This is a genomic window from Actinosynnema sp. NPDC002837 (assembly GCF_040295345.1).
Taxonomy (GTDB): Bacteria; Actinomycetota; Actinomycetes; order Mycobacteriales; family Pseudonocardiaceae; genus Actinosynnema.
Genome location: NZ_JBEOVG010000079.1, coordinates 1 through 44,173 on the forward strand (window position 1 = coordinate 1; position 44,173 = coordinate 44,173).

The window sequence follows — 44,173 nt, forward strand, 5'->3', positions numbered from 1 at the left end:
GAACCATGCCGCCACTCTTCCGCCACCACACCCCCAACCCCACCGTGCAGCCACGGACCCGCAAGGTATGGCCACCCCTACCGCCCCCCCCCCCCCCCCCCCAACCCCCCCCCCCCCCCCCCCACCCCCCCCCCCCCCCCCCCCCCCCCCGACCCCCCCCCCCCCCCCCGCCGCCCCCCCCCCGGGCCCCCGCCCCCCCCCCCCCCGGCTCCAGCGCCTACGCCATCGCCCGGTAGGTCCTCCTCGGCGTGATCGCCCGCTGACCAGCGCCACCAGGTCAGCGGGCGATCTCCCGTCGACAGTCCTTTGTGGACTGCGGTTCGCCGGTCAGTCGAGGACCGCGAACGCCTCGACCTCGACCAGCACGTCCGGCTCGAACAGGTAGTCGACGCCGATGAGCGACACGGGCGGGAACGGGCGGGGGATCCCCAGCTCGTCCGCGACCTCGGCGATGCCCGCCATGAAGTCGTCCATCTTCTCCGGGCTCCAGTGCGTGACGAAGAACCTCAGCCGCACGACGTCGGAGAAGTCCGCGCCCGCGCCGGCCAGGCCGCGCGCGGTGTTGCGGAGGGACTGGGCGACCTGGCCGGTGAGGTCGCCGGTCGCGACCGGGTTCCCCTCGGCGTCCCGCGCGATCTGGCCGGCGACGTGCACGTGGCGGGTGCCCGTGCCGATCGAGACGTGGTGGTAGGGGACGGGCTGGAACATGCCCTCGGGGGTCAGCAACCGCACGGTCACGGGAAGTCCTTCACGCTGGTAGTTGGTGGTATCCAAGGTCTACCTGGTACACGAAGGGAACTTCAACGAGACTAGGTGTCATGCAGGAAACCACCGAGCCGGCCTCCGGGAGCCCTCAGATCGCCGCGCCGCACCGCGAGCTGCTCGACCAGGTGCTCGACAAGTGGTCGTTGCAGGTGCTCGACCAGCTGTGCGGGCGTCCCTCGCGCTTCAACGAGCTGCGCCGGGCGATCCCGGTCGTGACGCAGAAGTCGCTCACCGCGACGCTGCGGCGCCTGGAGCGCAACGGGATGGTCGAGCGCGTCCTGATCAGCTCGCGGCCGATCGCCGTCGAGTACCGCATCACGCCCCTCGGGACGACGCTGCAAGACCTGATCGACGCGCTGCTGCGCTGGACCACCGTCAACATGGCCGACGTCGAACGCGCCCGCGCGCGGTTCGACGACGAGGCGTAGTTCACCCGTCCAGGACGCCCCGCCGATACGCGGCGGCCACCGCCGAGGCGCGGTCGGTGACCTCCAGCTTGGCGTAGATGTGGAGCAGGTGGGTCTTCACCGTGGCCTCGCTGATGTAGAGGCGGGCGGCGGCCTCGCGGTTGGTCTTCCCCTCGGCCACGAGCGCGAGCACCTCGCGCTCGCGCGCGCTCAGCCGTGCCTCGGTCAGCGGGCGCGCGGGCCGGATGCGGGCGAGCAGGAGGGCGGCGACGGACGGCGCCAGCACGGTCTCGCCACGCGCGGCGGCGCGCACGGCCCGGAACAGCTCCTCGCGCGGCGCGTCCTTGAGCAGGTAGCCGATCGCGCCCGCCTCGATGGCCGGCAGCACGTCCGAGTCGGTGTCGTGGGTGGTGAGCACCAGGACCCGGGTGCTGGGGACTCGGTCCAGGAGCATCCGGATCAGCACGCCGCCGCTGGGGTCGGGCAGCCGCAGGTCGGTCAGCACGACGTCCGGCCGGGCCGCGGCCACCACGGTCAGCGCCTCGGTCCCGGAGGCGGCCTCGCCGACGACCTCCAGGTCCGGCTGCGTGCCGAGCATCCCGCGCAGCCCGTCGCGCACCACCGGGTGGTCGTCGACGACCACCAGCCGCAGCGGCGTCACCGGTCCACCCCGATCGCCGGGACGGTGACGCTGACCGCCGTGCCGCCGCCCGGCGCGGACTCGATGTCGACGCCGCCTGCCAACGCGCGCACCCGTTCCCGCAGCGCGGTGAGCCCGAAGCCGCCGTCCTCCCCGGGCGTGAACCCGGTCCCGTCGTCACGCACGTCCAACACGACCACGTCCTCCATGTAGGACAGCGTGACGTCCACCCGCCCGGCCAGCGCGTGCCGGCCCACGTTGGACAGGGTTTCCTGGGCGGCGCGCAGGACGGTCACCTCGACCTCCGAGTGCAGCGGCTGGGGCGTGCCGGTCACGGTGAACGCGGCCGGCACGCCGTACTGGTCGCGCCACGTCGTCACGGCCTGCCGCACGGCGTCGCCCAGGCGGGCGTCCTGCAGCGGTCCCGGTCGCAGCGCCTCGATCGAGCGCCGGACCTCCACCAGGCTGGTGCGCGCCAGCTCACCGGCGATCTCCAGCCGGGCGCGCACCGGGCCCGGCGGGACGGCGTGCTCGTCGATCGCCTCCAGTTGCGTGACGATCCCGGTCAGCCCTTGGGCGACGGTGTCGTGGATCTCCCGCGCGAGCCGCGCGCGTTCGCCGGCGACACCGGCGGCCCTGGCCTGCTCGACCAGGAGACCGTGCAGCCGGGCGTTCTCCGCGGCCACGGCGACCAGTTCGGCGTTGGTCTCCCGGCGGCGGATCGCCTCCCGCTCCATGGCCCTGATGACGCCGCCGATCAGCGCCGCCAGCGGCGTGCCCAGGGCGATGTTGATCAGCGACTGGCGCACGTCGGTTCCGGAGACCAGCAGGAACGGGACGTTCGCCGCCATCACGCCCGCGTACGCGCGCCACCCGGGCAGGGCGACGAACGCGAGCACGTAGCACATGGGGACGAACATCAGGAACGCGTCGCTGCGCACCACCAAGGCGCAGCTGAACGCGAGCATGCCCACGAAGTACGCGGCCATCGCCCACACCCAGCGGTCCCACCACTGCGGGTGCGCCACCACGAACCACCAGTGCCACACCGCGAGCCCGGCGGCGATGGCGAGCGTGACCGCGTGGTGCGCCCAGCCGCGCGGGTCGGTCGCCACCGACACCGCGCACGCCAGGAGCAGCAGGCCGAGCGGGGCCAACGCCCACGTCTGGTTCCACCGCCGTTCCCGCAACAAGCCCAGCCGTTCGTCCACCGTCGTCACGCCGACATCTTCGCCGCCGCACGGCGATAAGTCAGGCGGCGCAACAAGGCCTCCGCCGGGCCACGCCTCCCCGTGCGCCGGAGCAGTGCGGCGAGGAGCAGTGAGACCAGCCACGTGCCGAGCGCGACCAGGGAGAGCCCGGCGGTGCCGAGCGTCGCGCCGAGCCCCAGCGTGTACGGCACCAGCAGCGCCACGAACACCACGGACTGGAACAGGTAGCAGCTCAGCGAGTACTGGCCGCCGGCTTCGAGCAGCCGCACGACCGGTCCCCGCCGCCGGTCGAGGCGGACCGCCGCCAACGCGATGAGCGCCGCGTACCCGAGACCGCCGGCGACACCGGTCACCGCGTGCAGCGCCGCGATGCCCCACAGCGTGATCGGGGCCGTCGGGTGCCAGAACCCGCCCACCGCCAAGGCGATCGGCAACCCGCCCGCCACGGCCACCGCCAGCCCGATCACGGCGGTGCGGACCAGCAGGGGGCGGTGCGCGGCCGGGTCGGTGAGCACGGTGCGCCTGGCCGCCCAGGTGCCGATCAGGGCGGCGCTGCCGACGCCGATCATCCCGAACGGCGTCAGGAGCCACTCCGCCGGTCGCAGGACCGCCGCCTCGACGGGGTCCGCGGTCTCGAAGGAGAGGAAGTGGTGCCGCCCGCCGGTCGCCGGCGCCAGCTCGGACGCGCCCTGCACCAACGCCACGACGACCAGCCACAGCCCGGCGGCGACGAGCAGCTTGCGGTCCGACGCCCGCAGCCAGCCGAGGACGAGGAAACCCAGGATCCCGTAGCTGATCAGGATGTCGCCGGGGAACAGCAGGACCACGTGCACCGCGCCGAACACGATCAGCCAACGGTTGCGCCGCCGCAGCAGCCTCTTGGCCTCGCGGTCGTCCACCCCGGCTTCGCGCCGGCGCCGGTAGGAGTGCACGACGCCGTAGGCGAAGAGGGCGGCGAACAGGGGGTACGCGCGGCCGCCGACGAAGGTCACGTTGAGGACGCCGGCGAGCCGGTCGAGCAGGCCGTGCTCGACGATGTGCTGGCGCACGCCGTACTGGCGGCCGTAGAGGTAGGGCACGGAGTTGGCCAGCGCGATGAGGGCGAGCATGAGGCCTCGGGCCAGGTCGGGCGCGAGCACCCGTTCCCCGGCGGAAACCGGCCCCACCGCGGCAGTCGTGTGAGTCATGGGCCCAGCCTCGGGTGCGGACGGGTGGGCGCGGATCGACGGTCCGACCGATCGCGCGCATCCGCCGGGGCCGGCCGACGATCAACCGATCGGTCGATGCGCGTCGACCGACTTGGCCGCTGCGACGCGGCCTGATCGAGCCCAACGCCGCACTCGGTCCTAGGACACCGGAGGCAGGGAGGCGCGCGGCTGCTCGGCGGAATCGACCGCACCATCGGCGAGGTCCGCCGCGTGGGCCAATGCTTCGGCCGGCGCTTTCTCCCGCAGCATCGGCACCATCCCTTCCCTGGTCGAGACGTGCACGAGGTCCTGGTCGGCGCACGCGGGCAGGTGGCGGCCGACCGTTCTCGCATGGGCGCGAGCGGCGGGGTCACGGCGACCGCCCGCGGTTGACGGACGCGTCCCGTTGGGCGAAGCGGCAGAGGGGGCGGTAGGCCGGTTGTACGACGTTCGATGATGGTGGCGAAGCGCTTCGATCCTGGTCATTGACAAGTCCCAGGGCGCGCCGCACAGTTTGGGAGCGCTCCCAGATCATCACCGTCGATGAGGAATTCCCCATGAGACCGCGTCCCGTCGTGCTGCCGGCCCTCGCCGCGCTCGTCGTCGCCCAAGTCGTGCTGACCACCGGCTCGCCGGCGCAGGCCGACGCCGCCGCCACCGTCACGGTGAACACCAGGGCGGGGTTGGAGGTGGTGCACGAGGCCGCCACCGGGGTCAACCACGCCATCTGGGACACCCACCTCGGCAGCGACGCCGTCGCCGACCTGCTCAAGGACGCGGGCGTCAAGGCGATGCGCTACCCGGGCGGGTCGTACTCGGACATCTACCACTGGGCCGACCACACCGCGCCCGGCGGGTACGTGGCGCCCAACACCGACTTCGACACGTTCATGGGCGGCGTCCGGAGGGCCGGCGGGCAGGCGATCGTCACCGCCAACTACGGCACCGGCACGGCGGAGGAGGCGGCGGCCTGGGTCCGCTACGCCAACGTCGAGAAGCGCTACGGCGTGAAGTACTGGGAGATCGGCAACGAGAACTACGGCAACGGCCACTACGGCTCCGGCTGGGAGGCCGACCACCACCCGGACAAGAGCCCGACCTACTACGCCACCCTCGTCCGCGACTACGCCACGGCCATGAAGGCGGTCGACCCGACCATCAAGATCGGCGCGGTGCTGACCACGCCGGGCGAGTGGCCGGACGGCATCACGGCGGCGGGCGACTCCGCGTCGTGGAACGAGGTCGTGCTGTCGATCGCCGGTCCCGTGGTCGACTTCGGCATCATCCACTGGTACCCGAGCGGTGACACCGCGGCGCAGGTGCTGGCCAAGACCGACCGGGTGAACGACCAGGTCGCCCTGGTGCGCGAGCAGTCGCGCCGCCTGGCGGGCAAGGACCTCGGCATCGCGCTGACCGAGGTGAACACCTCCTACGGCCGCAACACCCAGCCGGGCGCGCTGTTCGCCGCCGACGCCTACGCGACGATGATCGGCCAGGGCGTGTTCAACGTGGACTGGTGGAACGTCCACAACGGCATCGGCCAGGTCCGCGAGATCGCGGGCCACCCCGACTACGACGACTACGGCCTGCTCTCCAGCGGCAACTGCACCGCCGACGGCACGGTGTGCCAGCCCGCGCTGAACACCCCGTTCGCGCCCTACCACGCGATCTCGATGGTGTCCCGCTTCGCCCGCCCCGGCGACCAGCTCGTCACGACCACCTCCACCGACCCGCTGGTGCGCAGCCACGCGGCCCGGCGGCCCGACGGCGGCCTCGCGGTCATGCTGATCAACCAGGACCCGGACGCCGCCAAGACCGTCGACCTGCGGTTCGCGGGCTACTCGGCCGCCGCCGACGCGACCGTGCTGACCTTCGCCAACGGCGACACCGGCATCTCGACCACGACCGGCTCGTCGTCCACGGCGACGCTGCCGCCGTACTCGATCACCACCCTCGTGCTCAAGCCGAACGGTTCCGCGACCGGTCCGGCCGCACCCGCCCGCCCGGTGGTGGACTCGGTCACCGACCGCACCGCCACGCTGTCCTGGCCCGCGCCGCCCGCCGGCGTGAAGTACGAGGTGCACCGGGCCAACGGCGCGAGCACCGATCAGTGGGGCGAGACGATCGGCACCACCTTCACCGCGGCCAACCTCATGCCCGGGACGAAGTACACGGTCAACCTGGTCGCGCGCGACAACGCCGGCAAGGTGTCGTGGTCCTCGCCGCCGCTGACCTTCACCACGGGCACCCCGGCCACGTCGACGTGCGCGGTGACCTACCGGGAGAGCACCAACTGGGGCAACGGTTTCGTGGCCGAGCTCGAGATCGCCAACACCGGCACGACGCCCGTCGCCGGGTGGACGCTGACCTACACCTGGCCCACCACCTGGCAGCAGGTCTCCAGCGGCTGGAACGCCACCTGGGCCCAGACCGGCTACCAGGTGTCCGTGGCCAACACCGCGACCCTGGCGCCGGGCGCGTCGACCACCGCCGGGTTCGTCGGGAGCTACCAGGGCCCGAACGTGCGACCGGTGAAGTACTTCCTGAACGGAAAGCTCTGCACGACGCGCTGACCGGGCGCTCGTTCCCGCTGCCCCCTGCCGACCGCGGTCGGCAGGGGGCAGCGGCGTTTCACCGAACGTCGTTCGTTCACATTCATGACCGGTTTCGGGTCGAATTTGTTCACGAGTGTGACCAGCGCGTATTTCGGGTGGAAAAGCGAATCTGCGGCGTTGACCGGATGTGCCGCAGCTCCTAGCATCCGAAGTGAAATAGCTTTCCCTGCCCGGTGGTCATATTTGTGAATCGACGAGGTGTTCGCCGCTTTCGGTCGTGCGCGAGAAGTCGGCGGTGGCCGCCGGAATCGTTTCGGAAGTGGAGTCGGCATGAGCACATCGGAGCAGCCCGCAGCGACGCGGGCTGTACGACCGCGGGCCGTCCGCGGTGGTGTGGCCGCGGTGGGCGCCGTGGTCGCCCTGGCGGCCACGCTCGCGGCGTGGCCGCTCGCCACGTCCGCGCAAGCGGCGGTCGGCGCGGGCACCTACACCGTGAAGAACGCCGCCAGCGGGCACTGCCTCGACGCCGCCGGGTCGACCAGCGGCGTGCAGCTGCGGCAGCAGGCGTGCGGTGACGTCGCGGCCCAGCGGTGGACGTTGACCGCGGTCAGCGGCGGGTTCCGGATCACGTCGGCCGCGACCGGCCTGTGCGTCGGCGTGCAGGACGCGTCGACCAGCGCGGGCAAGGCGATCCAGCAGCAGACGTGCACGGGCGGCTCCAGCCAGGTCTGGGCGGTGACGGCGATCGGCGGCAACTACCGCGTGGTCAACGCCAACGGCGGCAAGTGCATGAACGTCAAGGACAGCTCCACCGCGATCGGCGCCCTGGTGCAGCAGAACTCCTGCGACAGCGTCGTCTCCAAGCAGTGGGCGTTCACCCCGGCCACCGGCACGACGACGACCACCACCAGCACGACCACCAGCACGACCACGACCACGACGACGACCACCACGACCACGTCCCAGCCGCCGGCCTCGGCGCTGTACGTGTCGCCGAACGGCACCGACGGCGCGGCCGGCACGCAGGCCGACCCGACCACGCTCACCTCGGCGATCAGCCGCATCACGGCCGGCGGCACGATCCTGATGCGCGGCGGCACCTACCGCTTCACGCAGACCGTCACCATCCCGCAGGGCAAGAACGGCGCCTCGGGCGACCGCACCGAGCTGTTCGCCTACCCGGGCGAGACCCCGGTGCTGAACTTCTCCGCCCAGGCGGAGGACCCGGCCAACCGCGGCCTGGCGGTCAACGGCAACTACTGGCACGTGCGCGGCATCGTGGTCGAGCGGGCCGGTGACAACGGCATCTTCATCGGCGGCAGCAACAACGTCTTCGAGCGCACGGTCACGCGCTTCAACCGCGACACCGGGCTGCAGTTGTCGCGGATGCTGTCCACCACGCCCAAGGACCAGTGGCCGGCCAACAACCTGATCCTGAGCGCGGAGTCGCACGACAACGCCGACTCCGACGGCGAGGACGCCGACGGGTTCGCCGCGAAGCTCACCTCCGGCCCCGGCAACGTGTTCCGCTACGCCGTGGCGCACAACAACATCGACGACGGCTGGGACCTCTACACCAAGACCGACACCGGCCCGATCGGCGCGGTGACCATCGAGGACTCCCTGGCCTACGAGAACGGCACGCTGAGCAACGGCGGCCAGGCCGGCAACGGCGACCGCAACGGCTACAAGCTCGGCGGCGAGGACATCGGCGTCAACCACGTCATCCGCCGCAACATCGCCTACGACAACGGCAAGCACGGCTTCACCTACAACCGCAACCTCGGCACGATGACCGTGTCCGACAACGTCAGCATCGACAACGCCGAGCGCAACTTCAGCTTCGACGGCGGCTCCTCGGTGTTCAGCGGCAACACGTCCTGCCGCAGCGGCAGCGGCACCAACGACAAGACCGTCGGCAGCGTCGACAGCACCAACCAGTTCTGGAGCGGCACGAACGGCTCCCGCTGCGCCTCCTACGGTGGCGCGCTGCGCTGGTCCTACGCCTCGGACGGCCGCCTGGTCGTCACGTTCGGGTAGACCCCTGTCCGGTGCGGCGGGGGAGTGGCCCCGCCGCACCGGAGCGTCAGTTGCCGCGTCCCCGGTCGTCCAGGACGAGCGGGGCGCGGCCCTCGACCGTGTAGCGGATGTGGGTGACACCGGGGGTGTGCAGCACCCGCGTCGGCGTCAGCTCGATGCCTTCCTTGTGCCCCAACCCGAGGTCGGCGTCCAGCAGCCGGAGGCCCTCGCCGAGCACGACCGGCACGATGTGGAGCTCCAGCTCGTCCAGCAGGCCCGCGGCCATGACCTGGCGGACCAGCGAGCCGCCGCCGGCGATCGCGACGTCCTTGCCGCCGGCGGCGGCCTTCGCCCGCGCCACCGCGCTCTCGACGCCGTCGGTCACGTAGGTGAAGCTGGTGCCGCCCTTGCGCTCCAGGGTCTGGCGCGGCCGGTGGGTCACCACGAAGACCGGTGCGCGGAACGGCGGCTCCTCGCCCCACGGCACCTCGCCGCCGTCGGCCATGCGCCGGCCCATCACGTACGCGCCGGCGGCCTCGAAGCTCTCCCGGATGACGTCGGAGTCGACATCCTGCTCGCCGCCCGCGATGCCCTGCCGCTCCCGCCACGCCATCGCGCTGATCGCCCAGCGGGTGACGCGGAAGAACGCCGCGGCCTCCGCGGAGCCCAGCCAGTCGCCGCCGCCCTCGTGCCGCGGTCCGGCGTAGAAGCCGTCGAGGGACACCGACAGCTGCGCGGTCACCTTGGTCATGGCTGCGTTCCTTCCTCCCGGCGACGCCCGGCGGGGTCGCTCGGGAGGGGATCGGAGCCGGCGACGCGACTTCTACATCGGCGCGGAAGAATTTTTCGCGGCGGCGCATCGGGCCGCCCGCAGGAGGAGGAACCGCTGCTCGGCGACGTTGCCCGCGAGCCGTGCGGCCTGCCGGAACGCCTCGCTCGCGGCGGTGCGGTCACCGTCCCGTTCGAGCAGGTGCCCCCGCACGGCGAGCAGCCGGTGGTTGCCGGCCAGGACGCCGCGCTCCAGTTCCGCGACCACGTCCAGGGCGGCACGGGGACCGCGCACCTCACCGAGGGCGACGGCCCGGTTCAGCGCGGTGACCGAGCTGGGCGCGAGGCGTTCCAGCACGTCGTACAGCGCGAGGATCTGGGGCCAGTCGGTGTCCTCGGCCGTGGCCGCCTCGCTGTGCACGGCCGCGATCGCCGCCTGCACCTGGTACGGGCCGAGGGGGTGGGTCGCCAGGCTGCGGGTCACCAGCCCGGCGCCCTCGGCGATCGCCGCGCGGTCCCATCGCGACCGGTCCTGCTCGGCCAACGGGACCAGCACCCCGTCCGGGCCGGTGCGGGCCGCGCCGCGGGCCTCGGTCAGCAGCATCAACGCCAGCAGGCCCGCCGTCTCGCCGGAGTCGGGCAGCCGCTCGTGCAGCTCCCGGGTCAGCCGCACCGCCTGCTCGGTGAGGTCGGGACGGCGCAGCCGCGGACCGGCGCTGGCGCTGTAGCCCTCGTTGAACAGCAGGTAGAGCACGTGCAGCACGACCGCCGGCGCCCGGTCGCGGTCGGCGGGCGGCTCGAACCGCGCGCCCGCCTCCAGCAGCCGCTGCTTGGCGCGGGAGATCCGCTGGCCCATCGTCTTCTCCGGCACCAGGAACGCGGCGGCGATCTCGGCGGTGGTCAGCCCGGCGACGGCCCGCAGGGTCAGCGCCATCTGGGACGGCGCCGTGAGCGCGGGGTGGCAGCACAGGAACAGCAGTTCCAGCAGGTCGTCGCGCGCGGGCTCGGCGTCCGGCGGCGGCGCGAGCAGCTCGTCGCGCGGCACGGCGTCGAACAGCGCCTGCTCGCGGCGTTCCCGCGCGGCGTCGGAGCGCACCAGGTCCACGTAGCGGCGTGCGGCGACCGTGGTGAGCCAGCCGAGGGGGTGTTCGGGGACGCCGTCGCGCGACCACGTGCCGGCGGCGTTGATCAGCGCCTCCTGCACGGCGTCCTCGCACCGCGCGAAGTCGCCGTGCCGGCGCACGAGGATGCCGAGCACCTGCGGCGTCAACGTGCGCAGGAGGTGGTCGACGGCGGTCAAAGGTCGTCGCCGCCGTGCCGCATCAGGGGCCACACCTCGAGCCCGCCACCGAGGCCGCGGCTGTAGCGCAGGGCCGGGTAGGAGGCCGCGATCTCCATCGCCCGCTGCTCGCTGTCGACGTCGACCACGAAGTAGGAGCCGACGTACTCCTTGGCCTCCAGGTACGGGCCGTCGGTGACGACGGGCGCGTCACCGGCCATGCGCACCGACCGCGGGCGGGGCACCAGGCCCTGCGAGTCGACCAGCTCGCCGGACTCCCGCAGGTCGGCGTTGAACGCGTCCACGTCGGCGACCAGCTTGGCGAACTCCTCCGCGTCCACGCTGTTCCAGACCTGCTCGTTGCCGTAGATCAGCATCAGGTACTTCACCGCGTTGCCTCCCACCGTCGACTTCGGACGGTGAGGGATTCTGCCGGCTGCCCCCGCCTTTCGAAACTTTTGCGAAAGCCTATTGCGCCTTCGGGGTGCCGAGTCGCCGTTGTTCGGAGTCCCTGGTGAATCGGTGCAGCTCAGAGCTTCGTTGTGTTTCGCATGATTTCCGATAGTGTCGGAGCCGTGAGCGCGCTGAGGATCCTCGAACGCACGTGCCTCGTGCACCGGGCGCGGAGTGACCGGCCGCGTCCCGCCGCGCCCCTGGTGGAGCTGGTGTTCCCCGCGCTGAACAGCGCGTGGGCCATGGAGGTGATGCGGGGCGTCGTCGACTCCGGGCTGGACGTGGTGATGTCCTCGGCCGGCGGTCGCGGCGCGTCGTGGGCGACCGACCTGGTCGAGGCGCGGCGCGCCGGCGTGCTGCTGGTGACGTGCCCGATCAGCGTGGCCGAGGAACGGGTGCTCGCGCGCGCCGGCGTGCCGCTGGTGCACATCGACCCCGTCGACGCGGCCACGCCGGACCTGCTGAGCGTCGCGGCCACCAACCGGGCGGGCGGCGTCACGGCGGTGAAGCACCTGCTGTCGCTCGGGCACCGGCGGATCGGCGTCGTGGGCGGCCCGCGTGACGTGCTGTGCAGCCGTGCCCGCGTGGACGGCTACCGCTTCGCCCTCGGCCGCGCCGGCATCGCGCCCGACCCCGCCCTGGTCCGGCACGCGGACTTCACCCGCGAGGGCGGCCGGCGGGAGGCGGCCGAGCTGCTGCGCCTGCCCGACCGTCCGACGGCGGTCTTCGCGGCCAACGACGAGCAGGCCCTCGGCGTGGTCGAAGCCGCCCGCGCCGCGGGCCTGTCGGTGCCCGCGGACCTCAGCGTCGTCGGCTTCGACGACCTCCCGGCGGCCCGCCGCGGCACCCCGGCCCTGACCACCGTGCGCCAACCGCTGGCCGCGATGGGCCTGCAGGCGGGCTGGATGCTGGCCGACCTGATCGCCGGCCGCACACCGGCCTCCGACCGGGTCGAACTGGCCACCGACCTGGTCGTCCGCGACTCGACCGCCCCGCCAACCCCCTGGTGACGGGGCGCCGTCGCGTCAGCCCGTGGTCGTCACCGTCGTGGGCGCGGTCGTCGTCGTGGAGGGCGACGGGGTGACCGACGACGGTGGGGTCGTGCTGGTGGGCACGGTCGGCATCACGACGGTGAAGGGGACGCCCGTCTCCTCGTGGCAGCCGGTCTGGTCGCGGACCACGCGGGGCCGGGGGTAGCGGTTGTCGTCACGGCTCTCGCCGTCGCAGCCGTACCACAGCGCGTTCAGCGGGCGGCCGTCCTCGTCGTAGAGGTGGACGTCGGTGAGCGGCTTGCCGTCCTTGTCGAACACGTAGACGTTCTCGCGGACCTGCTGCGCCGGTTGGTACGAGACCGGCGCGGTGCTGAGCGGGTAGATGGCGAACACGGACACCACCTTGCCGAGGAACAGCAGCAGGACGCCGAGGGCGAACCCGGTCGCGGGCAGGGTGATCCACAACCACCGGCGGTCGGTCCTCGCCTTCGGGCCGGCCACCAGCGACACCGCGGCCAGCGCCACGGCCGGCCAGAAGGTGATGTCCGACCGGTAGACCAGCACGCCGCCCAAGCCGATCAGCAGCGCGCGGATGATCCACCACACCGCCTGGAACGGGCGCAGCGACGCGAACCACCGGCGCAGGTCGGACTGCCCGGTGCGGGTCAGCGCGTCCTTGGCGGCCACGGTCTCCGGCAGCGTCGCGATCTGCGCGACCAGGCCGTTCTGCCGGAACACCACCACGATGGCGGCCGCGCCGCAGAGGCCGAAGAGGAAGGCCGCCTCCACGATGTCGCCGTCGGTGACGGCGAAGCCGAACGCCACGACCGTGGCGGCCAGCAGGCTCCACAGCGCGAACCTGGCGAGCACCGTCGACCGGTCGCCGCCGCCCGCCGCGGCCGACGAGGGGGAGGGGTACCCCGCCGCGACGCGCAGTTCCTCGGCGTACGCGCGCGGTGTGCCGAGCCGGTCGATCAGGGCCGCGGCCGAGAACTCGTCGCCCATCTCCTCGGCGACCTCGACCACGTGCGCGCCCGCGTCGTCCATGATCTCGGCGACCTCGGCCGGGGGCAGGTCGGCCAGCGCGTCGCGCATGGCGTCCAGGTAGTGCTTGACCTCGGTGTTCGTCTGCGTGCTCATGCACCCTCCCCCAACAGGTCGTCCAACGTCCGCGCGAACGACTTCCAGGTCTTGCCCGATTCGAGCAGCCGTTCCCGGCCCGGCTCGTTGAGGCTGTAGTACTTGCGGTGCGGGCCCTCTTCGCTCGGCACGACGTACGACGTGAGCAGCCCGGCGTTGTAGAGCCGGCGCAGGGTGCCGTAGACCGACGCGTCGCCGACGCCGTCCAAGCCGCCCTGGCGGAGCCTGCGCAGCACGTCGTAGCCGTACCCGTCCTCCTTGCGCAACACGGCAAGGACGGCGAGGTCCAGCACCCCCTTGAGCAGTTGGCTGGTGTCCATGTGCCTCTCCCGGTGGTGTGCGAACGAGGGTACTACGGAATGCGCAGTACCGCGTACGAGGGGGTAGTAGGTGCGAGGATCACGTCCGTGGCGACGGAGTTCGTGGGAGACCCATCGTGGGTGTGGGGCCTGGCGTCGCGCGACGACGACGTCCGCCGGGAGGCCCTGGCCCGGCACCAAGCGTTGATCAAGGCGGCGGCGGACGCCCTGCGGTGGTCGAACGACGTGTGGGCGCGGGCGGGCACGCCCGCGCCGAGCGAGCCGCACCTGGCCGCCGAGATGGACCAGGCCCGTGCCGCCTTCCGGTACCACCACGGGCAGACGATCATGGAGCTCACCGCGTCGGCGTGGGGCGAGGACCAAGAGCTGCGGGACCGGCACGCGCCGTTCGTGCTGCTCTACCTGGTCTGGGAAGGGCGTTACCCGGACGAGTGGGGCGCCCCCGCCTCGCGCCTGTGGTCGGCGTGGGGCCGCAAGGCGTCGTTGCTGCGCGCGCTCGCCAGGGGCGGCGTGCCGGAGACCATCCGGCCGCAGATGACGGACCTGCTCACCGACGTGCTGCGCCGCCGCTACCGCTGCAAGGACTGGATGTACGCGCGGCTGGTCCGGCACATCGCGGACGACCGGTTCCACGAGCGGATGCGGAGCCTGCTCGCGGACGACGACCCGGACGTGCGGCTGCGCGCGGAGTTCCTGCTGCACGTGGCCGAGCACCCGCAGCGGCAGGTGCGCCGGACCACGTGGGGCCGGTGGCTCGCCGCGCGCTGACCGGGGCCGTCCCGCGTGGACGGCCCCGGCGCACCGCGCTCAGGACCTGAGCACCGCCGTGCCGCCCGCCGGGACGATCAGCTCGGACTCGCAGTGCCGCCCGGTGAGCAGCTCCGTGCCGGACGCGGCCAGCCGCACCTCGGCGTCGGTGTGGTTGAGCACGAACAGGTAGTCGGCGTCCGAGCCGCGGCGGCGCACCACCTCCACGTCGCGCGGCAGGTCGTCGCGCACCTCGATGCCGGCGCCCGGGAAGACCTCGCTCAGCACCGCGTCGAGCGCCTCCCCGCGCAGCCGGGTCGAGACGTACCAGGCGGTGCCCCCGCCGAGGCGGTGCCGCGTCACCGCCGGACCGCCCGCCGCCGGACCGTCCAGGTAGGAGCGCACGGTCTCCGCGCCGGCCGGCCGGACGTGCTCGGCCCACACGTCACCGCGCAGCCCGCCGTCCAGCGAGACCTCCTCGCCGGCGCGCAGCGGCAGGAACTCCTCCACCTCCAGGCCGAGCACGTCGCGCAGCGCGCCGGGGTGGCCGCCGGGGTGCACGGTGTCGTTCGCGTCGACGATGCCGGAGAAGTACGAGACGACGAGCGTGCCGCCGCCGGCCACGTAGTCGTGCAGCACCTTCGCCGCCGCCGTCGACATCAGGTACAGCGACGGCACGACCACGAGCGGGTAGCCGGTCAGGTCGGCCTCCGGCGCGACGAAGTCCACCGTCAGCCGGGCGTCCCACAGCCGCTCGTAGAACGCGCCGACCCGTTCCCGGTAGGACAGGTCCACCGACGGCCGCCAGTCCAGCTCCAGCGCCCACCACGACTCCCAGTCCCACAGCACGGCGACGTCGGCGCGCACCAGGCTGCCGCGCACCTCGTGCAGCGCGCCGAGGTCGCCGCCCAGCCGCACGACCTCCTGCCACAGCCTGCTGCGCGTGCCGGCGTGGGGCAGCATCGCGGAGTGGAACTTCTCCGCGCCGAAGCGGGAAGCGCGCCACTGGAAGAACATCACCGCGTCCGCGCCGCGCGCCACGTGGGCCAGGCTGTTGCGGCGCATCTCGCCGGGTCGCTTGGCGATGTTGCGCGGCTGCCAGTTCACCGCGCCGGTGGAGTGCTCCATGAGCATCCACGGCCGCCCGCCCGCCACCGCGCGGGTCAGGTCCGCCGACATGGCCAGGTCGATGTGGTTGCGGTCGGCCTCGGCGGTCAAGTAGTGGTCGTTGGCCACCACGTCGACCTCGCGGCCCCAGCGCCAGTAGTCGATCGACTTGCAGTTGGTGGTCATGAAGTTCGTGGTGATCGGCACGGTCGAGTGCGCGCGCAGGACGTCGCGCTCGGCCGTGTAGCAGGCCAGCAGCTCGTCGGAGCAGAACCGGGCGAAGTCCAGCTCGTGCGCCGGGTTGCCGGTGGTGCCGGACCGGCGCGGCGGCTCGACCTCGGCCCACTCGCCGTAGCGCTGGCCCCAGAAGCTGGTGCCCCAGGCCGCGTTGAGCGCGTCGAGCGTGCCGTGCCGGGCGCGCAGCCAGCGCCGGAACGCCGCCGCCGACTCGGGGCAGTAGCACGCGCCGACCGGTGCGCCGTACTCGTTGTGCACGTGCCACAGCGCCACGGCCGGGTGCTCGCCGTAGCGCGCGCCGAGCTGCCGGGTGATGGTCGCGGCGGCCTGGCGGTAGGCGGGTGCGCTCGGGCAGAACGTCGCGCGCGACCCGCGTTCGAGCTCCGTGCCGTCGCGGGTGACCGGTCGGATCTCCGGGTGCGCGCGGTAGAGCCACGCGGGCGGCACGACGGTCGGCGTGGCCAGGTTGACCGCGATGCCCGCGCCGTGCAGCAGGTCGAGCAGCCGGTCCAGCCAGCCGAAGTCGAACTCGCCGGGCCGCGGCTCCAGCGCCGCCCACGCGTGGATCGCGACGCTGACCAGGTTGACCCCGGCCTGCCGCATCAGCGCGACGTCCTCGACCCACACCTCCTCCGGCCACTGCTCGGGGTTGTAGTCCCCGCCGTAGACGAGCCCGTCCACGCCTACCGGCATCCGCGGCGCGACCGGGTCCTCCGCGGCCCGCTCGTCGGCCTGGCGAGGCACCACAAACGTCATGAACACTCCAGTGGCTGTGAACGTGCACGGTCTGATCGCAGATTACGGTGCAGATAAGACAGGGTGTCAAGTGGTTGACATGCGTTACGCCCAGACAACTACTGTGCACGTTCACAGCGCGGTTCTCGCTGGCAGCGGCGTCAGCGACGCGGAACCCCCGGAGACCTCATGCGACTCGACATCGCGAAGAAGGCCCTGGCACTCGGACTCGGCCTCACCCTGCTCGCCGGCTGCGGCGGTGGCGGCGAAGAGGCCGCCGACGGCCCGGTCGAACTGTCCTTCTGGGCCTGGGCGCCCAACATCGACAAGGTCGTCGACAAGTGGAACGCGGCCCACCCGGACGTCAAGGTCGTGGTGAGCAAGCAGGCCCAGGGCGACGACCTGGTGACCAAGCTCCTGACCAGCGCGAAGGGCGGCAACCCGCCGGACCTGGCACAGGTGGAGTTCCAGGCGCTGCCGACGCTGGTCAGCAACGACGTGCTGGCCGACATCGCCGAGGGCGCGGCGGGCGCCAAGGACAAGTTCGCGCCCGGCATCTGGGACCAGGTCACGCTGGGCGGCAGCGGCGTCTACGCCGTGCCGCAGGACTCCGGCCCGATGATGTTCTACTACCGCGCCGACCTGTTCGAGCAGTACGGCCTCAAGGCGCCGACGACCTGGGACGAGTACGCGCGGACCGCGCGTGACCTGCGGGCCAAGGCGCCGGACAAGTTCCTCGGCACGTTCTCGTCCAACGACCCGGGCTGGTTCGCGGGCCTCGTGCAGCAGGCGGGCGCGTCGTGGTGGTCGGTCGACGGCGAGGCGTGGAAGGTCTCCGTGGACGACGCCGCGACCAGGAAGGTCGCGCAGTACTGGAGCGGCCTGATCGCCGAGGGCGTGATCGACAAGTCCCCGATGTACACGCCGGAGTGGAACAAGGCGCTCAACGACGGCACGCAGATCGGCTGGCTGAGCGCGGTGTGGGCGCCGGGCGTGCTCATGGGCAACGCGGAGAGCACGGCGGGCAAGTGGGCGATGACGCCGATGCCGCAGTGGGACGCCTCCGCGCCGCGCACCGGCAACTGGGGCGGCTCCACCACCGCCGTGACGGCGGGCTCGAAGAAGCAGAAGGCCGCCACGGAGTTCGCGATCTGGCTGAACACCGACCCGACCGCCGTCGAGGCGCTGGTCAAGGAGAGCGGCATCTACCCGGCGGCGACGTCGGCGCAGCAGTCGCAGTCCCAGCCGCCCGCGTTCTTCCCGAACCAGCCGGACTTCTACAGCCAGGCCGCGAAGATCGCCGCCACCTCGTCCGGCTTCACGTGGGGCCCGAACGTCAACGTCACCTACACCGCGTACAAGAACGCGATGGGTGAGGCGATCAGCGGTGGCACGGACCTGGTGCCCGCGCTGGCCAAGATGCAGAGCGCGACCGTGGACGACATGAAGGCCAACGGGTTCACGGTGGGCGGCTGACCCCGTGGCGACTCGTGTGCCCGGGCGGGGTGGTGCGGCGCCGAAGGTGGCGCCGTACGCCTTCGTGGCCCCCGCGGTGGTGTTGTTCCTGCTGGTGTTCGCGCTGCCGATCGCCTACACGGTCTACCTGAGCCTGTTCCGCACCGAGGTCAAGGGGCTGGGGCTGGGCAAGGGCAGCCGGTCCGAGGTCTTCGTCGGCCTGGACAACTACGTGCGCGCGCTCACCGACGCCGAACTCGGCGCGGGCGCGCTGCGGGTGCTCGGCTACGGCGCGATCCTGGTGCCGACGATGCTGGGGCTGGCCCTGGTGTTCGCGCTGCTGCTGGACGAGGACCGGGTGCGGGCCCGCGGGTTCAGCCGGATCGCGATCTTCCTGCCGTACGCGGTCCCGGGCGTGATCGCGTCGTTGCTGTGGGGGTTCCTGTACCTGCCGGGCACCAGCCCGTTCAACCAGGCGCTGCGGGCGCTGTCGATGCCCGGCGTGGACCTGCTCTCGCCGACCGGCATCTACTTCGCGCTGGCCAACATCGCGGTGTGGGGCGGTGTCGGCTACAACATGGTCGTCCTCTACACCGCGTTGCGGTCGATCCCGCGCGACCTGTACGAGGCGGCCCGCATCGACGGCTGCACGCCGTGGCAGGTCGCGGTGCGGATCAAGATCCCGCTGCTGGCGCCCGCGCTGGTGCTGACGTCGTTGTTCTCGATCATCGCGACGCTCCAGGTGTTCGCCGAGCCGACCACGCTGGCGCCGCTGACCAACTCGCTCTCGCTCACCTGGACGCCGTTGATGAAGGTCTACCAGGACGCGTTCGGCCGCGGTGACCTCTACTCCGCCGCCGCGACGTCGGTGCTGATCGCCGTGGTGATGTTCGTGATCTCGTTCGCGCTGCTGCGGGTGACGCGGTCGCGGGCGTTCGGGGGTGAGCGGTGAGGGCGCGGCTGGGCGGGTTGCCGACGTTCGTGCTGCTGGTGGGCGCGGCGTACTGCCTGTTCCCGGTGGCGTGGGTGCTGATCGCGGCGACGAAGAGCACCGGTGAGCTGTTCTCGACGACGACGCTGTCGGTCGGGTCGTCGCTGGTGGCGAACCTCGGTGAGCTGAACGGCTACCGCGGCGGCGTGTTCTGGCAGTGGATGGCGAACTCCGCCCTGTACGCGGGGGTGGGCGCGCTGCTGTCCGCGGCGTTGTCCGGCGTCACGGGGTACGCGCTGGCCAAGTACGCGTTCCGGGGTCGGGCGTTGATCTTCAACGCGCTGATCGCGGGCGTGCTGGTGCCCGCCGTGGTGCTGGCCGTGCCGCAGTACCTGCTGATGGCGGAGATCGGCCTGACCGACACCTACCTGTCCGTGCTGCTGCCGAGCGTGATCAGCCCGTACGGCATCTACCTGGCCCGCATCTACGCCGCCGCGTCCGTGCCCGAGGACGTGGTGGAGGCGGCCCGCACGGACGGCGCGAGCGAGGCGCGGATCCTGGGCTCGATCGCGTTGCCGATGATGGTCCCGGGCCTGGTCACGGTGTTCCTGTTCCAGTTCGTGTCGATCTGGAACAACTTCATGCTGCCCTACATCATGCTCGGCGACGACGGGAAGTTCCCGGTCACGCTGGGGCTCTACACGATGCTCAAGCAGGGCAACACCACGCCCGCGCTGTACACCCTGGTCGTCACCGGTTCGCTGGTGTCGGTGGTGCCTCTGATCGCGCTGTTCCTGACCTTGCAGCGATACTGGCGCATCGACTTGCTCTCCGGAGCGGTGAAAGCATGAGGGAGTCATGAGCGGGAACAGGGCGCCACGGAACCGGCCGACCATCCACGACGTGGCGGCCGCCGCGGGGGTGTCGCGCGGCACGGTGTCGCGCGCGCTCAACGGCGGGCGCAACGTCAGCCCGGCTGCGTTGGAGGCCGTGCTGAAGGCCGTGCGGACCACCGGGTACGTCGCCAACCCGGCCGCGCGCAGCCTCGTCACGCAGCGGGCGCACTCGGTGGCGTTCGTGCTCACCGAACCGCAGCAGCGGCTGTTCGAGGACCCGAACTTCAGCATCCTGCTCCAGGGCTGCACGCAGGAGCTCGCCGAGCTGGACGTGCCCGTGCTGCTCATGACCGCCAGCACCGAGGTGGAGCGCAAGCGGACCAGCCGGTTCATCGCCGCGGGTCACGTGGACGGCGTGCTGCTGGTGTCGTCGCACACCGGCAACCCGCTGCTGGACGAGCTGCGCGACTCGGGCATCCCGGTCGTGGCCTGCGGCAAGCCGATCGGCCACGAGGGCCAGGTCGCCTACGCCGCGGCCGACGACCGTTCGGGTGCGCGGCAGATGGTGGAGCACCTGCGCTCGCGCGGACGGCGGCGGATCGCCACCATCACCGGCCCGCCCGACACCCCCGGCGGCGTGGAGCGGCTCGCCGGGTACCGGGACGTGCTGGGTGCGGACGCCACCGCGGACCTGATCGCGCACGGCGACTACAGCCGTGCCGGCGGCGAGGCCGCCATGACCACCCTGCTGGACCGTGCGCCGGACCTGGACGCGGTGTTCGTCGCGTCCGACCTGATGGCGGCGGGTGCGCTGAACGTGCTGCACGACTCCGGCCGGCGCGTGCCCGACGACGTCGCGGTGGGCGGCTTCGACGACTCCAGCATCGCCACCTCCACCCGCCCGGCGCTGACCACGGTGCGGCAACCGTTCCAGCGCATCACCCGCGAGATGGTCCGCCTCCTGCTGGAGCAGATCCAAGGCGAACCACCGGCCGCCTCGATCCTCCCCACCGAACTGGTCGTCCGCGCCTCGACCTGACCGCTACCGGTCGCGCCAGGCGAGCGGCGACAGCGCCACGGCCGCTTCCGCGATCCGCCGGGCGGTCTCCGTCTTGAGGCTCCCGCGTGCCGAGTCGATCCACCCGTCGACCCGCGGCGATGGCCGCGGCGTCGTCCGACATGTGTCCTTCCTAGCGCCTGGAGAGGAGGAGGGCGTAGCGGGCTCTTATCGGGTGGACGACTCCAGCGCGCTGCGGCGGGCGGTGACGTCGTCCGGGTCGTTGCCGAAGACCAGCAGTTGGAGGGTGCTGAGCACCACCGGGTTGTCGGTGCGGGTGGTGTCGTGGCCGGAGGTGACGAGCACGCCGCCCGCGTTCAGCGACGGTCGGACGTGGGCGAGCAGTTCGGCCAGCGGTGCGGCCGCGGTCAGCTTGACCGACTCGGCGCACCCGTCGAGGGCGTCCGGTCGGACGGACTGGAGGGCGAGCAGCGGGATCGAGCCGCTGGTGATCCGGAAGTTCAGGTCGAGCACGACCAGCTGCCCGTCGAGCGTCTCGGCGCAGTCCAGGCTGCACAGGCCGCGGTAGCCGAGGTCGGCGGCGCGTTGGGTGATCGCCAGGCACTCCGCGAGCAGGTCGACCGGCAGCGGGCTGACCAGGCCGAACCGGCCGCCGACGTAGACGCCGGTGTCGTCGACGCGCTGCTCGGTGACGGCGAGCAGGCGGGCGACGGCGTCCGGGCCGACGTAGAGCTGGACGCCCCAGTTGCGCGCCAGGTACAGGTACTCCTCGACCACGAACTCGCCGAGCACGTCGGTGAACGCCGGGAAGTCGACCCGGTCGCCCGCCTCGTGCAGGTAGACGTCGAGGCTGCCGCCGTGCGCGTCGTTCGTGGCGGCCTTGAGGACCCAGGACTCCTCCGCCGGCGCGGCCCCGGCCAACTCCGCGCGGGTGACGACGCTGCGGCGGGCGTGGAAGCGCGGTGCGACGAACGTGCCGATGGTGGCCTTGTTGTTCAGGTGACCGACGAGGTGGGCGGTCTTGACCACGCGTTCATCCGGGCACAGCGCGGTGGGGTGCGGGTACTCCATCGAGATCGGCAGGCCGTCGGCCATCGCCTCGCCGACGCGGGCGGCGAACCCGGCTTCGTCGCGGAAGTCGCGCAGGTCGTCGCCGACGGGCAGGCCGCCGTCGCGCAGCTGGGCCAGCAGTTCCGGGTCCGTGCCACCCGCGCTGCAGATCACCGGCGTGTCACCGGCGATCGCGATCGGGCGGGCGGAGAGCGCGTCGACGGTGTTGCGGTGCCGGTTGGCGGCGGTGACGGCCGGTCGTGCGCAGACCGCGATGCCCGGACCGTAGACGTCGGTGAGCGCGCGAGGCGCGCCGACGGCCGGCGGCAGCGGTGTGGAGATGCTGATGACGTGCTCCCGTGGGGGTGAGTCGGGACGGCCACGCACGCCACACGGGTGGTGTGGACGTCATGCCGTAAGGCGGAGCGAGAGCGGTGAAGACGTGCCGTGCGCGCGAAGCGGCATCAACTGCCGGCCCCGTCGATGCTCGGGCGCCGGATGCGTGAACCGTGGGCGGGCAACCCGGACGCGGGCTGCGTCCACCCAGCCTCCCACACCCACCCCCACCTCACCCAAACGCGCTCTCGGGGTGCTGGAGAGTCACTGGTTCAGGTAGGCCAGGACGGCTCGGACGCGCCGGTGGGTGTTGTCGGCCGGCGGCAGGTCCAGCTTGGTCAGGATGTTGCTGATGTGCTTCTCCACCGACGGCGGCGCGAGCACGAGCTCGGCGCAGATGGCCGAGTTGGACAGGCCCTGCGCCACCAGCGCCAGGACCTCGCGCTCACGTGCGGTCAAGGTGGTGATCCGCTGGTCGCGGGTGTTGCGGGCGAACAGCTGGCGGATCACCTCCGGGTCCATCGCGGTGCCGCCGGCGGCCACGCGCTCCAGCGCGTCCAGGAACTCGTCCAACGCCGTCACGCGGTCCTTGAGCAGGTAGCCGATCGCGCCGTTGCCGTCGGCCAGCAGCTCGGTGGCGTACGTGCGCTCGACGTACTGCGACAGGATCAGGATCGGCGCCTTCGGGTCCTGCTTGCGCACGGACAGCGCCGCCCGCAGCCCTTCGTCCCGGAAGCCCGGCGGCAACCTGACGTCCACAATGGACAGATCCGGCCGGTGTTCCAGCACGGCCCGCTCCAGCTCCGGCGCGTTGTCCACGGCCGCGACCACGGTGTGCCCGGTGTCGGTCAGCATCCGCACCAGGCCGTCGCGGAGCAGCAGCAGGTCTTCGGCGATCACGATGCGCATGGGAGCTCCGCGAGGACGGTGGTGGGCCCACCGGGTGGACTGGTGACCTCCATCGTGCCGTCCAACGCCTCGACCCGGCGCCGCAACCCGTCCAGACCGGAGCCGGACGGGTCCGCGCCGCCCCGCCCGTCGTCCCTCAGGGACAGCGCCAACACGTCGTCCGACCGCCGCAGCGTGATCACGCACTCGTCCGCGTCGGCGTGCTTCACCGCGTTCGCCAACCCCTCCGCGACCACGAAGTACGCCGCCGACTCCACCGCCGCCGGCAGCTCGCCCAGCTCGGAGGCGTCCACCACGACCGTGAACGGCGCGTCACCGGCCAACGCGGTCAACGCCGGCACCAGCCCCCGATCGGTCAGGATCGGCGGGTAGATCCCGCGCACCAGCCGCCGCAGCTCGGCGAGCGCCTCGTCCAGCTGCCGCCGCGCGCTCACCACCTCCGCCCGCGCCGGGTCCTCCGCCAACCCCGCCGCGCGCAGCTTCCGATCCGCCAACGCCAGCGCCATGCCCGCCGCCACCATCCTGGCCTGCGCGCCGTCGTGCAGGTCCCGTTCGATCCGCTGCAACTCGGCGGCCTGCGCGTCCACCACCCGCAGCCGGGTCGCCCGCAACGCGCTGACCTGCTGCCGCAACCGCGCCCGCGGCCCGGCCTCCAGCAACCGCGCCGCCACGGACGCCTGCGCCCGTGACACCGCCGCGACCAGCCACCACACCGGCCACGCCACCACCAGCGCCACCAAGGTCAACGCGAACCGCCCGCCGACGGTGTTGAACAGCCAATCCGCCGCCGGGTAGAGGCGGGGGTTCGGCACGGCCCACAACCACAGCGGCGCGAGCACCGTGCCCGACCACACCACCCCGGCGACCACGCCGACCACCCCGGTCACCAGCCCCACCGGGAACCCCGCCAGCAGCCACGCCAGGTCACGCCACGTCCCCGGCTCGCGGAGCACCGAACGCCCGCGCGTCCACGGGTTCCCGCCGGTCACGGGCCCGTACGGGTCGGCGATCGCCCTCCGCAGCACCCACCCGGCCCGCCACCGCTCCAACCGCGCGATCCGCCGGCTCACCCACGTCGCCACCAGGAACACCGGCGGACCCAGGTACGTGAACGACAGCAGCCCGCCTGCCAGCGTCGTGACCACCGCCCAGACGAACGAGGCAGGCGCGATCACCAGCCCGGCCGCCAGGTGCGCCAGTCCTCTGGCCGCTCGCGAGAACACCTGGTCAACCTAGCCGAGGCAGGGCGCGCAGCCGGACCACCAGACGTGCCGGCACCGCACCGGCCACCAGCCCGAGCAACCCGACGCCCGCCACCATCCCGAAGTACCGCACGGGATCGGCGAACAGCCGCCACCGCCCGTCCTGCGCCACGCTGAACGCGCCGACCACCACCGCGCTGATCACGCAGCCGAGCACCAGCGCGACCACCACCGTGATCAACGCCTCCCGGTCGAGCAACCGGTGCAGCTGCCGCGCCGTGGCGCCGGCCAACCGCAGCTCGCCGAACTCCCGCCGCCGCGCCCCGGTGGCCACGGCGAACGTGTTGACCACCGCGATCGCCGTGAACCCCAACGACACGGCCACCATCAACTCCCACGCCGCCTGCTGGTTCTGCACCTCGGCGACGCCACCCGCACCGGCCGCCACCGGGAACCCGCTCAGATCCGGCTCGCCACGCAGGTAGACCGCGGTGACCAACCCTCGCGGGTCGTGCGCCGCCACCAGCCCCGCGTCCAGCACCAGATCGCCGAACCCGCGCCAGTTCGAGAACACCGCCACCACCACCAACGCCACCCGCGTGCCGTCCGCCAGCCAGAACGAAGGCCGATCACCGACCCGCCACCCCCGCTGCTCGGCCAACGGCCCGCTCACCGCCACCGAATCAGCCGAGAGCCTCACCTCACCCTCGACCACCCCCAGGTCCAACGCGGACTCACCGGCCAACCGCAACCCCTGCGCCGGGTAGTCCTCCGGCTTGCCCTCCTGGTCGACGACCACCCTCGTGCCCACCGCGAGGGCCGACCCCGTCACCGCGGGCAGCGCCGCCACCCGCTCCGCCGTCGCCAACGGCAACCCGGGCGCGTTCGTCGCCGCCACCGTCAGCGTCGCCGGCGCCGTCCGCGCCGCCTCCTGCTCAGCCGTCACCACACCGAGGACGTCCCCGTTCGACAACATGGTCGCGTTGATCGCGAACATCAGCGTCAGCGGAATCGCCACCCCCACCACCCGCCGGCTCTCGACCCGCGTCATCGCACCGGCCACCCTCCCCACCACGCCCAACCCCACCAACCGCGACACGACCGCCGTGACCCCGCCGACCACCACCGGCCCCAACGCCGCCACCGCGCACAACAGCAGCGCACAGGACACGAACCCCATCCCCATGCCCAACGGGCCGCCCAACGGCACCAGGGCCAGCACCGCCACCGCACCCGACGCCGCCACGACCGCCGCCACCACCCGCGGCACCCGACTGCCACCACCGGCCGTCACCGTCTCGCGCAACGCCTGCGTCGGCGAGATCCGCACCGCCCGACGCGCCGCCACCGACGTGGACCCCAGCGTCACCACCAACCCGACCACCGCCGCCGCGACCAGCACCAGCACGTCGACCGCCACCGCGAACTGCGCCGGCACCGCCCCCAGCTCGCGGAACCGCCCCGCCACCACCTGCGCCACCACCACGCCGACCGGCAGCGCAGGCACCGTGGCCACCACCGTCACCAGCGCGATCTCCGCACCCAACAGCCTCCGCAACTGACGCGGCGTCGCACCAGCCGTCCGCAACAACGCCAACTCACGCAACCTCTGCCGCACCGCCAACGACACCGTCCCCGTCAACACGAAGACCGCCGCGAACCCCGTGATCCCCAGCACGAACCCGAAGATCGAGATCGCCCCGACGTAATCCGGCACCGCACCCGGCAGGTCGCCCTCCACCTTGTCCGCCCCGGTGAGCACCCCGACCCCGAGTTCCTCCAGCGCCGCAACGACATCGCCCAACCGCGCCCCCTCGGCCAACCGCACCGCGACCGCCGTCGGCCCGCCCAACCCGGACCACTCGCCAACCTGCCCATCGGCGACGAACACCGCCGCCTGCCCCGGCACACCACCGCTCACCACACCCGCCACCCGCACGTCCCTCGCGCCCGTCCGCGTCGTCAGCCGCACGGTCTGCCCCACCACCAACCCCAACTCCGACCCCACCACCACCTCGCCGTCCGCAGGCGCAAACCCCTCCCGCAACACGTACGGCGTCAACCCCGCCGAAACCCACCCGTGCCCCACCACCGCCGCCCGCTCCGGCGCCCGCACCGCGACACCCCCGACGTCCAGCGCCACCGGGAACGCCACATCGGCCACCACCTCACCCACACCAGGCGCAGCCGCGACCAACCCCACCACCTCGTCGGACAACACCGCCGCACCCGTCAGCCGCTCGGTCTTGGTCTTCACCTTGACCTCGTCGCCCTTGTCCACCGCGGTCGTGAGCTCGACCGACCGCTCCGCCGCCACCACCACGTCAGCCCCGGCGAACCGATCCCCACCAGGCCCCGCCGTCAACACCGAGTACAGCAACAGCCCACTGCCCGAGATCAACGCCACCGCCAGGAACGCCGTCAGGAAGGTCCCGGCGAACGCACCGACCCGCCGCCGCACACTCGTCGCCGCCAGCTTCAGCATCATCGGGTCAGCTCCGTCATCCGAGCGGCAACCCGCTCCGCCGTCGGCCGGACCAACTCACCCGCGAGCCTGCCGTCCGCCAGGAACACCACCCGATCCGCCCACGCCGCCGCCGCCGGATCGTGCGTCACCATCACCACCGTCGCCGCGGAGGAGTCGACGAACCCCCGCAACAACCCCAGCACCTCCCGCCCGGTCGCGAGGTCCAACGCCCCCGTCGGCTCATCACCGAAGATCACCTCGGGCCGCCCCGCCAACGCCCGCGCCAACGCCACCCGCTGCTGCTGCCCACCCGACAACTCCCCGGGCCGGGACTTCTCGCGCCCACCGAGCCCGACCCTCTCCAACACCTCCCGCGCCCACGCCTTGTCCGGCCGCCTCCCCGCGAACCTCTGCGGCAGCAACACGTTGTCCCACACCGACAACGCGTCCACCAGGTTGAACGCCTGGAACACGAACCCGACGTGCCGCCGACGAACGGAGGTCAACTCGGGCTCCCGCAACACCCCGACCTCCTGCCCCGCCAGCACCACGCGCCCACTGTCAGGCAGGTCCAACCCGGCCGCGCAGTGCAGCAACGTCGACTTCCCCGACCCGGACGGCCCCATCACCGCAGTGAACGACCCCCGCCCGAACCCGACGGAAACCCGATCAAGCGCCCGAACCCGCCCCGAGTACACCTTCGTCACCTCGGTCAACGACACAACATCCCGCACCAGAACCATGCCGCCACTCTTCCGCCACCACACCCCCAACCCCACCGTGCAGCCACGGACCCGCAAGGTATGGCCACCCCTACCTCCACCACCCCCACCGCCCTACCCACCCCTCGCCGCCCTACCCACCCCTCGCCGCCCCCTGCCCACCCCTCACCCCGTCCACTGGCATGTCCTTCCCCCAACAGAAGGGCTTCGTGTCATCCCGCCGACCTGGCTCCGCCCTACCGCGCGTGTCAAGGGGGCCGTTCACCAATACCCATCCCTCCACCGATGCCTGCCCCCTTGATACGTGTGGTAGCCCGTAGGGAGGTCGGTGGGATGACACGAAACCCGACCAACAACGGACCCGGCGCGTACCCACCCACCCCGCCGTCATCCTGCTGATCTGCCCGTCCGGCGAGGACAAGCTTTTCCTCACCCGCAAACCACTTCCGTGATTTCCGACACCACCCACCACCCACCACCCAGATCCACCACCCAGATACACCACCCAGATCCACTGCCCAGATCCGCGAGGTGAACTCGCGATAAGGTGAAATAATCCCAACTACATTGTTGGCGCGGTTACTTTGTGACAGCTTTTCTCCTACAGTGGCTCGGTGAAGTTCGGAGTGCTCGGGCCGCTTACCGTGTCCGGATCGGATGGTGCGCACGTACAGATTCGTGGCCGACGTCTGCGGACCCTTCTCGCTGTTCTGCTGATGCACGCGGGCAAACCGGTTTCCGTCAACCACCTCGTTGACGCGATATGGGACGGCGACCCGCCCAAGTCGTATCTCTCCAACCTGCACACCTACGTGTCACGGCTGCGCGAACGGCTGCCCGGTCTGCGGATCGACCACGTCGACGGCCAGTACCTCTTACGCGTCGGGCCGGGCGACCTCGACCTGCTCGTGTTCCGGGCGAAGGTCGACGCCGCACGGCTCGCCGCACGCCGTGGCGAGCACGCCCTCGCCGCCGACCTCTACCGCAGCGCGCTGGCGCTGTGGCGGGACCGCCCCGTGGCCGACCTCGACGTCTCGGCGCTGGAACCGGAGATCTCGCACGGCGAGACCACGCGGCTGCTCGTCGTCGAGGACCGGTTCGAAGCCGAACTCGCCGCCGGGCGCCACGTCGAGGTGGTCGGCGAGCTGGAGGCGGCGGTGGCCGAGCACCCGACGCGGGAGCGGCTGTGCCGCCAGCTCATGATCGCCTTGTGCGGCGCCGGCAGGCAGGCCGACGCGCTGGCCGTGTACCGGACGGCCCGTGACGCGATGGTCGACGCGCTCGGCCTGGAGCCGAGCCCGGCGCTGCGGCGGCTGCACCAGGAGATCCTCCGCGGCGACGTGCCGGAGCCGGCCGCCGAGCCGGTCGAGCCCGCGTTCCCGCTGTGCCAGCTCCCCCCGGACACCGCCGACTTCGCCGGCCGCGGCGGTGAGCTGGAGCAGGTCGTCGCGGCGCTGCGGGCGAACGCCGCCTCCGTGCCGGTCGTCGTGCTCACCGGCGAGCCGGGCGTCGGCAAGACCGCGTTGGCGATCAGGGTGGCGCACCGGCTGCGGGCCGAGTTCCCGGACGGACAGCTGTTCGCGGACCTCGCGGGCACGACGCCGAACCCCAAGCAGGCCCGTGACGTGCTGGGCAGCCTGCTGCGGGCGTTGTGGCGCAACGGCGCGCCGATCCCGGAGGACCTGGAGGACCGGGCGGGGGCCGTCCGCGCGTGCCTCGCCGACCGGCGGGTGCTGGTCGTGCTGGACGACGCCGCGTCCGCCGCCCAGGTCCGCGCCCTGCTGCCCGGAACCGCAGGCTGCGCCGTGCTCGTCACCGGCCGCGGCAGGCTGGACGGCCTGGCCGGCTCGACGTCGCTGGCCGTCCCGCCGTTCGGCGTGGACGAGGCTCGCGCGCTGCTGGGTCGGATCGCGGGCCGTGAACGCGTCGAACTGGAACGTGCCGCCGCCGACGAAGTAGTGGCGCTGTGCGGCGGCGTGCCGCTGGCCGTGCGGATCGCCGCGACCCGCCTGGCCGCCCGGCGGCACCTGAGCGTGCGGTCGCTCGCCGACCGGTTGGCCGACGAACGCGGCCGCTTGGACGAGCTGGCCGTCGGCGGTCTCCAGGTGCGGCCGGCGGTCGCGAGCAGCTACGCGGCCTTGGCGCCGCCGGCCCGCGCCGGACTCCGCCGACTGGCGCTGCTCGGGCCCGTGGACGTCGCCGAGAGCGTGGTCGCCGCCGTGCTGGGCGTGCCGGACGCCGACGGGGTGGTCGAGGAGCTGGTGCGGTCGAGCCTGCTCACACCTGGTGGCCTGAACGCCGGCGGCCAGCCCCTCTACCGGCTGCCCGAACTCGTGCGGGTGTACGGCGTGGAGCAGGCCGACCGCGAGGACCGCAACGCGATCCTCTGACTCGTGGGCACCACCACACGGTTGCCTGACCAGCAAGCCCGCCACACGATCGTCCGACCAAGACCGAGGGCCCGGCGGAGAACATCCCACCGGGCCCTCGATCACGTCACCTCGCTCCACATCACCTCACGACGTGCGCGTCACCACGATCAGGTGCCCATGCACGACGCCGTGGCGAACGGACCGGTCGCCGTGTTCGTCGACACGACCTCGCCGTCGACCGTGATCTTGCAGCTCACCGTGCCGCCGTTCTCGTCCGCCGTCGCCGTGAGCGTGCCGCCCTTGTAAACGCCCTGGTTCTCCGTCTGCGTGGTCCACGGCAGGGTCGCGGCCGTCTCGGTCTTCGGGTCGAGCACCTCGCCGTAGAGGATCTCCACGTTCGCCGCGTCACCGGTGACCTCGTAGTCGACCTTGGCGACCCGGTTGACCTCCTCCTGGATCTCGTTGACCGCGGAGTTGAACACGAACACCCACACGATGCAGACCGCCAGGCCGATCACCGACACCGCGATGCCGGTGATGGACAGGCCCTTGTTGGTGGCACGTCCCTTGTTCACCCTGGCCAGTCCGACGGCCGAGAAGATGAGACCCAGGATCACGAGCGGCCAGGCGACCACGCCGATGAACGGGATGGGCGAGAACACCAGACCCACCAGGCCGAGGACGAACCCCGCCGTGCCCAAGCCGTTGCGAGGCGGCTGGGGGATCGGCGGCGGCACTGGCGGATAGGAGGTCTGCTGGCTCATGAGTTCTTTTCTCTTCCTGAATTGCCTGAATTGCGGAATGTGTGCGCCGAGCGAGCCGCGGCTCACCGGAAATGCGCGTCGCGGCACCGTCCTCCGTTTTGGGGAACGGCGGGTAAATGACGCACGGGGCGTCGGCGTCGCATAGCCTCGCACGCGTCACCACACGCCCCGCACACACACCGTGCACAGTTCAGGAGGTCCCGGGTTACCGGGCCGTGGGATATTCGTAGCCCGCCGGCTGGTCCACCTGCGGCAGGTCGTGGCCCAGCCGGTCGCGCTTCGCGGTCAGGTAGCCGATGTTGTGCGGGTTGGGCCGCATCAGGTGCGGCACGCGGTCCGCGACCTCGATGCCGTTGGCCTCCAACGACTCGATCTTGTCCGGGTTGTTCGACATCAACCGCACGGACGTGACGCGCAGGTGCTTCAGCACGCGCGCGGCCGGTGAGTAGTCCCGGACGTCGACGGGGAGCCCGAGCGTGGTCGCCGAGTCGAGCGTGTCCAGGCCCTGCTCGTCCTGCAGCACGTGCGTGCGCACCTTCGCCACCAGGCCGATGCCGCGCCCCTCGTGACCGCGCAGGTAGATCAGGATGCCGCTGCCCTCGGCCACGATCCGGTCCAGCGCCGCGTCGAGCTGGTCGCCGCACTCGCAGCGCATCGCGCCGAAGAGGTCGCCGGTCATGCACTCGGAGTGCACGCGCACCAGCACGTTCTCGCGCAGCGCCGTGCGGCCGTAGACGAGCGCCATGTGCTCGTGCCCGTCGACCCGGAACGCCACCGCGCGGAACGTGCCGCGTCGCGTGACCAGGTCCGACTCCGCCAGGTCCTCGTCGTTGAAGGCTTCTTCGCGCATCCGGCTCCCTCGTCACCCGAACCCGACACCGGCGAGGAGATCACTACGCTCGACCGGTACTTGCACCGTAGCTCGCTCACTCGGCGGAGGTCACCCTGTTCAGCATCACCGTTCGTGATCACGTGATGGTCGCCCACAGCTTCCGCGGCGAGGTCTTCGGTCCCGCCCAACGGCTGCACGGGGCGACGTTCGTGGTGGACGCGAGGTTCAAGCGGGAAGAGCTCGACGCCGACAACATCGTGGTCGACATCGGACTCGCGACGGAGCGGCTGCGCGCCGTCCTCGGTGAGCTCAACTACCGCAACCTGGACGACGTGCCGGAGTTCGCCGGGGTCAACACGTCGACCGAGTTCCTGGCCAAGCACATCGCGGACGAGCTGGCGGAGGCCGTGCACGCCGGTTCGCTCGGCGAGGGCGCGCGGGGGCTGTCCGGCATCGAGGTCTCGCTGCACGAGTCGCACGTCGCGTGGGCGAGCTACGAACGCCCGCTGTGACGGTCCACTTCGTCCTGCCCGGCGGCGTGGACGACCCGGCGTCACCGAGCGGCGGCAACGTCTACGACCGGCGGGTGCTCGACAGCCTCCCCTCGGTGCGCGAGATCGTGGTGCCCGGCTCGTGGCCTCAGCCCGGAACGGCCGCCCGCTCGGCGTTGAGCCAGGCGTTGAGCGGGATCGGGGACGGCTCGGTCGTCGTGCTCGACGGGCTGGTGGCGTGCGGTGTGCCGGAGGTCGTCGTGCCGCACGCCGACCGGTTGCGGCTGGTGGTCCTGGTGCACCTGCCGCTGGCCGACGAGACGGGCCTGCCGCCGGCCCTGGCCGCCCGGCTCGACACCGCCGAGCGGGAGGTCCTCCGGGCCGCGCACGCCGTCGTGGCCACCAGCCCGTCGGCGGCGCGGCGGCTCACGTCGCACCACGGGTTGGCCCGGGTCCACGTCGTCGTGCCCGGCACGGACCCCGCGCCACTGGCCGCCGGCACCGACGGCGTGTCCCGGTTGCTCTGCGTCGCCTCGCTCACTCCCCGCAAGGGGCACGAGGTGCTGGTGCGCGCGCTGGCTTCGGTGGCCGATCTGCCGTGGACCTGCGCGTTCGTCGGGCCGGAGCGGTCGCCGGTGCGCGAGCTGGTCGACCGGCACGGGCTGGCTTCGCGGGTCGAACTGCGCGGTCCTCTCAGCGGTGCGGCGCTCGACGACGCGTACGCGACGGCGGACCTGTTCGTGCTGGCGTCGTTGGCCGAGACCTACGGGATGGTGGTGACCGAGGCGTTGGCCCGGGGTCTGCCGGTGGTGGCCAGCTCCGTGCCGGACGCGCTCGGCTCCGGGGGCGTGCTGCTGCCGGCGGGTGACGTGGCGGCGTTCTCCGAAGCCCTGCGGCGGTGGCTGACCGATGAGGACTGGCGGCGCGACCTGCGCGGTCGTGCGGCGGCACGTCGGCGTGAGCTGTCCACATGGGACGAAACGGCCGCTCGGCTGGCCGAGGTGCTGGCTAGTCTGCGGCCATGAGCACCTTCGCACCGGAATGGCTGTCACTGCGCGAGAAGGCCGACGCGGAGGCCCGCGCGGTGGACCTGGTCGACCGGCTCCTGAAGATCGATCTGAACCGGGACCCCCTCGTGGTGCGTGATCTCGGGTGTGGAACGGGATCGTTGGGACGGTGGCTCGCCGGCCGGTTGGGTGGTCCGCAGCACTGGGTGCTGCACGACCGCGACCCCCGGCTGCTCAGCATCGCGGCGGCGACCGTGAGCGGGGTGACGATCGAGACGCACGAGGGCGACCTGACCGGGCTGACCGGTGCGGACGTCGCCGGGACGTCGCTGGTCACCGCGTCGGCGCTGCTGGACCTGCTGACCGCCGAGGAGGTGGACGCCCTGGCCGGCGCGTGCGTGGAGGCGGGGTGCCCGGCGCTGTTCACGCTGTCGGTGGCGGGTCGGGTGGAGTTCGAGCCGGCCGAGTCGCTGGACGGGGACTTCGAAGCGGCGTTCAACGCGCACCAGCGGCGGGTGGTCGACGGGCGTCGGCTGCTGGGGCCGGATGCCGTCGCCGTCACGGTGGAGGCGTTCGAACGGCGGGGCGCGGAGGTGACGACGAGCCCGAGCCCGTGGCGGCTGGGGCCGGAGCAGGCCGCGCTGGCGGGGGAGTGGCTGCGCGGGTGGGTGGGGGCGGCGGTGGAGCAGGAACCGGGGCTGGCCGCCGACGCGCCCGACTACCTGCGGCGCAAGCTCGACCACAGCCGACGCGTGGTGGTGCACCACACGGACCTCTTGGCGGTGCCTCGATCCGCGGTGGTGGACCGCACGGATCCCTTGGCGGTGCCTCGATGACCGGGACGGTCGAGCCGCCCAACGCGCTCACCGGGCCCAACGCACTTGCCCGACCCAACCCACTTGCCCGGCCTTCGCTCGCCCTGCCCAACGCACTTGCCCGGCCCGTGGTGAAGCGGCTGTGGCCCTGGCTGCGGCTCCTGATCGCGGTCGCCATCCTGGTGGCCCTGGGCCGCCGGCTCGGCGCCGACGCGTTCCTGGACGGCCTGCGCGCGGTCGACGGCGGGGCGGTCGCGGCGGCGTTGGGCATCGGGCTGCTGACCACCGTGACCAGCGCCTGGCGGTGGTGTCTCATCGCCCGCCGCCTCGGCCTGCCGCTCACCCTCCGCACCGCCGTGTCCGACTACTACCGCGGCCTCTTCCTCAACGCCGTCCTCCCCGCCGGCGTCCTCGGCGACGTCCACCGGGCCGTGAGCCACGGGCGGCGGGCAGGCGACGTCGGGCGCGGCGTCCGGGCGGTCGTGTTCGAGCGCGCCGCCGGACAGGCCGTGCTGGTCGTCCTCGGCGTCACCGTCCTGCTCACCGAATCCCTTCCCGTCGACGTACCGGTCCTCGGCCTGCTGACCGCCCTCGCCCTCGTCACCCTCGCCGGCCTCTCGGCGAGAGTCCGCCGAGCAGCACGGACCACCTGGGCCGACGCCCGCACCGGCCTGCTGAACCGCGCGGTCCTGCCCAAGGTCGCCCTGCTCTCGGCGGTGACGTTGGCCGGGCACGTGGCGCTGTTCGCGGTGGCGGCCAGGGCCGCCGGCGCCTCGGCACCGACCACCCGCCTCCTCCCGCTGATCGTGCTCGCCCTGCTGGTCATGGCCATCCCGCTGAACGTCGGCGGCTTCGGCCCGCGGGAGGCGTTCCTGGCGGTGGCGTTCGGGGTGGCCGGGCTCGGCGCCGCGCAAGGTGTCACGACCGGCGTCGTCTACGGCGTGCTCGCGCTGATCGGCAGCCTCCCCGGCATCCTCGCCCTGATACCCCGGTCGGGGATACCAGGCTCAGAACACCGACAGGTACGCCCCGAACGACTCGACCAGCGCCGCGAGCACGTCCCGGCCCTTGTCGGCTGAGGCCAGCGACGGCCGCCCGATCACCCCCGACGACGTGTACGGCGCGAGCCCCAGCGTGAGCATGTGCGGCCGGTCGTCGGCCAGGTGGTCGCTCGTCTCGTACCCGGGTCTCACCAGTTCCGGGTGGGCGTGCAGGAGGATGGACGTCTCCAGCTCACCCGCGTGCATGTCGCTGCGCGACGACGTCTCGACCCCGGCGGCGTCGCGTGCCGCGGCCCAGTCGCCGCTGCCGGGGAACAACGCCATCCCCTCCGACTCCTGCACCACGTTCGACAGCACGTAGTTCCCGCCGTGCCCGCTGACCAGCACCAGGTTCGGCACGCCCGAGCGCCGCAACGACTCCGCCACGTCACGCACCACCGCGTACAGCGTCCGCGCCGAGATGCTCACCGTGCCCGGCCACGCCGCGTGCTCCTGCGAGCACGAGATCGTGATCGGCGGCAGCAGCTGCACCGGGTGCGCGTCGGCGATCGCCCGCGCGATCGTGCAGGCGACCACCGTGTCCGTGGCCAGCGGCAGGTACGGGCCGTGCTGCTCGTGGCTGCCGACCGGCAGCACCGCCACGGTCGCCGCACGCGCACGCACGTCTTCGGTGGTGTCAGGCAGGTACATGCCCGGCACGGTAGTCAACGCGGTGGCACAGGGGCGGCAAAGCGCCACCCGCCAGCACGGACGGCAGGTCGTCGAACCGGCTCTCACCGCTGATCAGCGCGTCGAACGCGGGATCGGCGAGCAGGTCCAGCGCCAGCGCCATCCGCTCGGCGTACGTGCGGTCCGGCCGCGCCACCACGCCGACCTGGCTGCCGCGCACCCGCAGCCGGCGCGAGTGGAAGAACTCGCCGAGCGGCACCGACACCCGCCGGTCGCCGTACCAGCTCAGCTCCACCACCTGCCCTTCCGGCGCGAGCAGCGCCAACGACCGGGCCAGCCCCTCCTCGGACGCGCTCGCGTGCACGACCAGGTCGCAGTGCCCCGACGCCTCTTCGGGCGACGCGAAGTCGACCCCCAGCGCAGCGGCCACCGACGCGCGGTCCGGGTCGGCGTCCACCAGTTGCAGCCGCACGCCCGGGAACCGGGCCAGCACGGCGGCCACGGCGCACCCCACCATCCCGCCGCCGACGACCGCGATCCGGTCGCCGATCAACGGCCGGGCGTCCCACAGCGCGTTCACCGCCGTCTCCACCGTCCCGGCCAGCACCGCACGCGCGGCGGGCACCGGGTCGGGCACGGGCGTCACGGCGTCGGCGGGCACCACGTAGTGCGTCTGGTGTGGATAGAGGCAGAACACCGTGCGGCCGAGCAGCGGTCCCCGTTCCACCACGCCGACGTTGAGGTAGCCGTACTTCACCGGCCACGGGAACTCGCCCTCCTGGAACGGCGCCCGCATCACGTCGTGCTGGCTCGCCGGCACGCCACCGCGCAGGACCAGGCTCTCCGTGCCCCGGCTGATCCCCGAGTACAGCGTGCGCACCAGCACGTCGTCGGGTCCGGGCTCGGGCAGCGACACGTCCCGGATCTCGGTTTTTCCCGACGAGGTGAACCAGAGTGCCCTCGCAGAGCGTGTCATCTGTACAACCTCCGGACAACGGGGCCACCGCCACGAGGGGCACGATGACGACACTTCACCACAGCGCGGCCCGGCAGGGGCAGCCCAGCACCGAGCCGGTCGCCTGGGCGGGCGGCCAGGTGGTCCTGCTCGGCGTGCTGGAGGGCACGGTCGGGTTGGGCGTGCTCGGGTGGCTCGCGGGCCTCGCGTACGCGGTGGCGAACCAGGCGTTGCTCAGCGGCGCGGTGCAGCGGTCGTCGCGCGGGGCGCTGGGGCCGGCCGACCGGGTCACGGTGGCCAGGGGGCTGCTGGTGGGTGGCGTCACGGCGCTGGTGGCCGACGGCGGGCACCACCCGGCGCTGCTGGTCGCGGTCGCCGCCGTCGCGCTGGCGCTGGACTTCGTGGACGGGCAGGTGGCGCGGCGCACGGGCACGGCGTCGGCGATGGGCGCGCGGTTCGACATGGAGGTCGACGCGTTCCTGATCCTGGTGCTGAGCGTGCACGTGGCGCTCACCCTGGGGCCGTGGGTCATGGTGATCGGCGCGCTGCGGTACGCGTTCGTCGTGGCGTCCTGGGGCCTGGCCTGGCTGCGGGACCCGCTGCCGCCGAGCTACGCGCGCAAGGTCGTGGCGGCCGTGCAGGGGATCGCGCTGGTCGTGGCCGCGTCCGGCCAGCTGCCATACCCGGACGTCCTCGTCGGACTCGCGCTGGCCTCGCTCGTCTGGTCGTTCGGCCGTGACATCGCCTGGTTGTGGCGCAATGCCCCCGCATCGGTGGAAGGAGTCAGCCATGGCTGACGCAGCCCGAACGAAGATCAGCGTCGCGAACATCGCCCTCTGGGCGTTGCAGGTGCTGCTGGCCGCGTACTTCGCCTACAGCGGTGTGTCGCTGCTCGGCGACGACTTCGTCGGCAAGTTCGACAAGATCGGCTTCGGCCAGTGGCTGCGGTACGTGACCGGGGTGCTGGAGCTCGCCGGCGCGCTCGGCCTGCTGGTGCCGAGGCTGTGCGGGCTCGCCGCGGCGGGCCTGGTCGGCGTGATGGCCGGCGCGGTCGCCACGGAGCTGGTCATCCTGGGCGACCCCGACGGCGCGGTGCTGCCCGCCGTGCTGCTCGGGCTGGCGGCCGTGGTGGCGCTCGGCCGCCGTGCCACCGTCCTTCAGGCCTTCGGGAAGTAGCGCAGCACGGCGACGTCGCCGAGCTTGTCCACGTCCGCCAGGTGGAAGCGGCGCGCCGGGCCGCCGGGGAACTCGGCCGGGTTGACGAACCGCGGTGCGGCGGCCTGCCCGATCAGCATCGGCGCGACCGCCATCCGGATCTCGTCGGCCAGCCCGGCGGACAGGAACGCGGTGTGGATGGTGGCGCCGCCCTCCACCATGAGCCGGTCGACGCCGCGTGCGCCGAGGTCGTCCAGCAACGCCCCGAAGTCGACCTCCGGTCCCAGCGACACGACCTCCGCCAGGTCGCCCACGGCCTCGACGGCCCGGTCGCGGCCGGAATCGGCGGTGTAGACGAGCTTGTCGCCGCCGTGGTGCCAGAACTTGAGCGCCGGGTCGAGGTCGCCGCTGCCGGTCACGGTCACCTTCATCGGGTGCTCGGGACGTCCCCTGGCCACCCGGGCTGCCCGGCGGTGCGCGCCGTTGACCAGCAGGCGCGGGTTGTCGCAGCGGATCGTGGCCGCGCCGACCATGATCGCGCCGGACTCCGCGCGCACCTGGTCCACGTGGTCGAAGTCCTCGGCGTTGGACAGCGGGAACCGTTGCGCGCTGCGGTCGTCGATGTAGCCGTCCACGCTGACGGCCACGCTGAGCAGGACGTACGGACGGGTCACGCGCCCCACCGTACCGACGTCGTCTCGTACTTCAGGCCGATCCGGCGCGCGCCTCGCTCTCGTACGATCGGCCCGTGCACGCCGTCCTCCGCTCGACGTGGGCTGAACCCCGCCCTCTCCACCCGCCGCGGCGGGTGTGGCGTGACTGGGCGCTCGTGGGCGCGCTCGTGCCGGCGGCGGCGCTGGAGATGGCCCTGCGGACGGACCTGCCGTGGCGCGGCCTGTGGGCCGTCGTGGTGATCGGACTGGTGCCCACCCTGCTGTGGCGCCGGACCCGACCGCTGCTGGTGCTCGTCATCGCCATGGCCGCCACGGGCCTGGTCCCGCTCCTCACCGGCGAGCGCGTCGAGCCCTACACGACGGCGTTCGTGCTGATCCTGGTGTACTCGGTGGTCAGGTGGGGTTCCGGGCGCGAGGCCGTCGTCGGCCTGGCCATCGTGCTCGGCGGCGTGTGCGTGTCCATAGCGCTGCGCCACCTCGCTCTCTTGGACGCGATCGGCGGGCTCACCGTGATGTTCACGGCGACCGCCCTCGGCGTCGCCACGCGCTACCGGGGCCGCCTGCGGGCGCGTGAACTCGACCAGGTCAAGCTGGTGGAACGGGAACGGCTGGCCCGCGACCTGCACGACACGGTCGCCCACCACGTGTCGGCGATCGCGATCCGCGCCCAGGCGGGCCTCGCGACCGCCGTGACGCAGCCGGACGCCGCGACCGACGCGCTGCGCCTGATCGAGGCCGAGGCCTCGCGCGCCCTCGCCGAGATGCGCGCGATGGTCCGCGTCCTGCGGCGCGACGAACCCGTCGACCTGGCGCCCAGCCCGCGCATCGCCGACCTCGGGCAGCTCGCGACGTCGTCCCGCACCGGCCCGTCGGTCGAGGTCGGGCTCGCGGGCGACCTGGACGGCGTCCACCCGTCGGTCGACGCCGCGGTCTACCGCCTGGCCCAGGAAGCGGTCACCAACGCGCGGCGGCACGCCCGGCACGCCACCCGCATCGAGGTGCGCGTCGACGCCGACGACACGTCGGTGCGGCTGCGCGTGAGCGACGACGGCGACGCCTCCGCCGGCGCCTCCGCCGAGCCGGGGTACGGGCTCATCGGCATGGCCGAGCGCGTCGACCTGCTCGGCGGCACCTGCACCGCCGGTCCCGACCGCGACCGGGGCTGGACCGTGACCGCCACCGTGCCCCGGACGGGAACGGGCGCGTGACCGTCCGCGTGGTCGTGGCCGACGACCAGGAGATCGTCCGCACCGGGCTCGCGATGATCCTCGACGCCCAACCGGGCATCGAGGTCGTCGGCGCGGCGGCCGACGGGCGACGGGCCGTGGAACTCGCCCGACGCCTGCGCCCGGACGTGTGCCTGTTCGACATCCGCATGCCCGGTCTCGACGGGATCGAGGCCACCCGGCTGCTGGCCGGACCGGACGTGGCCGACCCGCTCGCCGTCGTCGTCATCACCACGTTCGACCTCGACGAGTACGTCTTCGCCGCGCTCCGGGCGGGCGCCGTCGGCTTCCTGCTCAAGGACGCCGGTCCCGCGCTGCTCGCCCAGGCCGTCCACGCCGCCGCCGAGGGCGACGCGCTGATCGCGCCGAGCATCACCGCCCGGCTGCTCAAGACCTTCGCCGCCGTCGAACCGGTCGCGCCCGCCCAACCCCTGGAACCGCTCACGGACCGCGAGGAGCAGGTCCTGCTCACCGTGGCACGCGGGCGGACGAACCGCGAGATCGCCGACGAGCTGCACATCACCCTGAGCACGGTCAAGACGCACATCGCGAGCCTGATGACCAAGCTGGCCGCCCGCAACCGGGTCGAGATCGCCATGTGGGCCTACGAGACGAACCGCCTCACCGGCCGCCCCCGGTCGACCTGACCCGACCCGGCCCGGCCTGACCCGACCGACCTGCCCGACCGAACCCGCCTGCCGGAGCGAACCCGCCGCCACGCCCCCGCGCCGCCGGCCGAAAGTACTAGTCGCACCTGCCCGGGAGTACTGCCCGGCTCCGGCCCTTCTCCCGATGTCCGCCACGTCGCCCGTCACCAGACTCGGATCACACCGAGACCGGGCGACCGGACCGACGAAGGGCCTCCGCCGTGACCTCCTCCCGCAGGGCCGACTGGCTCGTGCCCACCGCCTTGATCGCGCTCACGCTCATCCCGATGGCCGGCGGCGCGCTGCGCCTCACCGACCTGGCCGGCGGCGAGGTCACCCCGGAGAACGCGCGGTTCTTCGCCGCGCCGGCGCCGGTGGTGCTGCACATCGTCGGTGCCGTCCTGTACTGCCTAGGGGGCGCCTTCCAGTTCGCGCCGGGGTTCCGCCGCCGGCACCGGGCCGGGCACCGCGCCCTCGGCCGGGTGCTCGTCCCGGCCGGCCTGCTGATGGCCCTCACCGGCCTGTGGATGACGTTGTTCTACCCCTTCCCCGAAGGGGACGGCCACCTCCTCGCCGCCTTCCGGCTGGTGACGGGCTCCGCCACGGTCCTGGCCCTGGTCCTCGGCCTCCGGGCGATCCTGCGGCGGGACGTCGTCCGGCACCGCGCGTGGATGATCCGCGCCTACGCGATCGCCCAGGGCGCGGGCACGCAGGCGCTCGTCACCATCGCCTGGGTCCTGCTCGTCGGCCCGGCCACCGGCTTGACCAGGACGCTGCTGCTGGGCCTCGGCTGGGCGATCAACATCGTCGTGGCGGAACGGCTCATCGGTGAACCGGCCAGGGGTCGGCGCGCGTTGTACCGGGCAAGGAGAGCAGAGAGGACCGCATGACCGAGGACACCGCGGACCGCCGCGGTCGCCGCACGGCGGTCACCGCCTCGGCCGCCGCGCTCGTCCTGCTCGCGCTGCTGATGCCCGGCGACGCCGACTCGCTGGCACCGGCCGCGTTCCTCCGCCTCCCGGTGGAGGCGCTGCTCGGCGTGGTGCTGGTGCTGGTGCTGCCGGAACGGGCGCGACGCGTCGCGGCGCCGGTGGGCGGGGCCCTGCTCGGCCTGCTCCTCGTGCTGAAGGCGCTGGACGTTGGGTTCGACGCGGTGCTGCACCGGCCGTTCGACCTGGTGCTCGACTGGCCGCTGCTGGAGCCCGCGGTGGACTACGTGGACGTCACGGCGGGGCGGTTCGCGGCGGTGGCGGTCGTCGTCCTCGCCGTCCTCCTGGCGGCGGGGGTGGTGTTCCTGGCGGCACGGTCCGCGGTGCGGCTGAGCGGAGTCGTGGTCCGCCACCGGATCGCCGCCGCCCGCGTCGTCGCCGTCCTCACCGTCGTGTGGATCACGCTCGCCGGCCTCCAACCCGCACCCGTCGGCCCGGTCGCGTCCCACAGCACGGCGGAGTTCGTCTACGACCAGGCACGGCGGGTGCACGCCGGACTGCGCGACCGCGGCCGGTTCGCCGCGGAGTCGGCGGTGGACCCGTTCGCCGCCACGGCGGCCGGGGAGATGCTGACCTCGTTGCGCGGCAAGGACGTCGTCGTGGCGTTCGTCGAGAGCTACGGGCGTTCCGCCGTCGAGCACCCGGACATCGCGCCGCACGTCACCCCGGTGCTCGACTCGGGCGCACGCCGACTCTCCGACGCCGGGTACGCCTCCCGCAGCGCCTATCTCACCTCGCCGACCGCGGGCGGCGGCAGCTGGCTCGCCCAGGCCACCCTGCTGTCCGGGCTGTGGATCGACAACCAGCAGCGCTACCGCACGCTCCTGGCGAGCGACCGGCTCACGCTCGGCGGCGCGTTCCGGCGCGCGGGCTGGCGTTCGGTCGGCGTCATGCCGGGCATCACGAAGGCGTGGCCGGAAGGCGGGTTCTTCGACTACGACCGGATCTACGCGTTCGACGACCTCGACTACCGCGGCCCGCGCTTCGGCTACGCCACCGCGCCCGACGAGTTCACGATGTCGAAGTTCCAGCAGTTCGAGCGCGCCGACGAGCACGCGCCCGTGATGGCGGCGATCCCCCTGCTGTCCAGCCACGCGCCGTGGTCGCCCGCGCCGACGCCGGTCGGCTGGCACAACGTCGGCGACGGCTCGGTGTTCCACTCCATGACCTCCGGCGAGGCCCCCGCGGAGGACATGTTCGGTCGCGACCCGGCGCTCGTGCGGTCCGACTACTCGCGCACGGTCGAGTACTCGATCAACACCCTGGTGTCCTACGTCGAGACCTACGGCGACGACGACCTCGTGCTCGTCTTCCTCGGCGACCACCAGCCCGCGCCGTTCGTCACCGGCCCGGACGCGGGTCGGGACGTGCCGATCACCGTCGTGACCCGCGACCGGGCCGTGCTCGCCCGCACCGACGCCTGGGGTTGGACCGACGGCCTGGACCCCGGTCCTCAAGCGCCCGTGCGCCCCATGGACACCTTTCGCGACCAATTCCTGACCGCGTTCCGCTAGCCGCTTCCGGTGGATGTCCGATCGGCGCCGGCGGCGAATGCACTACCGTCGGCGGCGCAGATGGATGACTTCACGGGGGAGTGCGATGAGATCCTTCCGACGCAGACTGCTCACCGCCACCGCCTTCACGGCGGCGACGGTGCTGGTCAGCGCATTGGCCACGGCGACGACCGCGACCGCGGGCGGTGACGTCAACGCCCTGCTGGCCGAGTCGCTGCGGCAGGCCGTGGTCGCGCAGGACTTCAAGGACGTGCTCGACCTGACCCCGCCCGAGCAGGCGGCGGCGTCGTCGAAGGCGGGGGCGCCGGAGAAGTACGACCCGCTGTCGGCCGAGGAGGCGTCGACGGCCCGGCTCGACGCCGCCGCGGCCCGGCCGCTGCACCAGACGCCGAACATGGACCTCGCGGTGATCGAGCTCGACCGCCTCGGCCGCCCGATCGCGATGGCCGACGTCCTGCTCAGCCCGCAGTACCCGAACGGGATCGTGGTGCCGCTCAACGAGCGGACGATCTCCGCCGACAAGGTGCGCTACCGCTGGTGGGACGACACCGAGTGGGACGTCAACGGCGGCCGGGGTACCCGTGACGTGCTCGCGGGGCGGGAGAACGCGCCCATCGACTTCTCCTCGCCGTACCCGGCGTCGGTGCTCAAGCTCATGGTCGGCTTCGGCGTGCTCCGGCTGGCCGACCGGGGCCGGGTCGACCTCGACGCGGTCTACGACTACCGGCCGGTGACGCAGCACCCGGTGTGCGGCGCCGCGTCCAGCAAGGTGATCCGGCAGCACTTCGACGAGATGATCACCAAGTCGCAGAACGAGTCCACCTGCGCGTTGATCAAGATGATCCACGACCTCGGCGCGTGGGACGAGGTCAACCGCACGTTCGTCGAGCTCGGCATGCCGACGCTGATGGTCACCGGCACCAACCCGGAGAACGGCGGCCGCTGGATCGGGTCGAACATGAGCAGCATCGACACCGCGAAGCTGCTCCTGCTGGTCAACGGCGGCTCCGGCGTGCTGTGGACGACCGACGCGGGCAGGCTCGTCACGCGCAACGAGCTCACCGAGGCGTCCCGCGTGCAGTTCATCAAGTCGCTGGGCAACCAGGGCCACAACGAGATGCTGTCCACCACGAACCACTGCGGGCGCGACTACCCGGTGCAGGGCATCGCGCAGCTGACCCCGCCGCGCTGGGTCCAGCCCGACGGCACGATGAAGGTCGGCGACGCCGTGTACGACAGCGACGTCCGGCCGTGCGACGCGGTCGCCGAGGTGACGTTCGGCCACAAGACCGGCTGGGTCGACACGACCGGCAGCGACGCGGGCATCGTGAAGTCCCTGCCCGGCAACACGCGGCGCAACTACATCGTGGTCGCGTTCAGCAACCTGGGCACCGACTACGTCGACACCTACCGCCCCGCCAACCGGCCCGGCGTCTTCCCGGTGCTCTACACCGAGAAGTACGCCAAGCTGGGCGCCGCCGTCGACGACATCATGACGGCGATCGCGCCGCTGCCCCACTGGAACGTGCGCCAGGGTTAGCCGCGTGGGCGATCACCCGGCGCAACGCCGCCGG

General features: G+C 72.5%; 41 protein-coding genes. 21 read left to right on the forward strand and 20 right to left on the reverse strand.

Annotated elements, in window-relative coordinates; all coding sequences use genetic code 11:
• Positions 1-327 precede the first annotated feature (327 nt).
• Positions 328-738 (reverse strand): RidA family protein, encoded by a 411-nt coding sequence (locus ABTZ99_RS34985; RefSeq protein ID WP_498785485.1) that lies wholly within the window; start codon positions 736-738, stop codon positions 328-330.
• Between the two features lie 80 nt (positions 739-818).
• Between ABTZ99_RS34985 and ABTZ99_RS34990 the strand changes: the two genes are divergently transcribed.
• Positions 819-1,193 (forward strand): winged helix-turn-helix transcriptional regulator, encoded by a 375-nt coding sequence (locus ABTZ99_RS34990; RefSeq protein WP_498785483.1) that lies wholly within the window; start codon positions 819-821, stop codon positions 1,191-1,193.
• Between the two features lies 1 nt (position 1,194).
• Here ABTZ99_RS34990 and ABTZ99_RS34995 read toward each other — a convergent pair whose 3' ends face one another.
• From ABTZ99_RS34995 to ABTZ99_RS35005, 3 genes are read right to left on the reverse strand one after another with little or no spacing between them, the layout of a single operon-like run.
• Positions 1,195-1,833: a response regulator gene (locus ABTZ99_RS34995; protein ID WP_499617547.1), complete on the reverse strand. Its 639-nt coding sequence runs from the start codon at positions 1,831-1,833 to the stop codon at positions 1,195-1,197.
• Positions 1,830-3,032 carry a sensor histidine kinase gene (locus ABTZ99_RS35000; RefSeq protein WP_499617549.1) on the reverse strand — a complete coding sequence of 401 codons (1,203 nt, stop codon included), beginning with the start codon at positions 3,030-3,032 and terminating at the stop codon, positions 1,830-1,832. Before ABTZ99_RS35000 ends, ABTZ99_RS34995 begins: the two co-directional genes overlap by 4 nt.
• Entirely contained in the window at positions 3,029-4,210 is a 1,182-nt protein-coding gene (locus ABTZ99_RS35005) for a DUF418 domain-containing protein (RefSeq protein ID WP_499617551.1), read from the reverse strand. The genes ABTZ99_RS35000 and ABTZ99_RS35005 overlap by 4 nt, the downstream gene beginning before the upstream one ends.
• Positions 4,211-4,767: 557 nt before the next feature.
• On the opposite strand from ABTZ99_RS35005, the gene ABTZ99_RS35010 reads away from it, so the two are divergent.
• Both ABTZ99_RS35010 and ABTZ99_RS35015 read left to right on the forward strand, forming a co-directional pair.
• Positions 4,768-6,783: a cellulose binding domain-containing protein gene (locus ABTZ99_RS35010; protein WP_499617553.1), complete on the forward strand. Its 2,016-nt coding sequence runs from the start codon at positions 4,768-4,770 to the stop codon at positions 6,781-6,783.
• Positions 6,784-7,095: 312 nt separating this feature from the next.
• Complete coding sequence (locus tag ABTZ99_RS35015) at positions 7,096-8,805, forward strand: RICIN domain-containing protein (RefSeq protein ID WP_498785472.1); 1,710 nt, start codon at positions 7,096-7,098, stop codon at positions 8,803-8,805.
• Between the two features lie 46 nt (positions 8,806-8,851).
• Here ABTZ99_RS35015 and ABTZ99_RS35020 read toward each other — a convergent pair whose 3' ends face one another.
• The 3 genes from ABTZ99_RS35020 to ABTZ99_RS35030 all read right to left on the reverse strand — a co-directional run bounded on the left by ABTZ99_RS35020 (position 8,852) and on the right by ABTZ99_RS35030 (position 11,220).
• The gene (locus ABTZ99_RS35020; RefSeq protein WP_498786466.1) at positions 8,852-9,535 is read right to left on the reverse strand and encodes a dihydrofolate reductase family protein; all 684 of its coding nucleotides are present in this window, start codon (positions 9,533-9,535) and stop codon (positions 8,852-8,854) included.
• A 72-nt stretch (positions 9,536-9,607) separates the two neighbouring features.
• A complete protein-coding gene (locus ABTZ99_RS35025; protein ID WP_499617555.1) occupies positions 9,608-10,852 on the reverse strand; it encodes an RNA polymerase sigma factor in 1,245 nt (414 codons plus the stop codon).
• On the reverse strand, positions 10,849-11,220 hold the full coding sequence (locus tag ABTZ99_RS35030) for a YciI family protein (protein WP_498786463.1): 372 nt from the start codon (positions 11,218-11,220) through the stop codon (positions 10,849-10,851). The genes ABTZ99_RS35025 and ABTZ99_RS35030 overlap by 4 nt, the downstream gene beginning before the upstream one ends.
• Positions 11,221-11,406: 186 nt before the next feature.
• On the opposite strand from ABTZ99_RS35030, the gene ABTZ99_RS35035 reads away from it, so the two are divergent.
• On the forward strand, positions 11,407-12,294 hold the full coding sequence (locus tag ABTZ99_RS35035) for a substrate-binding domain-containing protein (protein ID WP_499617557.1): 888 nt from the start codon (positions 11,407-11,409) through the stop codon (positions 12,292-12,294).
• Positions 12,295-12,309: 15 nt separating this feature from the next.
• Here ABTZ99_RS35035 and ABTZ99_RS35040 read toward each other — a convergent pair whose 3' ends face one another.
• Both ABTZ99_RS35040 and ABTZ99_RS35045 read right to left on the reverse strand, forming a co-directional pair.
• Entirely contained in the window at positions 12,310-13,416 is a 1,107-nt protein-coding gene (locus ABTZ99_RS35040; protein WP_499617559.1) for an HAAS signaling domain-containing protein, read from the reverse strand.
• Positions 13,413-13,736, reverse strand: a complete 324-nt coding sequence (locus ABTZ99_RS35045) for a PadR family transcriptional regulator (RefSeq protein WP_123743866.1) — start codon at positions 13,734-13,736, stop codon at positions 13,413-13,415. Before ABTZ99_RS35045 ends, ABTZ99_RS35040 begins: the two co-directional genes overlap by 4 nt.
• 87 nt (positions 13,737-13,823) lie before the next feature.
• Between ABTZ99_RS35045 and ABTZ99_RS35050 the strand changes: the two genes are divergently transcribed.
• Positions 13,824-14,504 carry a hypothetical protein gene (locus tag ABTZ99_RS35050; protein ID WP_499617561.1) on the forward strand — a complete coding sequence of 227 codons (681 nt, stop codon included), beginning with the start codon at positions 13,824-13,826 and terminating at the stop codon, positions 14,502-14,504.
• 39 nt (positions 14,505-14,543) lie between these two features.
• On the opposite strand, the gene ABTZ99_RS35055 is transcribed toward ABTZ99_RS35050, so the two are convergent.
• A complete protein-coding gene (locus tag ABTZ99_RS35055) occupies positions 14,544-16,583 on the reverse strand; it encodes a beta-galactosidase (RefSeq protein ID WP_499617563.1) in 2,040 nt (679 codons plus the stop codon).
• A 168-nt stretch (positions 16,584-16,751) separates the two neighbouring features.
• Between ABTZ99_RS35055 and ABTZ99_RS35060 the strand changes: the two genes are divergently transcribed.
• The 4 genes from ABTZ99_RS35060 to ABTZ99_RS35075 are packed head-to-tail and all read left to right on the forward strand — an operon-like array spanning position 16,752 to position 20,823.
• Positions 16,752-18,038 carry an ABC transporter substrate-binding protein gene (locus tag ABTZ99_RS35060; RefSeq protein WP_499617565.1) on the forward strand — a complete coding sequence of 429 codons (1,287 nt, stop codon included), beginning with the start codon at positions 16,752-16,754 and terminating at the stop codon, positions 18,036-18,038.
• A 46-nt stretch (positions 18,039-18,084) separates the two neighbouring features.
• Complete coding sequence (locus tag ABTZ99_RS35065; RefSeq protein WP_499617567.1) at positions 18,085-18,969, forward strand: carbohydrate ABC transporter permease; 885 nt, start codon at positions 18,085-18,087, stop codon at positions 18,967-18,969.
• Positions 18,966-19,799: a carbohydrate ABC transporter permease gene (locus tag ABTZ99_RS35070; RefSeq protein WP_499617569.1), complete on the forward strand. Its 834-nt coding sequence runs from the start codon at positions 18,966-18,968 to the stop codon at positions 19,797-19,799. Before ABTZ99_RS35065 ends, ABTZ99_RS35070 begins: the two co-directional genes overlap by 4 nt.
• A gap of 7 nt (positions 19,800-19,806) precedes the next feature.
• The gene (locus ABTZ99_RS35075) at positions 19,807-20,823 is read left to right on the forward strand and encodes a LacI family DNA-binding transcriptional regulator (RefSeq protein WP_498786447.1); all 1,017 of its coding nucleotides are present in this window, start codon (positions 19,807-19,809) and stop codon (positions 20,821-20,823) included.
• A gap of 186 nt (positions 20,824-21,009) precedes the next feature.
• On the opposite strand, the gene ABTZ99_RS35080 is transcribed toward ABTZ99_RS35075, so the two are convergent.
• The 5 genes from ABTZ99_RS35080 to ABTZ99_RS35100 form a co-directional block, all read right to left on the reverse strand.
• The gene (locus ABTZ99_RS35080; protein ID WP_499617571.1) at positions 21,010-22,239 is read right to left on the reverse strand and encodes a hypothetical protein; all 1,230 of its coding nucleotides are present in this window, start codon (positions 22,237-22,239) and stop codon (positions 21,010-21,012) included.
• 213 nt (positions 22,240-22,452) lie between these two features.
• A complete protein-coding gene (locus tag ABTZ99_RS35085) occupies positions 22,453-23,097 on the reverse strand; it encodes a response regulator transcription factor (protein WP_499617573.1) in 645 nt (214 codons plus the stop codon).
• Positions 23,085-24,320 carry a sensor histidine kinase gene (locus tag ABTZ99_RS35090; RefSeq protein WP_498786441.1) on the reverse strand — a complete coding sequence of 412 codons (1,236 nt, stop codon included), beginning with the start codon at positions 24,318-24,320 and terminating at the stop codon, positions 23,085-23,087. The genes ABTZ99_RS35085 and ABTZ99_RS35090 overlap by 13 nt, the downstream gene beginning before the upstream one ends.
• Before the next feature lie 4 nt (positions 24,321-24,324).
• Positions 24,325-26,787 (reverse strand): ABC transporter permease, encoded by a 2,463-nt coding sequence (locus tag ABTZ99_RS35095; RefSeq protein ID WP_499617575.1) that lies wholly within the window; start codon positions 26,785-26,787, stop codon positions 24,325-24,327.
• Positions 26,784-27,509: an ABC transporter ATP-binding protein gene (locus ABTZ99_RS35100; RefSeq protein WP_498786437.1), complete on the reverse strand. Its 726-nt coding sequence runs from the start codon at positions 27,507-27,509 to the stop codon at positions 26,784-26,786. The genes ABTZ99_RS35095 and ABTZ99_RS35100 overlap by 4 nt, the downstream gene beginning before the upstream one ends.
• A gap of 623 nt (positions 27,510-28,132) precedes the next feature.
• Here ABTZ99_RS35100 and ABTZ99_RS35105 point away from each other — a divergent pair.
• Entirely contained in the window at positions 28,133-29,878 is a 1,746-nt protein-coding gene (locus ABTZ99_RS35105) for an AfsR/SARP family transcriptional regulator (protein ID WP_499617595.1), read from the forward strand.
• Positions 29,879-30,027: 149 nt separating this feature from the next.
• On the opposite strand, the gene ABTZ99_RS35110 is transcribed toward ABTZ99_RS35105, so the two are convergent.
• Together ABTZ99_RS35110 and ABTZ99_RS35115 are read right to left on the reverse strand one after the other, a co-directional pair.
• Entirely contained in the window at positions 30,028-30,624 is a 597-nt protein-coding gene (locus ABTZ99_RS35110) for an MmpS family transport accessory protein (RefSeq protein ID WP_498786721.1), read from the reverse strand.
• Between the two features lie 205 nt (positions 30,625-30,829).
• A complete protein-coding gene (locus ABTZ99_RS35115; protein ID WP_498786722.1) occupies positions 30,830-31,474 on the reverse strand; it encodes a GTP cyclohydrolase II in 645 nt (214 codons plus the stop codon).
• Positions 31,475-31,569: 95 nt separating this feature from the next.
• Between ABTZ99_RS35115 and ABTZ99_RS35120 the strand changes: the two genes are divergently transcribed.
• The 4 genes from ABTZ99_RS35120 to ABTZ99_RS35135 are packed head-to-tail and all read left to right on the forward strand — an operon-like array spanning position 31,570 to position 34,848.
• A complete protein-coding gene (locus tag ABTZ99_RS35120; protein WP_498786737.1) occupies positions 31,570-31,968 on the forward strand; it encodes a 6-pyruvoyl trahydropterin synthase family protein in 399 nt (132 codons plus the stop codon).
• Positions 31,965-32,972 (forward strand): glycosyltransferase family 4 protein, encoded by a 1,008-nt coding sequence (locus ABTZ99_RS35125; RefSeq protein ID WP_499617578.1) that lies wholly within the window; start codon positions 31,965-31,967, stop codon positions 32,970-32,972. The genes ABTZ99_RS35120 and ABTZ99_RS35125 overlap by 4 nt, the downstream gene beginning before the upstream one ends.
• Positions 32,969-33,790 carry a class I SAM-dependent methyltransferase gene (locus ABTZ99_RS35130; protein ID WP_499617580.1) on the forward strand — a complete coding sequence of 274 codons (822 nt, stop codon included), beginning with the start codon at positions 32,969-32,971 and terminating at the stop codon, positions 33,788-33,790. Before ABTZ99_RS35125 ends, ABTZ99_RS35130 begins: the two co-directional genes overlap by 4 nt.
• The gene (locus ABTZ99_RS35135) at positions 33,787-34,848 is read left to right on the forward strand and encodes a lysylphosphatidylglycerol synthase transmembrane domain-containing protein (protein ID WP_499617582.1); all 1,062 of its coding nucleotides are present in this window, start codon (positions 33,787-33,789) and stop codon (positions 34,846-34,848) included. Before ABTZ99_RS35130 ends, ABTZ99_RS35135 begins: the two co-directional genes overlap by 4 nt.
• Here the strand turns inward: ABTZ99_RS35135 and ABTZ99_RS35140 are convergent.
• Both ABTZ99_RS35140 and ABTZ99_RS35145 read right to left on the reverse strand, forming a co-directional pair.
• On the reverse strand, positions 34,777-35,460 hold the full coding sequence (locus tag ABTZ99_RS35140; protein WP_498786726.1) for a creatininase family protein: 684 nt from the start codon (positions 35,458-35,460) through the stop codon (positions 34,777-34,779). The two genes, ABTZ99_RS35135 and ABTZ99_RS35140, sit on opposite strands and share 72 nt — an antisense overlap.
• Entirely contained in the window at positions 35,447-36,415 is a 969-nt protein-coding gene (locus ABTZ99_RS35145) for a zinc-dependent alcohol dehydrogenase (RefSeq protein ID WP_499617584.1), read from the reverse strand. The genes ABTZ99_RS35140 and ABTZ99_RS35145 overlap by 14 nt, the downstream gene beginning before the upstream one ends.
• A 44-nt stretch (positions 36,416-36,459) precedes the next feature.
• Between ABTZ99_RS35145 and ABTZ99_RS35150 the strand changes: the two genes are divergently transcribed.
• Both ABTZ99_RS35150 and ABTZ99_RS35155 read left to right on the forward strand, forming a co-directional pair.
• Positions 36,460-37,191: a CDP-alcohol phosphatidyltransferase family protein gene (locus ABTZ99_RS35150; RefSeq protein WP_498786728.1), complete on the forward strand. Its 732-nt coding sequence runs from the start codon at positions 36,460-36,462 to the stop codon at positions 37,189-37,191.
• Positions 37,184-37,570, forward strand: a complete 387-nt coding sequence (locus ABTZ99_RS35155; RefSeq protein ID WP_498786729.1) for a DoxX family protein — start codon at positions 37,184-37,186, stop codon at positions 37,568-37,570. Before ABTZ99_RS35150 ends, ABTZ99_RS35155 begins: the two co-directional genes overlap by 8 nt.
• Here ABTZ99_RS35155 and ABTZ99_RS35160 read toward each other — a convergent pair.
• The gene (locus ABTZ99_RS35160; protein WP_498786730.1) at positions 37,552-38,223 is read right to left on the reverse strand and encodes a RibD family protein; all 672 of its coding nucleotides are present in this window, start codon (positions 38,221-38,223) and stop codon (positions 37,552-37,554) included. The genes ABTZ99_RS35155 and ABTZ99_RS35160 overlap by 19 nt on opposite strands.
• A 74-nt stretch (positions 38,224-38,297) precedes the next feature.
• On the opposite strand from ABTZ99_RS35160, the gene ABTZ99_RS35165 reads away from it, so the two are divergent.
• The 5 genes from ABTZ99_RS35165 (at position 38,298) to ABTZ99_RS35185 (ending at position 44,139) form a co-directional block, all read left to right on the forward strand.
• Positions 38,298-39,431 carry a sensor histidine kinase gene (locus ABTZ99_RS35165; protein ID WP_499617587.1) on the forward strand — a complete coding sequence of 378 codons (1,134 nt, stop codon included), beginning with the start codon at positions 38,298-38,300 and terminating at the stop codon, positions 39,429-39,431.
• Positions 39,428-40,096, forward strand: coding sequence for a response regulator (locus ABTZ99_RS35170; RefSeq protein WP_498786732.1), 669 nt, complete (start codon positions 39,428-39,430; stop codon positions 40,094-40,096). The genes ABTZ99_RS35165 and ABTZ99_RS35170 overlap by 4 nt, the downstream gene beginning before the upstream one ends.
• 221 nt (positions 40,097-40,317) lie before the next feature.
• Positions 40,318-40,986: a DUF2306 domain-containing protein gene (locus tag ABTZ99_RS35175; protein ID WP_499617589.1), complete on the forward strand. Its 669-nt coding sequence runs from the start codon at positions 40,318-40,320 to the stop codon at positions 40,984-40,986.
• The gene (locus tag ABTZ99_RS35180; RefSeq protein WP_499617591.1) at positions 40,983-42,599 is read left to right on the forward strand and encodes a sulfatase-like hydrolase/transferase; all 1,617 of its coding nucleotides are present in this window, start codon (positions 40,983-40,985) and stop codon (positions 42,597-42,599) included. Before ABTZ99_RS35175 ends, ABTZ99_RS35180 begins: the two co-directional genes overlap by 4 nt.
• 85 nt (positions 42,600-42,684) lie before the next feature.
• Entirely contained in the window at positions 42,685-44,139 is a 1,455-nt protein-coding gene (locus tag ABTZ99_RS35185) for a serine hydrolase (protein ID WP_499617593.1), read from the forward strand.
• Positions 44,140-44,173 lie beyond the last annotated feature (34 nt).

Excerpts from the sequence above, each read along its gene's own strand:
- ABTZ99_RS35095 (WP_499617575.1), bottom strand. The coding sequence starts at position 26,787 with ATGATGCTGAAGCTGGCGGCGACGAGTGTGCGGCGGCGGGTCGGTGCG.
- ABTZ99_RS35040 (WP_499617559.1), bottom strand. The coding sequence starts at position 13,416 with ATGAGCACGCAGACGAACACCGAGGTCAAGCACTACCTGGACGCCATG.
- ABTZ99_RS35020 (WP_498786466.1), bottom strand. The coding sequence starts at position 9,535 with ATGACCAAGGTGACCGCGCAGCTGTCGGTGTCCCTCGACGGCTTCTAC.
- ABTZ99_RS34990 (WP_498785483.1), top strand. The coding sequence starts at position 819 with ATGCAGGAAACCACCGAGCCGGCCTCCGGGAGCCCTCAGATCGCCGCG.
- ABTZ99_RS35135 (WP_499617582.1), top strand. The coding sequence starts at position 33,787 with ATGACCGGGACGGTCGAGCCGCCCAACGCGCTCACCGGGCCCAACGCA.
- ABTZ99_RS35010 (WP_499617553.1), top strand. The coding sequence starts at position 4,768 with ATGAGACCGCGTCCCGTCGTGCTGCCGGCCCTCGCCGCGCTCGTCGTC.
- ABTZ99_RS35145 (WP_499617584.1), bottom strand. The coding sequence starts at position 36,415 with ATGACACGCTCTGCGAGGGCACTCTGGTTCACCTCGTCGGGAAAAACC.
- ABTZ99_RS35130 (WP_499617580.1), top strand. The coding sequence starts at position 32,969 with ATGAGCACCTTCGCACCGGAATGGCTGTCACTGCGCGAGAAGGCCGAC.
- ABTZ99_RS35060 (WP_499617565.1), top strand. The coding sequence starts at position 16,752 with ATGCGACTCGACATCGCGAAGAAGGCCCTGGCACTCGGACTCGGCCTC.
- ABTZ99_RS35085 (WP_499617573.1), bottom strand. The coding sequence starts at position 23,097 with ATGCGCATCGTGATCGCCGAAGACCTGCTGCTGCTCCGCGACGGCCTG.
- ABTZ99_RS35045 (WP_123743866.1), bottom strand. The coding sequence starts at position 13,736 with ATGGACACCAGCCAACTGCTCAAGGGGGTGCTGGACCTCGCCGTCCTT.
- ABTZ99_RS35015 (WP_498785472.1), top strand. The coding sequence starts at position 7,096 with ATGAGCACATCGGAGCAGCCCGCAGCGACGCGGGCTGTACGACCGCGG.
- ABTZ99_RS35055 (WP_499617563.1), bottom strand. The coding sequence starts at position 16,583 with ATGACGTTTGTGGTGCCTCGCCAGGCCGACGAGCGGGCCGCGGAGGAC.
- ABTZ99_RS35115 (WP_498786722.1), bottom strand. The coding sequence starts at position 31,474 with ATGCGCGAAGAAGCCTTCAACGACGAGGACCTGGCGGAGTCGGACCTG.
- ABTZ99_RS35150 (WP_498786728.1), top strand. The coding sequence starts at position 36,460 with ATGACGACACTTCACCACAGCGCGGCCCGGCAGGGGCAGCCCAGCACC.
- ABTZ99_RS35140 (WP_498786726.1), bottom strand. The coding sequence starts at position 35,460 with ATGTACCTGCCTGACACCACCGAAGACGTGCGTGCGCGTGCGGCGACC.
- ABTZ99_RS35110 (WP_498786721.1), bottom strand. The coding sequence starts at position 30,624 with ATGAGCCAGCAGACCTCCTATCCGCCAGTGCCGCCGCCGATCCCCCAG.
- ABTZ99_RS35155 (WP_498786729.1), top strand. The coding sequence starts at position 37,184 with ATGGCTGACGCAGCCCGAACGAAGATCAGCGTCGCGAACATCGCCCTC.
- ABTZ99_RS35075 (WP_498786447.1), top strand. The coding sequence starts at position 19,807 with ATGAGCGGGAACAGGGCGCCACGGAACCGGCCGACCATCCACGACGTG.
- ABTZ99_RS35180 (WP_499617591.1), top strand. The coding sequence starts at position 40,983 with ATGACCGAGGACACCGCGGACCGCCGCGGTCGCCGCACGGCGGTCACC.
- ABTZ99_RS35185 (WP_499617593.1), top strand. The coding sequence starts at position 42,685 with ATGAGATCCTTCCGACGCAGACTGCTCACCGCCACCGCCTTCACGGCG.
- ABTZ99_RS35005 (WP_499617551.1), bottom strand. The coding sequence starts at position 4,210 with ATGACTCACACGACTGCCGCGGTGGGGCCGGTTTCCGCCGGGGAACGG.
- ABTZ99_RS35100 (WP_498786437.1), bottom strand. The coding sequence starts at position 27,509 with ATGGTTCTGGTGCGGGATGTTGTGTCGTTGACCGAGGTGACGAAGGTG.